The 45,375-nt window shown below is 65.6% G+C and carries 44 protein-coding genes; 20 read left to right on the top strand and 24 right to left on the bottom strand.

Features of this window, described 5'->3' with window-relative positions; translation table 11 throughout:
• Positions 1-155: 155 nt before the first annotated feature.
• The 4 genes from ACMZ6R_RS11135 (at position 156) to ACMZ6R_RS11150 (ending at position 4,713) form a co-directional block, all read left to right on the top strand.
• Positions 156-611 (top strand): RrF2 family transcriptional regulator, encoded by a 456-nt coding sequence (locus tag ACMZ6R_RS11135; RefSeq protein WP_416111369.1) that lies wholly within the window; start codon positions 156-158, stop codon positions 609-611.
• A gap of 81 nt (positions 612-692) precedes the next feature.
• Positions 693-3,092 (top strand): PAS domain S-box protein, encoded by a 2,400-nt coding sequence (locus ACMZ6R_RS11140; protein WP_416111371.1) that lies wholly within the window; start codon positions 693-695, stop codon positions 3,090-3,092.
• A complete protein-coding gene (locus ACMZ6R_RS11145) occupies positions 3,089-4,312 on the top strand; it encodes an HDOD domain-containing protein (RefSeq protein WP_416111373.1) in 1,224 nt (407 codons plus the stop codon). The genes ACMZ6R_RS11140 and ACMZ6R_RS11145 overlap by 4 nt, the downstream gene beginning before the upstream one ends.
• 56 nt (positions 4,313-4,368) lie before the next feature.
• A complete protein-coding gene (locus ACMZ6R_RS11150; RefSeq protein WP_416111375.1) occupies positions 4,369-4,713 on the top strand; it encodes an STAS domain-containing protein in 345 nt (114 codons plus the stop codon).
• Between the two features lie 51 nt (positions 4,714-4,764).
• Here ACMZ6R_RS11150 and ACMZ6R_RS11155 read toward each other — a convergent pair whose 3' ends face one another.
• Positions 4,765-5,883 (bottom strand): PP2C family protein-serine/threonine phosphatase, encoded by a 1,119-nt coding sequence (locus ACMZ6R_RS11155; protein WP_416111377.1) that lies wholly within the window; start codon positions 5,881-5,883, stop codon positions 4,765-4,767.
• Between the two features lie 24 nt (positions 5,884-5,907).
• Complete coding sequence (locus ACMZ6R_RS11160; RefSeq protein WP_416111379.1) at positions 5,908-7,041, bottom strand: MltA domain-containing protein; 1,134 nt, start codon at positions 7,039-7,041, stop codon at positions 5,908-5,910.
• Between the two features lie 247 nt (positions 7,042-7,288).
• On the opposite strand from ACMZ6R_RS11160, the gene ACMZ6R_RS11165 reads away from it, so the two are divergent.
• Positions 7,289-8,137 carry an NAD(P)H-binding protein gene (locus ACMZ6R_RS11165; RefSeq protein WP_416111381.1) on the top strand — a complete coding sequence of 283 codons (849 nt, stop codon included), beginning with the start codon at positions 7,289-7,291 and terminating at the stop codon, positions 8,135-8,137.
• Between the two features lie 57 nt (positions 8,138-8,194).
• Here ACMZ6R_RS11165 and ACMZ6R_RS11170 read toward each other — a convergent pair whose 3' ends face one another.
• The 8 genes from ACMZ6R_RS11170 to ACMZ6R_RS11205 all read right to left on the bottom strand — a co-directional run bounded on the left by ACMZ6R_RS11170 (position 8,195) and on the right by ACMZ6R_RS11205 (position 17,714).
• A complete protein-coding gene (locus tag ACMZ6R_RS11170; RefSeq protein WP_416111383.1) occupies positions 8,195-8,566 on the bottom strand; it encodes a hypothetical protein in 372 nt (123 codons plus the stop codon).
• A gap of 57 nt (positions 8,567-8,623) precedes the next feature.
• A complete protein-coding gene (locus ACMZ6R_RS11175) occupies positions 8,624-9,688 on the bottom strand; it encodes a dual specificity protein phosphatase family protein (RefSeq protein ID WP_416111385.1) in 1,065 nt (354 codons plus the stop codon).
• Between the two features lie 13 nt (positions 9,689-9,701).
• Complete coding sequence (locus ACMZ6R_RS11180; protein WP_416111387.1) at positions 9,702-12,164, bottom strand: PEP/pyruvate-binding domain-containing protein; 2,463 nt, start codon at positions 12,162-12,164, stop codon at positions 9,702-9,704.
• A gap of 14 nt (positions 12,165-12,178) precedes the next feature.
• Complete coding sequence (locus ACMZ6R_RS11185) at positions 12,179-12,550, bottom strand: response regulator (protein WP_416111389.1); 372 nt, start codon at positions 12,548-12,550, stop codon at positions 12,179-12,181.
• Between the two features lie 5 nt (positions 12,551-12,555).
• Complete coding sequence (locus ACMZ6R_RS11190) at positions 12,556-14,613, bottom strand: ATP-binding protein (protein ID WP_416111391.1); 2,058 nt, start codon at positions 14,611-14,613, stop codon at positions 12,556-12,558.
• Positions 14,610-15,548 (bottom strand): phosphate/phosphite/phosphonate ABC transporter substrate-binding protein, encoded by a 939-nt coding sequence (locus tag ACMZ6R_RS11195; RefSeq protein ID WP_416111393.1) that lies wholly within the window; start codon positions 15,546-15,548, stop codon positions 14,610-14,612. The genes ACMZ6R_RS11190 and ACMZ6R_RS11195 overlap by 4 nt, the downstream gene beginning before the upstream one ends.
• An 85-nt stretch (positions 15,549-15,633) precedes the next feature.
• Complete coding sequence (locus tag ACMZ6R_RS11200) at positions 15,634-16,224, bottom strand: hypothetical protein (protein WP_416111395.1); 591 nt, start codon at positions 16,222-16,224, stop codon at positions 15,634-15,636.
• 344 nt (positions 16,225-16,568) lie between these two features.
• The gene (locus ACMZ6R_RS11205) at positions 16,569-17,714 is read right to left on the bottom strand and encodes a sulfite exporter TauE/SafE family protein (RefSeq protein ID WP_416111397.1); all 1,146 of its coding nucleotides are present in this window, start codon (positions 17,712-17,714) and stop codon (positions 16,569-16,571) included.
• Between the two features lie 499 nt (positions 17,715-18,213).
• On the opposite strand from ACMZ6R_RS11205, the gene ACMZ6R_RS11210 reads away from it, so the two are divergent.
• Positions 18,214-18,342: a hypothetical protein gene (locus ACMZ6R_RS11210; protein WP_416111399.1), complete on the top strand. Its 129-nt coding sequence runs from the start codon at positions 18,214-18,216 to the stop codon at positions 18,340-18,342.
• A gap of 136 nt (positions 18,343-18,478) precedes the next feature.
• Positions 18,479-19,060, top strand: coding sequence for a hypothetical protein (locus ACMZ6R_RS11215; RefSeq protein WP_416111401.1), 582 nt, complete (start codon positions 18,479-18,481; stop codon positions 19,058-19,060).
• 103 nt (positions 19,061-19,163) lie between these two features.
• On the opposite strand, the gene ACMZ6R_RS11220 is transcribed toward ACMZ6R_RS11215, so the two are convergent.
• Together ACMZ6R_RS11220 and ACMZ6R_RS11225 are read right to left on the bottom strand one after the other, a co-directional pair.
• Positions 19,164-19,670 carry a 4Fe-4S dicluster domain-containing protein gene (locus tag ACMZ6R_RS11220; RefSeq protein WP_416111403.1) on the bottom strand — a complete coding sequence of 169 codons (507 nt, stop codon included), beginning with the start codon at positions 19,668-19,670 and terminating at the stop codon, positions 19,164-19,166.
• Entirely contained in the window at positions 19,667-20,236 is a 570-nt protein-coding gene (locus ACMZ6R_RS11225; protein ID WP_416111405.1) for a 4Fe-4S binding protein, read from the bottom strand. The genes ACMZ6R_RS11220 and ACMZ6R_RS11225 overlap by 4 nt, the downstream gene beginning before the upstream one ends.
• 260 nt (positions 20,237-20,496) lie before the next feature.
• Between ACMZ6R_RS11225 and ACMZ6R_RS11230 the strand changes: the two genes are divergently transcribed.
• From ACMZ6R_RS11230 to ACMZ6R_RS11250, 5 genes are all read left to right on the top strand, one after another.
• On the top strand, positions 20,497-22,590 hold the full coding sequence (locus ACMZ6R_RS11230; protein ID WP_416111407.1) for a molybdopterin-dependent oxidoreductase: 2,094 nt from the start codon (positions 20,497-20,499) through the stop codon (positions 22,588-22,590).
• Positions 22,591-22,719: 129 nt separating this feature from the next.
• On the top strand, positions 22,720-23,184 hold the full coding sequence (locus ACMZ6R_RS11235; protein ID WP_416111409.1) for a MarR family winged helix-turn-helix transcriptional regulator: 465 nt from the start codon (positions 22,720-22,722) through the stop codon (positions 23,182-23,184).
• Positions 23,185-23,223: 39 nt separating this feature from the next.
• Positions 23,224-24,864 (top strand): FmdE family protein, encoded by a 1,641-nt coding sequence (locus tag ACMZ6R_RS11240; RefSeq protein ID WP_416111411.1) that lies wholly within the window; start codon positions 23,224-23,226, stop codon positions 24,862-24,864.
• A gap of 62 nt (positions 24,865-24,926) precedes the next feature.
• Positions 24,927-25,706 carry a lytic transglycosylase domain-containing protein gene (locus ACMZ6R_RS11245; protein WP_416111413.1) on the top strand — a complete coding sequence of 260 codons (780 nt, stop codon included), beginning with the start codon at positions 24,927-24,929 and terminating at the stop codon, positions 25,704-25,706.
• Between the two features lie 199 nt (positions 25,707-25,905).
• Positions 25,906-26,313, top strand: coding sequence for a lysozyme inhibitor LprI family protein (locus tag ACMZ6R_RS11250; RefSeq protein ID WP_416111415.1), 408 nt, complete (start codon positions 25,906-25,908; stop codon positions 26,311-26,313).
• A 62-nt stretch (positions 26,314-26,375) separates the two neighbouring features.
• Here ACMZ6R_RS11250 and rbr read toward each other — a convergent pair whose 3' ends face one another.
• Genes rbr through ACMZ6R_RS11275 form a run of 5 tightly spaced genes read right to left on the bottom strand, consistent with a single transcriptional unit; the run spans position 26,376 to position 29,086 of the window.
• Complete coding sequence (gene rbr / locus ACMZ6R_RS11255) at positions 26,376-26,951, bottom strand: rubrerythrin (RefSeq protein WP_416111417.1); 576 nt, start codon at positions 26,949-26,951, stop codon at positions 26,376-26,378.
• 22 nt (positions 26,952-26,973) lie between these two features.
• On the bottom strand, positions 26,974-27,291 hold the full coding sequence (locus ACMZ6R_RS11260) for a carboxymuconolactone decarboxylase family protein (protein WP_416111419.1): 318 nt from the start codon (positions 27,289-27,291) through the stop codon (positions 26,974-26,976).
• Positions 27,292-27,338: 47 nt separating this feature from the next.
• Entirely contained in the window at positions 27,339-27,944 is a 606-nt protein-coding gene (locus ACMZ6R_RS11265; protein WP_416111421.1) for a redoxin domain-containing protein, read from the bottom strand.
• A gap of 30 nt (positions 27,945-27,974) precedes the next feature.
• Positions 27,975-28,163, bottom strand: a complete 189-nt coding sequence (locus tag ACMZ6R_RS11270) for a hypothetical protein (RefSeq protein WP_416111423.1) — start codon at positions 28,161-28,163, stop codon at positions 27,975-27,977.
• A 14-nt stretch (positions 28,164-28,177) separates the two neighbouring features.
• Positions 28,178-29,086 (bottom strand): hypothetical protein, encoded by a 909-nt coding sequence (locus ACMZ6R_RS11275; RefSeq protein WP_416111425.1) that lies wholly within the window; start codon positions 29,084-29,086, stop codon positions 28,178-28,180.
• A gap of 556 nt (positions 29,087-29,642) precedes the next feature.
• On the opposite strand from ACMZ6R_RS11275, the gene ACMZ6R_RS11280 reads away from it, so the two are divergent.
• Positions 29,643-29,810, top strand: coding sequence for a hypothetical protein (locus ACMZ6R_RS11280; protein ID WP_416111427.1), 168 nt, complete (start codon positions 29,643-29,645; stop codon positions 29,808-29,810).
• A gap of 112 nt (positions 29,811-29,922) precedes the next feature.
• Here the strand turns inward: ACMZ6R_RS11280 and ACMZ6R_RS11285 are convergent, their stop codons facing one another.
• Positions 29,923-30,045, bottom strand: a complete 123-nt coding sequence (locus ACMZ6R_RS11285; RefSeq protein WP_416111429.1) for a hypothetical protein — start codon at positions 30,043-30,045, stop codon at positions 29,923-29,925.
• Between the two features lie 204 nt (positions 30,046-30,249).
• Between ACMZ6R_RS11285 and ACMZ6R_RS11290 the strand changes: the two genes are divergently transcribed.
• Together ACMZ6R_RS11290 and ACMZ6R_RS11295 are read left to right on the top strand one after the other, a co-directional pair.
• Complete coding sequence (locus tag ACMZ6R_RS11290; protein WP_416111431.1) at positions 30,250-31,824, top strand: alkaline phosphatase; 1,575 nt, start codon at positions 30,250-30,252, stop codon at positions 31,822-31,824.
• Positions 31,825-31,907: 83 nt separating this feature from the next.
• Entirely contained in the window at positions 31,908-33,101 is a 1,194-nt protein-coding gene (locus ACMZ6R_RS11295; protein ID WP_416111433.1) for a YibE/F family protein, read from the top strand.
• Between the two features lie 488 nt (positions 33,102-33,589).
• Here ACMZ6R_RS11295 and ACMZ6R_RS11300 read toward each other — a convergent pair whose 3' ends face one another.
• A complete protein-coding gene (locus ACMZ6R_RS11300) occupies positions 33,590-33,892 on the bottom strand; it encodes a cysteine-rich small domain-containing protein (RefSeq protein WP_416111435.1) in 303 nt (100 codons plus the stop codon).
• Positions 33,893-33,980: 88 nt separating this feature from the next.
• Between ACMZ6R_RS11300 and ACMZ6R_RS11305 the strand changes: the two genes are divergently transcribed.
• The 4 genes from ACMZ6R_RS11305 to ACMZ6R_RS11320 all read left to right on the top strand — a co-directional run bounded on the left by ACMZ6R_RS11305 (position 33,981) and on the right by ACMZ6R_RS11320 (position 38,511).
• On the top strand, positions 33,981-35,246 hold the full coding sequence (locus tag ACMZ6R_RS11305) for a hypothetical protein (RefSeq protein WP_416111437.1): 1,266 nt from the start codon (positions 33,981-33,983) through the stop codon (positions 35,244-35,246).
• Positions 35,247-35,347: 101 nt separating this feature from the next.
• A complete protein-coding gene (locus tag ACMZ6R_RS11310) occupies positions 35,348-36,697 on the top strand; it encodes a PP2C family protein-serine/threonine phosphatase (RefSeq protein WP_416111439.1) in 1,350 nt (449 codons plus the stop codon).
• Positions 36,694-37,797 carry a LysM peptidoglycan-binding domain-containing protein gene (locus ACMZ6R_RS11315; RefSeq protein WP_416111441.1) on the top strand — a complete coding sequence of 368 codons (1,104 nt, stop codon included), beginning with the start codon at positions 36,694-36,696 and terminating at the stop codon, positions 37,795-37,797. Before ACMZ6R_RS11310 ends, ACMZ6R_RS11315 begins: the two co-directional genes overlap by 4 nt.
• Positions 37,798-37,926: 129 nt before the next feature.
• Positions 37,927-38,511, top strand: a complete 585-nt coding sequence (locus ACMZ6R_RS11320; RefSeq protein WP_416111443.1) for a hypothetical protein — start codon at positions 37,927-37,929, stop codon at positions 38,509-38,511.
• A 207-nt stretch (positions 38,512-38,718) separates the two neighbouring features.
• On the opposite strand, the gene pgl is transcribed toward ACMZ6R_RS11320, so the two are convergent.
• The 5 genes from pgl to phrB are packed head-to-tail and all read right to left on the bottom strand — an operon-like array spanning position 38,719 to position 43,998.
• Complete coding sequence (pgl, locus tag ACMZ6R_RS11325) at positions 38,719-39,447, bottom strand: 6-phosphogluconolactonase (protein WP_416111445.1); 729 nt, start codon at positions 39,445-39,447, stop codon at positions 38,719-38,721.
• Positions 39,444-40,991 carry a glucose-6-phosphate dehydrogenase gene (gene zwf, locus ACMZ6R_RS11330; protein WP_416111447.1) on the bottom strand — a complete coding sequence of 516 codons (1,548 nt, stop codon included), beginning with the start codon at positions 40,989-40,991 and terminating at the stop codon, positions 39,444-39,446. The genes pgl and zwf overlap by 4 nt, the downstream gene beginning before the upstream one ends.
• Before the next feature lie 3 nt (positions 40,992-40,994).
• Positions 40,995-41,912 carry a phosphogluconate dehydrogenase (NAD(+)-dependent, decarboxylating) gene (gene gnd / locus ACMZ6R_RS11335; RefSeq protein WP_416111449.1) on the bottom strand — a complete coding sequence of 306 codons (918 nt, stop codon included), beginning with the start codon at positions 41,910-41,912 and terminating at the stop codon, positions 40,995-40,997.
• Complete coding sequence (locus ACMZ6R_RS11340) at positions 41,909-42,640, bottom strand: TVP38/TMEM64 family protein (protein WP_416111451.1); 732 nt, start codon at positions 42,638-42,640, stop codon at positions 41,909-41,911. The genes gnd and ACMZ6R_RS11340 overlap by 4 nt, the downstream gene beginning before the upstream one ends.
• Positions 42,637-43,998: a deoxyribodipyrimidine photo-lyase gene (gene phrB, locus ACMZ6R_RS11345; RefSeq protein ID WP_416111453.1), complete on the bottom strand. Its 1,362-nt coding sequence runs from the start codon at positions 43,996-43,998 to the stop codon at positions 42,637-42,639. Before phrB ends, ACMZ6R_RS11340 begins: the two co-directional genes overlap by 4 nt.
• A 163-nt stretch (positions 43,999-44,161) precedes the next feature.
• On the opposite strand from phrB, the gene ACMZ6R_RS11350 reads away from it, so the two are divergent.
• Complete coding sequence (locus ACMZ6R_RS11350; RefSeq protein WP_416111455.1) at positions 44,162-45,223, top strand: linear amide C-N hydrolase; 1,062 nt, start codon at positions 44,162-44,164, stop codon at positions 45,221-45,223.
• Positions 45,224-45,375: the final 152 nt, after the last annotated feature.

Here is a 45,375-nt window from a genome sequence, read left to right on the forward strand (position 1 = left end):
ATCCCGGGGGAGGGAACCCCTTTTTGCAAAAAGGGGTTCCCTCCCCCGGGATAACCCCGCGTTGACGCTGCCTATAAGTTTGTCTACCATCTTCGTATGGATGGCAGCCCCAGCGGCGGCCTTCCCCTCCCAATCCCCGCCAGGAGGCCGCGGCCATGAAGCTCACCACCCGAAGCCGTTACGGAACCCGCATGATCCTGGACATGGCCCTCCATGCCGCCGACGGCCCGGTGCGCATCAAGGACGTGGCCGCCCGCCAGGGCGTTTCCGTCAAGTATCTGGAAAAGCTCGTGCGCGAGCTCAAAGGGGCCGGATTCGTGCGCAGTCGTCGCGGGCCGCGCGGCGGGCACGAATTGGCCAAGCCCCTGTCCGAGATCACCGTCGGGGCCATCGTGCGGGCCCTCGAGGGGGACATGTCCCTGGTCGAATGCGACGGTGAGGGGGGCGGGCAGGCCTGTCCGCGTCTGGCCGACTGCCTGACTCGCGAGGTCTGGGCCGAGGCCGCCCGGGCCATGCACGAACGCCTCGACGCCATCACTCTGGCCGATCTGGTGGCCAAGGCCGGAGCCAAGGCCGCCGCCGCTGTGCGCCGAGATGCCGCCTGCCGGTGAATTCTACTTGAACGCACGCGCCCTTTTGCCCTACTGTGGGGCAGTTGCCAGGAGACACAGGCCTGGCGGGGTGGGTGCGGCATGGCTGACGGGGAGAAAACCGAAGGGCGTAAAAGCGTCCTGATCGTCGAGAGCGACCTTGCCTCGGCCGATGCGTTGCGCGCGCAACTCATGCGTTTGGGCTACCAGGCCCTGGGGCCGGCCACGGATGTGATGTCGGCCATGGACATGGTCGCCAGGCTCGCCCCGGACATCGCCATCATCGACCTGGCGCCGCCCGATGCCGCCATCGGCCTGGACCTGGGACGCACTGTGGCCGCCAGGAATATTTCCGTCATCTTCACCACGACCAAGCGGGATCTCGGCATCATGTTCCGGGCGGCCCAGGCCAAGCCCAGCGGGCTGCTGCTCAAGCCCCTGGAACAGCATATGCTGGCCGTGGCCCTGGAGACGGCCCTGCGACTTCGGGCCGAGGAGATGCTCGCCCGGCGCTGCCAGGACCTTTCCGAAAGCGAACGGCGTTTCCGGGCCGTTTTCGAGCAGGCCGGCGTGGGGGTCAATCGCCAGACGCCCGAGGGACGCTTCATCGAGGTCAACGAACGTTTCGCCCGTCTGCTCGGCCGGCCGGCCATGGAATTGATCGGCCGTTCCTACCGTGAATTCACCTACCCCGGCGACCTGGAGGGCCTGGAGGCGGCGTTTCGGGACCTGCTGACCGGCCGCCAGGATTCCGTGGTCCGGGAGAAGCGGTATGTGCGCCCGGACGGCTCCCTGGTCTGGTGTCGCATCAACCTCACGGCCGCGCGGGATGAACAGGGGCGCCCCGAATGCCTGCTGGCCGTCACCGAAGACATCACCGCCCGCAAGCGGGCCGAAACCGAACTCGTCAACCAGCTCGCCTTCCAGCGCAGCCTCATGGACGCGGCCGTCAATCCCATCTTCGTCCAGGACGCCGCAGGCCATTACGTCAGCATCAACAAAGCCTGCGCAACCCTTTTGGGCATGACCATCGAAAGCGCCCAGGGGCTGACCGCCCGGGAGATTTTTTCCGACGACCTCTGGGAGGAACTGGCCGAGCGCGACCGGGAAATCCTGGCCCAGGGCAGCGTGCAGGAGTTCGAGGTGGCGCTGGAGGACGCTTCGGGCCGGCTGCGTCATCTGGTGCTCAACCGCGCCCGGTTCGACGATGCCGAGGGTCATCCCCAGGGGATTGTCGGCGTGGCCACCGACGTCACCGACAGCAAGCGGGTGGAAAAGGACCTGCGCGACGAGCAGGAGGTGCTGCGGCGCATCCTGGCCGGCATCCGGGCCGGGATCTTCATTATCGACCCCAGGACCAAGCGCATCGAGGACGTCAACCCCGTGGCCGAGGAACTGTGCGGCCGGTCCCGCGAAGAGCTGGTGGGCGAGCCTTGCCGGGCGATCTGCTGGCGGGGCATGGACGGGCGCGAAGTGACGGCCTGTCCCCTCATGGAACGCAACATCCTCAACGAGGAAATGCGGCTCATGCGGCCCGACGGGCGCACCGTGCCGGTGATAAAGACCGTGGTTTCGGCCAAGCGTCGGGGCGAGGTGCGGCTTTTCGAGATCGTCTTCGACGTCAGCGAGCGCAAGGCCCTGGAACGCCAGCTGGCCGTGGCCCAGAAACTCGAATCCATCGGCGAGCTGGCCGCCGGCATTGCCCACGAGATCAACACGCCGACCCAGTACATCGGCGACAACCTGCATTTTCTGTCCACGGCCTTCACCGGGCTCGCCACGGCGCTTTCCCGGGTGCAGGCCGAAGCCGAGCGGCTGGCCGACGCGGCCGGTGATGCCGCGGCGCGCGAAGCCATTGCGGCGGCGAGAAGCGAGGCGGATGTGGATTTCCTGCTGGAGGAGGCGCCGCGCGCCCTGGAGCAGTCGGTGGAGGGCGTGGGCCGGGTCACGGCCATCGTTTCGGCCATGAAGAAGTTTTCCCATCCCGGTGGCGAGGAAAAAATCGCCGTGGATATCAACGCGGCCGTGGAGAATACCGTCACCGTGGCCAAAAACGAGTGGAAATACGTGGCCGACGTGGTCCTCGAACTGGACCGCAACCTGCCGCCGGTCTTCTGCCTGCCCGGGGACTTCAATCAGGTCATCCTCAATATCCTGGTCAACGCCGCCCATGCCGTGGCCGAGAAGGTCAAGGGCAAGGCCGAAAAAGGGGTTATCACCATCCGTACCGCGGCCGATGGCGACAACCTCGTCCTGTCCGTGACCGACACGGGCATGGGCATTGCCGAGGGAAATCGCGGCAAGATTTTCGATCCTTTTTTTACCACCAAGGAAGTGGGCAAGGGCACGGGCCAGGGGCTCGCCATCACCCACAACATCGTGGTGAGCAAGCATGGCGGCGCCATCGATTTCGAGTCCGAACCCGGCCGGGGCACCACGTTTTCCGTGCGCGTGCCCTTTGGCGGGAAGCGGGCCGACGCGCTGTCCGGAGCCAGCGAGTGAAAACCCGTATTCTTTTCGTCGACGACGAATCCAACGTCCTTTCCGCCCTGCGCCGCATGTTCCACGACATGCGGGGCGAATGGGACATGGCCTTTGCCGGCGACGGCCCGACGGGGCTGGCCATGATCGCCGAGCAGCCCTTCGACGTGGTGGTGGCCGACATGCGCATGCCGGGCATGGACGGGGCCATGTTCCTGCGCGAGGTCCAGGTGCATAACCCCGGCGCCATCCGCATCGTGCTTTCCGGCCACTCCGACCGCAACATGGTGCTCGAGACCGTGCGTCCGGCCCATCAGTTTCTGCCCAAGCCCTGCCAGCCGGCCGAGCTCAAGGCCGTCATCGACAGGAGCCTGTCCCTGCGCGAGGTTTTCCTCGACGACCGGGTCAAGGACGTGGTGGCCCGCATCGACCGCCTGCCCACCGTGCCCAGGCTCTACGTGGACCTGCTCGATCTGCTGTCCAAGGAGGAGCCGTCCATGCGCGAGGTGGCCGGGCTCATCGCCCAGGACGTGGGCATGTCCGCCGGCATTTTAAAACTCGTCAACTCCGCCTTCTTCGGCCTGCGCACCCACGTCTCCAGTCCGGCCCACGCCGTCAACCTGCTGGGGCTCGACGTGGTCAAGGCGCTGGTCCTCGGGGTGGGGCTTTTCGACCGCTTCGACAAGGACGCCTTTCGCGATTTCGACCTGGAGAAGCTGTGGGGGCACAGCTTCGGCACCGGCCGGCTGGCCCGGGAGATCGCCGAACAGGAAGGGGCCACGGTGGCCGTTCGGGAGTACGCCTATATCGCCGGACTGCTCCACGACGTGGGCAAACTGGTCATGGCCACCAATTTCCCCGACGCCTACCGGGACGTCATCGCGGCCTGCCGCGAGGGGCAGGGCACCATCCTTGACATGGAACGGATGCATTTCGGCGCGTCCCATGCCGAGGTCGGGGCGTACCTGCTCGGGCTTTGGGGGGTGGAGGACCCGGTGGTGCGGGCGGTGTACCTGCACCATGAGCCCGGCCGCGACCACCGGGCCGGATTCTCGCCGCTTCTGGCGGTGCATGTGGCCAACCGCCTGGAGCACGAGCTGGTGGTTATCCACCAGGGCTATGCCCTAAATCCCCTGGACGACCTGTATCTGGCCGCATCCGGGCTGTCGGAGCGCCTGCCCGCCTGGCGCGATGCCTGCGCGGCGGTGGTGGCCCGGGGGCCGATTCCCGAGGATATCTGACGCCAAATGACACTGACGCCGCCTGGACTTGCGGGGCGCGGGCCGGGAGGGACGCTATGGACCTGACGACGACGCTGCACGGAACCTGTCTGGTGGTGGAAGTGCACTTACCGGAAGTGGACCACACGATCAGCGGGGACTTCAAGGAGGCGGTGCTTGCGCGCTACGAGACGTCCGGCGCCCGCGAACTGCTGCTCGACCTTGGCCGGGTGATGTTTCTGGACAGCAAGGCCATCGGGGCCATGGTGTCGATCCGCAAGGTCGTGACCGCCAGGGGGGGCAAGCTCGGGCTTTTCGGACTCCAGCCCAATGTGGCGAAAATCATCCGCGTGGTGACGCTCGGCACGCTGTTCGAAATCCATCCGGATCTGCAAACGGCCCTGGGCCGGGCCTGCCCGTAGGCGCGCCTCGGGCGGGGGCGCGTGCGCCCGTGTTGTCTTCTATCGCGAACCCTAGAGCCGGCGCAGCGCGGCCATGGCCAGGTCGTCCTGAAGCACGCCCTTGCAAAAGGGCAGGACCGCCTCGATGATCTCGCCGATGAGGTCCTTGGGCGCAATGTCCGGGCCCAAAAGTTCCCGCAACCGCTCTTCGCCGAAAAACTCCCGCGTGGGCGAGCGCAACTCCGTAAGCCCGTCGGTATAGCAGAACAGGGTGTCCCCCGGGCCGAAGGGCGCGGCCTGCTCCGCGAAGGCGTGGCCCGCGATGACGCCGAGGGCCGGGCCGTGGGAGTCGATTTGCAAAATTCCCTGCGACGACAGGACGAAGGTCGGCACATGCCCGGCCGAGACCACGGTCAGGACCGGGGTCGCCCGGTCGATGCGGCAAAGGACCATGGTCACGAACATGTCCAGGTCGCCGCCGTCGAGCAGGTCGCAGAGAAGCTTGTTGCAGCGGCCGACGATCACGGCCGGGGCGAGCCGCTCGGCGCGCAGGGAAACCAGCAGCCCCTTGCACACGGCCATGAGCATGGCCGCCGAGGCCCCGTGGCCGGAGATGTCGGCCATCAGCAGGTAGACGCCGTGGCCGTCGTCCCAGGCCTCGTAGAAATCGCCGCCCACCTGTTCCTGGGCCTGGTAGACGGCTGCGGAATCGAATCCCGGAAAGTCGAGGTCTTTGGGGAGAAGCTGGCGCTGCACGCAGCCGGCCAGGTAGCGTTCGCGGGAAAAAAGGGCGTTTTGGGCCCGCAGCTCCCGTCCCAGGCGCGCGAGTTTCAGGTGTAGCGACAGCCGGGCCGCCAGTTCCTGGCGGTGGTAGGGCTTGGATATGAAGTCGTTGGCCCCGGCCGAGAGGGCTTCGGCCCAGATGCGGCGGTCGGTTTCGGCGGAGAGAAAGACGATGGGCACTTCGGCGAGTCCCGGCAGGGCCCGGATGCGGCGGATGGCCTCGATGCCGTCCATGCCCGGCATGACCAGGTCGAGCAGGATCATGTCCGGCCGGGCGCGACCGGCCAGTGCCACGGCTTCGGCCCCGTCTCGGGCCTCGACGACGTCGCAGTCGAAAAGCCCGGTCACATGGCGCTTGAGGACTTCCCGGAAGATCGGATTGTCGTCGGCGATAAGCACCCGCGTCATAAGACCCGCCCGACCCGTGTCGCTTTAGCGCGGCACGAGGATATACGCTTGTCCCGTGCCCTTCATGAGCCCCGCCTGGTGGGCGGCCTTTTCGCCGGGGCCGAGGTAGAGGTCGAAATGGTTGCCGCGCATGCAGCCCGTGTCCTGGGCCATGACGAATCCCGTGAACCGCTCCGGGGCCGGGCCGGGATAGCCGGGCAGATCGGCGTCCAGGGCCATGAGCGTGCCGTAGGGGACGAATCCGGGGTCCACGGCCACGCTTGCGTGGGGCGTCACGGGCACGCCCATGGCGCCGACCGGCGGCGTCTGGGACGGCTTGAAATAGATGTAGCTCGGGTTGGCCGTCAGGTACTGCTTGATCTGGCTCGGGTGTTCTTCCAGATAGCGGCGGATGGCCTGCATGCTCATTTCCTCGTCGGTGAAGCAGCCGGCGTTGACCATGACCCGGCCCACGCCCACGTAGCGGCGGCCGTTGCTGCCGGCGTAGAGCACGTAGCTGGTGGAACCGTCCTCCACGAAGCGCAGCCGGCCCGAGCCCTGGACGTGCAGGAAAAAGACGGCGATGGGGTCCTTGGCCCAGCCGATCTCCAAGCCCTTGCCGCGCAGCGCGCCGTAGAAGTCGATGGCCTCACGGTTGTATTTCTTGGCCATTCCCCGGCCGGGGTTGCGGTAGATGGGCCAGGCGTAGGGGCCGTGCTCGGTGCGCGAAACCTCGATGGTGGGCGCGTAATAGCCGGTGACGAGGGTGCTGGCTGGCAGCGGCACCCAGGTGAAGTATTTGGCCAGCACGGCCGGGTCCCGGTCCAGTTCGGGCAGGATGCGGCGGAAGGTGATCAGTCCTTGGTGCAGGCGGCCCCAGGTGAGCGTCGCGCCGGGGACGTCCACGGCCACGGTCGAGGCCGGTTTTCTGGCGGTGTAGGCGATGGAGCGGTCCACGGCCGGGGCCAGGGAGGCGAAGCTCGGGATTTGCTGGCTGGCCGGGGAGATGCGGGCCTCCCAGGGGCCGAGGGGCCTGGAGGCGGCCGGGGCTTTTTTGGCGGTCGCCGGCCTGGTCGGAGCCGGTTTCTGCACCCCGGCGCAACCGGCCAGGGCGAGTACGGCGGCCAGTATGCAGCATGCCGACAGGAGACGTGGAAAATTGGATAGGTGCCGTCGCATATCCGGGCTATAGCGCGGCGCTTGGGCGTTGGCAACGCGGGCGGTGGAAATGCCTGGACAAGGGAGCTGGCCGACGCGTGGTCACCGCTCGACCAGCGCATGTACTATGCGGCAGGAATATTGAAAAGTCAATGTATTGCGTTGTTGTGAAAAAGCGCGGATAGCCTCCACAATCCCCAAGGAGCGCATTGCCACCGTCGATGGCGTGCCTGGGGAAAATGATAACAGACAAGGGGAACGTAACGCCATGCATGACCGTATTCTTGTTCTTGGAGCGTCTGGTCTTGTCGGCGGGCAGGTCTTGCAATTGCTTTTGCGCCACGGCCACGATGCGGTTGGTGCGTCGCGTCGGCAATGCGGCGAGGCCTGGGTGCGGTTCGACCTGCTCGACCCGGCCACTCATGCCCCGGCCCTGGCCGGAGTCGGGGCGGTGATGCTCCTGTCGCGGCCGGGCGATACCCAGGCCCATGTCCATGCCGCGCCCTTCATCGAGGCCATGGTCGCCGCCGGCGTGCGGCGCGTGGTCGACCTTTCGGCCTTGGGCGCGGAGCTTCGTCCGGATTTTTCGACCCGTCGGGTCGAACGGCTTGTGGAGGATTCGGGCTTCGACTGGACGCATATACGGCCGAATTTCTTCGCCCAGATGCTGGCGCGGCCGCCCCTGTCCACGGAAATCGCGCGGGAGCGCACGCTGCGTCTGCCCCTGGAGGCGGCCAAGGTGGCCTATGTCGACGCCTCCGATGTCGCCGCCGTGATCTTTCGGGCCCTGACCGACCCGGAGCTTGCCGGCCGGGCGATCACGATAAGCGGCCCCGAAGCGCTTGACCACGAGGAGATTGCCCGGTGCCTGTCCTCGGCCCTGGGCGAGACGGTCCGCTATGTCGCCATTTCCGAGGCGGCGGCCCGCGACCTGCTTGCGTCGCGCGGCTTTCCCGCGCCCCAGATCGAGCGGGTGCTGGAGTTTTATGCGCGTTGCCGGCAGGGATTTTGCGCGACGCCCGACACACAAACGGCGCGGCTTCTGGGCCGGCCTCTGGGCACGTTCGATGCGGTCATTGCCGCCAATTTGCCGGCCTGGCAGGAGACGGCGGCGTAAGGAAAGGACTTTGGCCGTCGGGGCTGCCTGCCGGCGGACCCGACGGCCCCTGCCGCGTCAGGGCAGCGGATGGGTGCGGGCGTAGGCGAGCAGGTCCTCGTAGATCTCCTGGCAGGTGGCCACGGGCACGTCCGGGGCGAAAAGAACCGTGGGGGTGGTCGTGGCGAACAGCTTGGCCCAGGGCCTTTTCTGCAACTCTTCCCAGGCGCCCCAGCGCCCGTAGCTGATGACGCCCTGCACGGTTTGCAGGCGCAGCTCGAAGGATTCGTAGCCCATGGGGCCTTGCAGGGTCTGGGGGCGGCTTTCGTGAAACGGCCCGGCCTGGGGGGAAAAATAGAACCAGCCGCCGATCTGGATATCCCCGAACCAGCGGTCGCCGTCGACCAGACGGTCCGTTTCCATAAGAAGCGTCCTGAAATCTTCGGCCATGCCCGTCCTCCTTGGCGTTTCGTAACGGATGCTTGTAGCCCGGGGAGCGGCTTCGGGTCAACGCCCGTCCGTTTTGGACAAGGCGAGCAGATGCTTGAACACCGCCGACACGTAGCGTCCCGACACCACGTCGGGCAGGGGAAAGCGCGGCAGGTTCGCGCCGCCAAGTCCGCCGGCCAGGGCCAAAAACACCTGGCGCGACAAGGCGACCAGCCCCGGCTCCAGGGTTTTCTCCCACAGCCTGGCCGCCGCTTCGGCCTCGATGCCGTTTGTCAGGCAGGCCAGGGGGCGGCCCGCGAAAATGAGGCATTTGCCTTGCCGCGACAGCGGACACAGCCGGGCCCAGGCCGAGAGGCAGTGGGCGTTCCCCTCGCCGTAGCGGGCGGTGAGCTTTTCGATTTCCCGGGAGGCCCCGGCCGCGTCCTCGATGACGGCCAGGCGCGTTTCGCTGTCCAGGTCCACGTTGATGCGGTGGCTGACGTGCACCGCCTCGATAAGGGACAGGGACAGCGGCGTGCGGCAGCAGCGGTCGTGGTCGCGCCCGCACCGGGGAAGCCCCTTGGCGGCGATGCGTGCGGCCGCGACCAGCCCGGCGTAGTCGCCCAGAAACGGGGCCAGATCGACCAGATGGCCGCTTTCCAGGCGCGGCTCGCGGATGGTGAGCCGGCCGGCCGCCCGCCCGTAGCGCCGGATGGTCCACCACTGGTCGAAATTGGCGGGCTTGGCGCGAAGGGGCCGCAGCATCCGGGCGGCGAGCTTGTGGCCGAGCCCCCGGCGCAGCAGGTAGGCGTTTAGGACCGTGCCGGTGCGGCCGATGCCGTGGCGGCAATGGATGAGCACCTTCTTGCCGAGGTAGATGGCCTCGTCGAGCCAGGCCAGCGCCTTTTCCAGGGCGGGCAGGTCCGGGGCCTGCTCGTCGGGCACGGGCATGTAGTAGACCTCGAAGCCGGCGGCGGCCTCGAGGTCGTGCAGGTCGCAGAATTCCGCGCACAGGTTGAGGATGGCCCCGATCCCCTGGGCCTTCAGGGAATCGAGCTGCTCGTGGGACATGGGCGCGCCGCCGACGGCCAGGTGGTCCGTGACCCAGGTCAGGGGGTAGGCGTGCTCGTCGGTCCCGTTCATGGCTGGGCTGGCGTCAGCGGTCGGTGCGGGCCAAAAACGCCTCCACCCAGGCGTCGGCCTCGGTTTGCCCGGCCAGACGCATGTCGAGGAGGCGGGTCGCGGCGAGCAGACAGCCGAGCATGGCCAGGCGTTTTTGCGCGATATGCTCGGGCACGCGGGTAAGCGTCGCGTCGAGCAGGTCGCCGGAGGAGCGCACGGTGAAGCCGAAATGGGTCAGGATGCGGCGCACGCAGGCAAGGCGCAGGGCCCGGCTGGCGAAATCGGCTCCGCCGCCCTTGAAGCGGAAATTGACGAAGTTTTGCCCCTCCTTGGGGCCGCACAGGGCGTCCACCACGGTGAAGTGGTAGCCGAAGCGCAGCATGACGTGGGCGTAGAGGTCGGAGATGACGGCATAGCTGGCCAGATGGCGGGCCTCGCCGGTAAAGAGGCCGGCGCTCGTGCGGTCGAGCGCCGCATCGTCGGTGATGGGCGGTCCCTCGGGCCAGGGCGCGTTCTCGGCGGCCAGCCCCGACCACAAGGCCCACATGGGCGCGCTTTTGATCTGGTCGGGTCGCAGCTCCTTGTCCGTGGCCGCGGACTCGAACACGCCCCCGCCGAGGTCGAGCACGTACATGGTCATGGGCAGGGTGCTTTTGACCTTGCGGGCCGAGGCCAGCCCCCGGCCGTCGTCGCCGACCAGGGAAAACATCTCGGTGACGGCCTTCTCGTGGGCGAAGCGCACGATGTCGTGAAACGACCGGACCTTGGACGGCGTGAAATCCGGGGACGCCGGGTCGGTCAGAGTGAGCCGGGCCAGAAGCGGCACCAGCCGCTCGAGCCGTTCGGCCACGGGAGAGGCGGCTGTCGAACGCGTGGGCGCAAGCCGGCCGAGCAGTTCGGCCACCCGGCCGGGATAGACCGTCCCGGCGTCGGCGTCGACGGTCACTTCCTCTCCCTGGGGCAAAAGCGCGAAGGCGTCCGGAAGCCCCGTGATGACGGGCAGGCCGAATTCCCGGGCCACCGAGGCGAAGTGTCCGGCCCGGCTGCCGGAAATGGCGACCACGGCCGCGAGCCTATCCACGGCCCGGGCCAGCGTGGTCGGCAGGGTGGGGGTGACGAGCACCGTGCCCGGGGCGATGGTCTCGATGTCGAGGATGGTGGGGGCATGGGCCACCAGGCCGGCGGCAGCGCCGCCCGAGGCCCGCATGCCGCCGGTGACGATCGGCCGGGCGGCCACGGCAGCGGACGGGGGCGAAGGCGCGTTTCGGTCTTCGTCCTCCACGGCCATGGGCCGGGACTGGAGCACGGTAAACGCGCCGTCGGCGGTCGCCGCCCATTCCACGTCCTGGGGCGCGCCAAAGGCCTTTTCCAGGGCCAGACCCATGGCGGCGAGCTTGGCGGCGTCGGCGTCGGAGAGAACCTCGGTTTCGTTGGACCGGCGCTCAAGCAAGATATGCGGCGGCTCGTGGGACAGGGCGAGACGTTCGGGGCTGACGGAGCCCTCGACGAGGTCGGCCCCGAGGCCGGGCACGGCATAGACGGCCATGGGCGCGCCAGGATCGGCGCTGTCCCTCGTGTAGAGCACGCCCGAAGACGCCGCCGGCAACATGGGGAGAAACAGCACGGCCATGGGCGTTTCGGCGTCGGCGAAGCCGGTCAGCGCCCGGTAGGTGATGGCTTTGGCCGTGTACTTGCCGGCGACCACCTTGCGGTAGGCGGCAACGGCGTCGGCGGCGTCGATGCCGAGCAGGCTTTCGTACTGGCCGGCGAAGGAGGCGCGTCCGTCCTCGGCCACGGCCGAGCTGCGGGCGGCGAGGGTAACCGTCGTCCCGTCCGGATTTCGGGCCAGGGCCAGGGCGGCCTCGGCCAGGGGCACCGCCACTTCGTCCGGTACCGTGGCCGCCAGGATGAGCCGGCGGATTTCGGCCGCCGCTTCGGCCACGTCGCCCGGCCGGGACAGGTCCACCCGGCGCAGGCAGCGGTCGATTTTCGGGCGCAGTTCGCAGGCTTCCAGGAAATAGCGGAAGGCGCCGGTGGTGGCCACGAACCCGGGCGGCACGGGCACGCCGGCTTCGGCCGCGGCCCGGGCCAGATTGGCGGCCTTGCCCCCCGCCCTTCGGGCGTCGCCGGCCACGTCCGTAAGGGGCACGACAAAGGGCTGGGTCATCTCCCCCGCCGGCACGTCCAAGGCCATCTGGACGTAGAAATCGATCTTCTTGGCGTATTCCGGCAGATCGAGGTAGCGGGTGGGGGACAGGCGCGACAGCCGCGTCACCATCTCCTCGACGGCGGCGCGGAGCCGTTTGGTCAGGTGCACCACCCGGGCCCAGTCGGCCACGGTCGTTCCGTAGTGGATGTCCTCCACGGCGGCGATCAGCTCCAGGCAGACGTCGTCGAAACGCAAAAGTTCCCGGAAGGCATTGTACTTCTCTCGCAGCAGCACGCCCGGGGCAAAGACCTGATAGGTCCAGCGCCTGAAAAGTTCCTTGGAAAACACGTCCCCTCCGGGCCTTAACCCGCGTCCAGGCCGGCCAGGGCTTCCTCGACCTTGCGCTCCAGCTCTTCCTTGTCGATGGGTTTGACGCAGTATTCGCAGGCCCCCAGGCGCACGGACTCCCGGGCGGTCTCCAGGGTGGGGTAGCCGGTCAGCATGATGACACGGGTTTCCGGGGAGAGCTTCTTGATCTCTTCGAGGACTTCCACCCCGCTCAATTTCTTGAGCTTCATGTCGAGGATGGCCAGCTGGGGCTTTTTCTTGGCCACATGGGCCAGCGCCTCCTCCTCCTCGGTAAAGACGCCGACGGTATGCCCTTTGCGTTCGAGAATGCGCTTGATGACGACGCCGGCGTCGATGACGTCGTCGAGAACGATGATTGCGGCCATGGGCGTTATCCCTCCATGGGTCCGGCGGGCAGGGGCCCGCCGATGGTTTCTTCATGCTCGAGGGGCAGATCCACGATGAAGACGGCTCCCGGCCCGGGGTTGCCTCCCGTGTCCACGTTGTCGAAAAATCCCTGGGGCACGGGGCTTTCCACACTGATGGCGCCGCCATGATCCTGGATGATGCCGAACGAGACGGAAAGCCCGAGGCCCGTGCCCTGGCCCACGGGCTTGGTGGTGAAAAAGGGGTCGAAAATGCGCGAGCAGTTTTCGGGTGGGATGCCGGGGCCGGTATCGGCGAACCAGGCCGTGACCTTCTGGTCGGCGACGAAAAGGCGCGAGCGCACCAGCAGCGTGCCGCCCTGCCGGCCCATGGCGTCCCGGGCGTTGGAGAGCAGGTTGATCCAGACCTGTTTGAGCTTTTCGGGGTCGCCGTAAATGATGGGCATGCGGTCGTCGAGGTCCGTGACGATGGTCGCGTGTTCGAGGGAAAAGGCGTGGCGCACGAGGGTGATGGCTTCCATGAGCGAGTTGTTGAAGCACATTTCGATCTTGGCGCTTTCGGCCTGCCGGGAAAAACCGAGCAGGTCGGCCACGATTTTGCGGCAGACCTTGGCCTGTTTCTCGATGGTTTGCAAATCGGCATGGATCTGGCTGCCGGTCGGCACATCGTCCTGGAGGAGTTGGGCGTAGCCGAGAATGACGCCGAGCGGGGTGTTGATCTCGTGGGCCACGCCGCCGGCCAGCTTGCCCAGCGACTCCATCTTCTGGGACTGGATGAGCTGTTCCTGGAACTGCCGCAGCTGGGTGACGTCTCGGGCGGTGCGCAGGATGCCGATGGCCCGGCCCCGGCTGTCGGTGATGGGCACGCGCACCACGTGGAGCCAGACCGTGGCCCCGTTGCGGCGCAGCGACACTTCCCTGTCGCTCGGGCGCGAGCTTGCCAGCACCAGGGCGTTTTCATCGTGCATGGCCATGCCTTCGTCGGCCGGGAAGATGTCGCGGTCCGTGGTCCCGACGATGTCCTGGGGATCGAGGGCGACAAAGGCGGCAAAGGCGCGGTTGACGGCCAGATAGGCGAGGTTTTCGTCGAGCAGGCAGACCAGGTCCGGGGTGGCGTCGAGGATGGTGCGCAGCAGCCGCTCCTGGCGCTTGAGCACCCGCTCGGTGCGGCGTAGCTCGTCGAGGTGGGTCTTCAAGGAAACGGCCATGACGTCGAAGGTCTCGGCCAGATCCTGGATTTCGTCGCCCTTCTGGGCGGCGTAGACCGGGCAGCCCCGGCACGATTCCGGCCCCTCGCCGCGCTGGTCGGGCGAGGCGGTCAGCCAGCAGCGGCGGTCGCGGTCGCCGTAGGCCGGACAGGCGGTCTTGTCGCAGGCGAGCATGGACGAGCAGGAGAAAAGGGCGCGCGGCCCGGCCCGCTGGTCCAGGTTGCCCTTGACCACTTCCTCGGCATGGGACTTGAGGCGGTTGATGCGCTCGGTCACGCGCCGGGCGAAAAGCGTCGAGGGGGCCAGGGCCGCGATCATGGCCGTGGCCGAGTAGAAGACGATCATGAGGGCCAGCCTGTCGGCCCCGGCCTCGGCCTTGGTGCGCGAAAGCCCGATGCGAGTGGTGCCGAACGGCGTGCCGACAATGACCACCGGGGCGGCGAAGTCGTCGATGTATTCCCGGCCGTCGTCGAGGAGCTGGATGTGGGTCGTGCCGTTTTTCGGGGCGTTGACCGTGCGCAGTTCCACCGGAAAGCCGCCCTTGAAGGTGTGGACCAGCACGTTGCCGTCGCGGTCGAGGATGAACGCGTAGACGATGTCGTCGACTTTTTTGAGCTCGTCGACCATGTTTTTGAGCCGCAAAAGGTCCATGGACAGCATGGCGTCGGAAACCCGCATGGCCAGGTTCTCGGACAGGACCATGCCGCGCTTTCTGGTCTCGGCCCGAAGCGATTCCGCCGCCGCCCGCCAGGTCAGGTAGGCCAGCGGAATGGTGATGAGTCCGACGATGAGCACGATGCCGCAGTTGATCTTGGTGCGGAAACTCAGGCGCGAGAGCTTGGGCCAGGCGATCATGCGTTTTCCTCAAGGGTGTCGAGGCCCAGCTTCTCGGCCAGCTGGCGCACGGAGCCGTAGTCGGCGTCCGTGGCCGGGATGATGCCGCGCATGCCGGCGGTGGTGAGGATCACGGCGTCGTCGGGGCGGGACATGGACAGGTGGAACATGGCCTTGGCGATGCGGTCCACGATCTGCGGCGCAAGGCCGGCCCGGGCGGCGTAGACCCAGCCGGGATAGGCCCTGCTCTCGGCCAGGACGCGGATTTGTCCGATGTCGATCTTGCCGCGCAGGATTTCGAGGGTGCCGTCGCGGATGGAGCCGATGTCGCAGGTGCCGGCATAGACGGCCAGCACCACCTTTTCCTGCTTGCCGCCCGGGCCCGGGGCGAAGCTTATCTCGGCGAAGTCCCGGCGCCGTATGCCGTTTTCCAGAAATTCCCCCAAGGCGTAGAGATAGCCGCCGGCCGAGGACGGGTCCACGGCCATCCAGCGTTTGCCCCGGCAGTCCTCCAGGGTCTTTAAGGCCCCGTTGTCGCGGCGGCAGATGATCTGGCTCTTGAAATCCGGCTTGCCCGAGGGCTCGATGATGCGGGCGAAGGCCCGGGCCCCGGAGCGGGCCATGCGGATGTAGGCAAAGGGATTGGAAAAGGAAATGTCGATTTCGCCGCGCTCCACCATGCGCACGTGTTCCTCGAAGGTGTCGGGGAAGATCTGGCGCAGGTTGAGCCCCGTGGCCCGGCCGAGGTATTCGAGCAGCAGCCGGTGGCGTTCGTAGGACACGGTATGGGCGTACTGGGGCAGGTAGGCGTAGGTGATGGCCTTGGGCGGCAGGCGCAAGGTGGGTTCCTCGCGCTTGGACAGGTCCACGCGCACGGCGTCCTCGTCGTTGCCGCAGCCCCACAGCAGGGCGGCGGGCAAGGTGAAAAGGGCGCAAAGCGCCTCGCGTCGCCGCATGGTACGACCTCCCGGATGTTCTCCAGGATACGTGACTTTTCGTCGGCTGGAAAGGGCGGGGCGGTATTTCGTTCGTTCGGGGAGGCTAGGGGCGATCCGCACCCGGATCGGCGGGGTCGCGGGGATTGCCAAGCTCGGTCCAGGGGCGCAGGCGTGCGCGCTTGGCGGCCATTTCCCGGCGCAGCCGCTCCACGCGGCCGAACAGGGGCAGATAGCGCCAGAAAGACCACATGGCCAGGCGGAAAACGAGGTAGAGCCCGAGGAGGACGGCGTTGTAGCGCACGGCGTAACCGGGGAAAAGCGGGATATCCACGCCCGTAAACCGTATGGACATCCAGGCCAGCAGGAAGGGCAGCGGCCAGATGGATACGGAAAAAAGAGCCGCGCCGGCGAAAAAGGATTTCCCGAAGGCCTCGTTGGCTTCCTTGTTGGCGGCTTTGTAGGCGACCTTGTTCTGTGCCTCGATGGCCGCCACGGACAGGTTGTGCATGCGCACCATCTCGCCTTCTTCCTTGGCGTAATGGTTGCGGTTGAAAAGCCAGACAAGGTCGTAGGTCGCGCGACCCACGAGCAGGCAGGCCAGGGCCAGGACGGCGGTGCCCAGGTAGAAGCCGGCCGTGGCATTGGGCAGGAGCCGGTAGGGGGCGATGAGTATGGCGTCGAGGATGTTGAACACGAGAGGTAAGGTTTTGCCTTTAATTATTTGGTTGGTTGGCTGGTTGGCTGGTCGGCCTGGGGCTGGGGCGGCCACGGGCGGCGCATATTCGAAGAATACGCCTTCGTGTCCGCCCCAGCCCCAGGCCGACCCTGGTCACGCCAGCCATATTCGGGGGCAATCCCCCACAAGCTTGCCGCGTGACTTCAGCCTATGCCTGCAAAAAACACAAGGTATTCCTACCGGCCTTCAGGTGTCTTCCCCGAGACCGGTTTTATTGAGGATACCTTTTTGAAAGTTTTTGGGGGAGGGACCTTTTTTCAAAAAGGTCCCTCCCCCGGCAACACTCTATCAAGACTTCTAAATTAGATGCTGATGCCGAAGAAGCCGCGCAGGACGTAGCGGCTGCCGACATACAGGGCGAGGACGATGAAAAGGCGCTTGAGCCAGATGTCGGGGATGTACTTGGAGGTGCGGGGCCCGATGACGGAGCCGAGCACGATGCCGATCAGTTCGATGCCGATCAGGTGCCAGTGAATGGCCACGCCGCCGGACATGAAGGTGGTGATGGAGGTGATCATGCCGACCAGAACGGCCAGGGCGGAGGTGCCGGCGGCCAGGTACATGGGCAGCTGGGCAACGTTGGTCAGGAAGGGCACGAGCAGGAAGCCGCCGCCGACGCCGAGGAAGGCGGCCACGGCGGCGATGACGATGCCGCCGACGAAGGGGATCAGCGGGTTGAAGGAGAATTCCACGCCGTAGAAGGTGAAGGACACGCGGGTGAGGGCGATGCCGGTGACATGGACGCCGAGGGCCTTGGTGTCGATCTGCTCGCCGCCCTTCTGGCGTTTGACGGTTTCCTCGAAGGCCTTGGCGGCTTCCTTGGCCTTTTTCTTGCTGGCCTGGGCGGCGGCGGTGGTGCCCCAGAAGAGGTAGACGCCGAGCAGCAGGACGAACAGGCCGAAGTAGCCTTGGTAGGCGGAGAAGGACACCTTGCCCTGGGACAGGGTGACCGACAGCCAGCTGCCGGCGATGGAGCCGGCGCCCAGCGACACGGCCAGGGGCAGCACGAGCCGGCCCATCTTCCAGTAGTTGAACGAGGAGATCAGCGCCGACAGGCCGACCAGGCACTGGTTGGACACGCGGATGGAGTCGGTGATGAACTTGTTGAGCGAGGGCGCGGTGCTTTTAAACGACTTGGCGTAGTTGCCGAGGCCGTACACCGTGATGTGGCCGACGCCGGCCATGACGCCGCCGAACGCGCCGACGGTGGAGAAAATCCAGCCGACCCACACGGCCCAGCAGAAGGCCAGGATGAGGTTGACCTGGGGGGCGCCGGGGATGCCGAGGAAGCCCTTGGGCGCGGCCGGATCGATCTGTCCGGGGCCGGTGCCGGTGGGGGCTGAGGCGATGGCGTCGGCCAGTTTGTCGGCCAGGGCCGGATGGGCCCACATGGTCAGGACCGCCAGGGCGACGAGCCCCAGGGGCAGGGTCAGTTTCCAGTTTTTCACGATGCATTCTCCTTGCCTTGGCGGCATCAGTAGAACCGTTGCGCAATGGGCGCGCGGCCCGGTCGTGACCGTGGCCGCTCCTTGAGCCGGAAGCGGGGCGACACTATGCCTACCGCCGCAATTTACAACCTTGTCTTGTGCAGTCGCTGTTTCATACGGGAAGCGTCGTGGCATTGGCCTGCTTCATTATCCCGTAAAAACCGTCTTGCAGCAGTTTTTTCAAGGCCGTTCGGCCGTCCGTGACGAGCCGTAAAAGATTTTGTTGCAGTTTAGAGCAGTATCGCCCTTTCCTGTCAAGACGACATTGCAATCGTTCCGTTTTTCGCAATGAAACGGACAACAGGGCGGAAAATGGGGGGGAAATCGCGCCTTAATTTGTGATCTATTTCACAAATGCGGTCCCCCAAAAAAACTCTCCCCGTCCCCCCTTCTTGGGAGATCGGGAAACGCCGTTGTTTCAGGTCCTTCCCGGAATCTCCTCGTCGCGACGAGGTGTTCGATGGCGATAGGCAGGCTGGCCTTTTCCGAGCGCCGGACCACAGCCAGGTCCAGATCGCCGACGGCCAGCTTGAAAACCGCCCGGGACACCTGGGCCGAGGATGCGACCATGTCGCGCATGGCCTGGTAGACGCTCTCCGGATAGGGGCTGTCATGGAAGGTCAGGGACCCGGTGGTTTTTCTTTGACCGTGCCTGGGCCACGGGATATACCCCGCTTGCCCCGGCCCCGGACCGCGGGTAGCCACTCCCGTGGAGGCCCCTGCCGATGCTCCCGTTTTTCGGATCCAAAAGCGAAAAGGATATTGGCGACCGGCTGCTTGGCAAGCCGCGACGCTTCCGTCTGCCCCGCCATGGCGCGGCCGTGACCGTCTACGGCCGGCTGGTCGCCTTTTTCCGTTGCGAGCATGAGCCCGATGGGCTCATGCCGCCGGCACCCGGCCGGGTGGAACTCATCGCCCTTTTCATCACCCGCGCCGGCCGCTATCTCGTCTACTACGTCGTGGCCTATCCCGAGACCGAAGACATCGCCGGTCGCCACGAATACATCCATGTCCTGGAGAACCTGACGTCCGTGCGGACCTTTCTGGCCGCCATGCACTATTCCAATCGGCCCGATTTCGCGGACAGGCTGGTGGGGCAGGCCCTGGCCACCCTGGAAGGCGGTCAGGCCAAGGGGAAAAAGGTCGTCCAGGCCGACACCGGCATCGAGACCCTGGCTCCCGCTCCCGCCCCGGCCCCCACGCCGGCCGAGTCGACACCTGTCGCCGCCGCTCCCGACACTCCCGCCGCGCTTGTCGCGGGAGGAGGGGGAAAGGATGCCTCCGGCGGCCAGGGGAAAACTTTTTGAAAAAAGTTTTCCCCTGGACCCTTTTCAAAAACTTTCAACCGTCCCGCCCACCCCGACGGACAGCCAGCCAGTCGATACCTTCTCGACGTCTGCCTTCTCTTCCCTACGGCTGCCGCAGCAGGATACGTTTGCCGTAGGCCTCGCGTTCGTCCGGCGCGGGCCTTTCCGGCCGCACGAAGCGCAGGGCGTGGGCCGTGCAGCCGGTGACGCAGGCCGGGTCGAGCCCCGCGTCGATGCGGTCGCGGCAGTAGTCGCACTTGACCACCTTGCCCGTGGCCTCGTTCCACTGGGGAATGCGCCAGGGGCAGGCCTGGATGCAGGCCTTGCAGCCCACGCACAGTTCCTCCCGCACGTAGACCACGCCGTCCTCCTCGCGCCGGGTCATGGCCCCGGTGGGGCAGGCCGGCACGCACCACGGCTTTTCGCAGTGGTAGCAGGACATATAGAGGTTCAAGAGGCGCGGTTTGCCCTTGGCCATGTCCGGCCCGACGGACACCAGCTTGGCCGGCTTGGCCGAAGCCGGCACGCCGTTTTTGACCTGGCAGTGCACCTCGCAGGCGTGGCAGGCGATGCAGCGCTTCTTGTCGAGTTGGATCATGTACTTGCTCATGCGGACTCCTTGACGGCGGCGGGCTCGGGCGACGTTTCGAGGGATTGCCTTCGCAGGCGGGTCAGCAGGTCGAGGCGGAAGTCCTCGCGCCGCGTGCCGATGAAATAGGCGTGGCGGGAAAAGCGCAGCGAAGCGACGGGGCAGGTTCTCACGCACTGGCCGCACAGGCTGCACAGGGAATAATCGTAGGTGAAAACGCCCGGGAACTTGCAGCCCTTTTGCGGGGCCGGGGCCATCCTCTCGATGCGGGGGATGAGCTCCCCGACCATCTCCTCGGCCTCGCGTCCCTTGGGGCCGGCGTCGCCCACGGGGCAGGCAACCGACAGGCAGTTCGACGGACAGGCCCGCACGCAGGCCCCGCAGGCCACGCAGCGCGGCGTCCCCGGATCGTCGTCCTTGCCCACAAGCTCCACATGCCCCCGGTAGGTGTCGAGGTTTGTCACCTCGCCCATGGGGTACAGCACGGTGATGTTCGGTTTGGCCAGGGCCTTGCCGGTGATGCGAAGCCCCACGAGCAGGCTCTTTATTCCCGTGGCCGCTTCGGCCAGGAGTTCGGTCAGGGTCACGCCCAACCTCCCGCGGCGTTCACCGCTCACGTCGAAAACAGTATTTTCCCCAGTATAAACGGTTTTTTCCGCCTCATGTCAACGAGTGGGACACAAGTTCCCACCTTCACAAACATTGCCTGCGACAGGCGTGATTCAATATAGTACACGTTCCCCATTTCACAACGCTTTTTTCTTGCCACGGGTCACGAATTTCGAGTAATGCGTGAAAGAATCAACTATTTCCGGCAAACGCAACGCCGCCTGGATTGGAGCGAATCATGGAACAAAAACAAGTCTACAGCGTCTGCGGCATGTGCACGGTGCGCTGCCCGATGATGGCAACGGTTGCGGACAACACCGTGGTGCATCTGCAAGGCAATCCCCATGCCGCCGGCATCAAGGGGGCGCTTTGCGCCCGCGGGGCGGCCGGCGCGGCGCTTATCGCCGACGACGAGCGTCCCCAGTTTCCCATGATCCGGGCCGGCGAGCGCGGCGAGGGCAAATGGCGCAAGGTGTCCTGGGACGAGGCCCTGGCCTACGTGGCCGGGAAGCTTTCCGGCATCAAGGACGCCCACGGCGCGCGCTCCATCCTGCTGTCCGATCGCGGCGGGCCGTTTCGCGACATGCACCGGGCCTTTTTGAAGGCGCTGGGGTCCCCCAACTACTGCAACCACGACGCGGCCTGCGCCAGAAACGTGCAGCACGCGGCCCTGTCCCTTTTCGGCTTCGGCCGCAAGGACGTGGCCTACGACTACAAGAGCAGCAAGCATGTGGTGCTCCAGACCCGCAACATCTTCGAGGCCATAAACGTCAAGGAGGTCAACGACCTGCTCGACGCCAGGGACGCCGGGGCCAAGATCACCTGCATCGACGTGCGCTCCACGGTCACGGCGGCCAAGGCCGACAACTTCTTCATGATCCGTCCGGGCACGGACTACGCCTTCAACCTGGCCGTCATCCATGTGCTTTTGACCAAGGGCCTTTATGACAGGGATTTCGCCGCCGCCTGGATCAAGGAGCACGACCTGGAGGCGCTGAAGACCTTTGTCGAGCCCTACGGTCCCGAATTCGCGGCCGCCGAGACGGGCATCCCTGCCAGGCGCATCGAGGCCCTGGCCGCCCAGCTCGCCGCCGCCGCCCCGGCCGTCATCTGGCATCCCGGCTGGATGACCGCCCGCTACGGCGATTCCTTCAACGTCTGCCGCTCGGCCTACATCATAAACGTCCTGCTCGGGGCCATCGGGGCCAAGGGCGGGCTGCCGCTCACCAACAAGCCGGCCCATGTGGGCAAGAAGGGCCTCAAGACCCTGGTGGGGCTTTTCCCCAAGCCCGAGGACAAGCGCGTGGACGGCGTGGGCTGGATGGAGGGCCGCACCCATTTCGACACCGGCCCGGGACTGGTCAACCTGGCCTACGAGGCTATCGAGACGGGCGAGCCCTATCCGATCAAGGCCTACATCGCCCATCGTCACGACCCGCTCATGGCCTTTCCGGATTCGGCCGACGTCAAGCGGCGCTGGAAGAACCTGGAGCTGCTCGTGTCCGTGACCTTTTCCTGGTCGGACACGGCCTGGTTTTCCGACGTGATCCTGCCCATGTCGCCGTACCTGGAGCGCGAGTCCATGATCGCGACCAAAAGCGGCGTGTCGCCGTCGTTGTTCGTGCGCCGCCGGGCCCTCGAGCCCCGCTTCGACACCCGGGCCGACTGGGAGATCTACCGCGACCTGGCCCGGGCCATGGGCATAAAGGAACTGGATTTCGCCTCCATCGAGGACCTCTGGGCCTTCCAGCTGGCCGACACCGGCTACGCCATCGACGATTTCGAGGCCACGGGCATGGTCAAGCTCGGCGGGCCGCTCTACCGCCCGGTGGACGAGAAGACCTTCAAGACGGGTTCGGGCAGGATCGAATTTATAAATCCCAAGCTCGAGGCCGACGGGCTCACGTCCCTGGCCCCCTACGTCTCGCCGGCCAGCCCGCCGGACGGGCGTTTCCGGGTCAGCTTCGGCCGGGTGGGGCTGCACACCCAGGGCCATACCGTCAACAATCCGCTGCTGTTTGCCCAGATGCCGGAGAACGTGCTGTGGATAAATACCGCCGAGGCGCAAAAGCGCGGCATCGCCGATGGGGCCGTGGTCGAGGTGCGAAACGGTTCCTCTGCCGGGCGGCTTAAGGCCAAGGTGACGGACGGCATCCATCCCGAGACCGTCTTCATGGTGCACGGCTTCGGCCATACCCTGCCCGTGGAGAGCCGGGCCAGGGGCCGGGGTGTGGCCGACAACGAGCTTATGCCCCGGGGCATCGCCAACTGGGACAAGGGTGGCGGCGGCGTGTCCATGCAGGAACACTTCGTCTCTGTGACACCCGTTTGAAATCGTAAAAAGTTTGGCACGGCGAGGGGTTGTGGCTCTTCCCCCACGCCGTGCCGGGACGATGGCAGTCACGAAAATTCAAAAAACCCATTGACCGGATATCGTTGTGTTGGTACAAATTAAACATATATGGACGCCACACCGCCAACCCGGGACGAACTGTGTCCCTTCCCCCTGCGCCAATCCATCGGGTTTCTCCTGGTGCGCACGGCACTTAAGCTGCGCCTGCTCGGCAACACCATCCTGCAGGAGGCCGGGGAGGAACTTACGGTGGACCAATGGGGCATCCTGAATCTGCTGTGGGAATCCGATGGCCAGACCCCGGTGGAACTGGCTCGTCGCGCCGACAAGGACAAACCCAACGTCACCCGCTTGCTGCAAATTCTGGAAGACAGAGGCTATGTCGTGCGCCAGCCCGACCCCAAGGATCGACGCAGCCACAGAATCCTGCTGACCGAGGCCGGCCGGACCATCAAGGACCGTCTGCTCGAACTGGGCTCCACCTGCCACGAGCGCGCCTGCCAGGGGCTCTCCGCCCAGGAAGTCGCCACGCTCAAGGATCTGCTCAACCGCGTCTATCACAACGTTTCCTGAGTCTCTCCTTCCATTGCCGCTTCGCGGCACGAGGTCACCATGGCACAACTGCATGAAAAAGCGGTCGAGGACAGCTCGATCGGTCCGTATACGTTTGAGCGATTTTTGGAAGTCGCTGCCGCGTTCCACGGCAACCCCGCGCCGGGACTCATTGTCGGCGGTTTCATGGTGGATGCGGCCAGGTCCTTTCTGCCGGAGGGCATCCTTTTCGACGCCGTGGTCGAGACGAAGAAATGCCTGCCCGACGCGGTCCAGATCCTCACCCCCCCGAGCTACGGCAACGGCTGGATGCGGGTCCTGAACCTCGGCCGTTACGCCCTGTCCCTTTACGACAAGCTCACGGGCGAGGGCTACCGCGTCTGGCTCGATCCCGAGCATCTCAAGGCGTGGCCGGAAATCCACGCCTGGTACCTCAAGACCAAGCCGAAAAAGGAACAGAACCGGGAGCGGCTCTTCGCCGAGATCAAGGCCGGGGCCCGCTCGCTTTGCCGGGTGGCCAGGGTGCGGGCGCGTCCGGACTTCGTGGCCAAGCCCCACATGGGGGCCATCGGCGTCTGCCCGGTGTGCGGCGAGGGCTACCCCACCGCCGACGGGGCCATCTGCCGGGGCTGCGCCGGCGAGGCGCCTTATATCCGGGAAAACGAGTCGCCAAGGCTTCGCGCCGTGCCGGTCGGCGAAGCGGCCGGCCGCCGGGTGCTGCATGACATGACCCGCATCGTGCCCGGCAGTTCCAAGGGCGTGGAATTTTCCGCCGGGGCCGCCATCAGCGCCGGCGACGTCTGTCGGCTCCAGACCATGGGCAAGAACCGGGTCTACGTGGAGGACCTTTCCGAGCCGGACGGTGCCTTTGTCCATGAAAACGAGGCCGGTCTGGCCTTTGCCGAGGCCATGGCCGGTCCGGGCATCGTGACCTCCGGACCGCCGCGCGAGGGCAAGGTGGAGCTGCTGGCCGCAAACGACGGCCTGCTCACCCTGGACAAGGAGCGTCTGGTCGCCTTCAACCTCGTCGAGGGCGTCATGTGCGCCAGCCGGCAGGCCAACCTGGTGGTGGAGGCGGGCAAGGCCGTGGCCGGCTGCCGGGCCATTCCCCTCTACCTGCCGCGCCGGGTCTTTTCCGCCGCCATGCATGTGCTCGAGGCCGGGCCGCTTTTCGTGGTGCGGCCGATCCGAAAGGCCAGGGCGGGCGTGCTGGTCACGGGCACGGAAGTCTTTTCCGGGCTTATCGAGGACAAGTTCGAGCCCGTGGTGCGGGCCAAGGTTGAGGCGCTTTCCGGCACGGTCGTGGCCGCCGAGAAGGTCCCGGACGACCGTGGGGCCGTGGCCGCCGGCGTTAAAAAGCTGCTCGCCGCCGGGGCCGATCTCATCATCACCACGGCCGGGTTGTCCGTGGACCCGGACGACGTCACGCGTCTCGGCCTCGACGACGCCGGACTGGCCGATGCCGTGCACGGCATGCCGGTGCTGCCCGGGGCCATGGCGCTGGTCGGGCGCATCGGCGACGCCGACGTCATCGGCGTGCCGGCCTGCGCGCTTTTTCACCGCACCACCAGCTTCGATCTGCTGTTGCCCCGGGTGCTGGCCGGGCTGCGGCCGACCCGCCGCGATCTGGCCGCCATGGCCGAAGGGGCCATGTGCCTGTCCTGCCGGGCCTGCACCTACCCCAAATGTCCCTTCGGCTAGCCGCCCCTTGACCGTGCGGATGCGCCGTCCTATGGGAGGATGGCGAATCCGCCGGAGGCGCGATGTTACGATCCCTGCCGGCCTCCCTTTTCTGGGGGGCCCTGCTTTTCCTGCCGCTTCGATCCTACGCCTATACGCTGTATGGCTACGAGGACGAGTACGGCATCGTGCATTTGAGCGAGGAAAAGCAGGATGTCCATGCCGTGTTGCTCTACCAGGGGCCGACCGACCCCAAGATGGGCTTTCCGGCCATTAAAAAACGCATCCATGCCCTGGGCGCGGTGGCGCAAAACCGCAACGAGGCCTGGATACGCGACGCCACCCGGGCCTATGTGCGCATGGGCTCCGCGCCGCTCGGGCCTTCCGGCTACCCGCCGGTCATCGAATCCGGGCCGCTTATCGACCTGGTGCGGGCCAAAAGCCGGGCCTACGGTCTGGCTCCGGAGCTGCTTTACGCCGTCATCGAGCAGGAATCGCGGTTTACGGCCCATGCCGTCTCGCAAAAGGGCGCGGCCGGGCTCATGCAGCTCATGCCCGAGACCCAGGCCACCTTCGGCGTGGCCGATCCCTTCGACCCGGAACGCAACGTGGCCACGGGCGCGAAGTTTCTGCGCGCGCTCATTGCCCGGTTCGGCACCCTGCCCCTGGCGCTCGCCGCCTACAACGCCGGGCCGGAGACCGTGGCCCGCTCGGGCGGCATCCCCAACATTCCGGAGACGCAGAACTACGTGTCCCGGATCATGACCCGCTACGCCATGCTCCAGGAAAGCCATCCCGGGCTGGCCGCTCAAAAGAAGCCCGTTTCCGCGGCCGGCCGGCACAAAACGAAGAAGAAGCGGTAGTGCCGATTGTTATATTCCATTTGCGAAAGCGGCGTGTTACGTGTAATAAGCATACTGAAGAAACACCGTTTGCCGGAAGGCAGGCATCCTTGGGGCCTGTCGCTGTGGTCTGTTTCCGTATGGCGTTTGTAACAGGGAATATATTGAATCTGTCGCCAGGATCGGCATCGGTCCCTGGAAGGCGTCCTTGGGAGGTCCCATGCGTTTTTTCGTCGTCGCGTTCCTGTTTGCCGTGTTGGCGTTCTCCGCTACCGGCGTGCGCGCCCAGACCCAGATGGAGATGAATGCCACCGACTGCGACGCGGCCAAAAAAGCCGATGCCGCGCTCAATGCCGCCTACGCCGCCATCCTGCAAAAGAACAAGGACGATCCGGTCTTTATCAGAAAATTGAAGATCGCCCAGCGGTCTTGGATAACGTTTCGGGATGCCGAACTCGCCGCCCGCTATCCGGCCGAGGACAAGGCCATGGCCTACGGTTCGATGTATAATCTTTGTTATTGCAATGCGCTGGCCGAACTGACCCGCAAGCGCACGGCCGAACTTGCGCCCTGGCGCGACGGCGTGCCCGAAGGGGAAGGCTGCGAGGGAAGCTACCCGGTCAGATAAGTCCCGGGCGTAGGGAAACGAGACAGGATCGCCGGGGGGCCAATGCCCCCCGGCGTTTTATTTTACCAGTTCTCGGGAGCGATCTCGAAGTAGGCCTGCGGGTGTTCGCAGGCCGGGCACTTGTCCGGAGCGTGGTCGGACTCGATGGGAAAGCCGCAGTTGCGGCAGCGCCACACGACCTTGCCTTCGCGCGTAAATACCCTGCCGGCTTCGATGTTGTCGGCGAGCGCGCCGTAGCGGCGTTTGTGGAAGCCCTCGGCCTTGGCGATGTTGTCGAAGGTGACGGCCACTTCGGTGTAGCCTTCCTCGCGGGCGACGGCGGCGAAGGAGGGGTACATCTCGTTTTCCTCGTAGGACTCCCCGCCCTCGGCCTCGCGCAGGTTGGCCATGGTGTCGCCGATGACCCCGGCCGGGAAGACGCCCGTGATCTCGACCTCGCCGCCCTCCAGGTACTTGAACAGGCGCTTGGCGTGTTCCTTCTCCTGGTCGGCGGTTTCGGTGAAGATGGCGGCGATCTGCTCGTAGCCTTCCTTTTTCGCCTTCGAGGCAAAGTAGGTGTAGCGATTTCTGGCCTGGGACTCGCCGGAGAAGGCGGTCAGGATGTTTTTTTCGGTTTTGGAACCTTTAAGCGATTTCATGGAACCTCCACACTGTGGTTTGTCATTCGTCCAGGTATTTTTCCGCCCACTTGATCGCGGCGGCCGTGGCGGGAAAGCCGATGGTCGGGGCCAGGACAAGCAGGGCCTGGCAGATTTCCTCGTTTTGGGCCCCAGCCCGGCGGGCGCGGCGGGCGTGGCTGGACACGGACGTTTCCGCCCCTCGGGCGGCGGCGGCGGCCATCTGCACGAGCTGGATGGTTTTTTCGTCCAGGGGGCCGCACTGGCGCGCCGCCTTGGACAGGCCGTCAAGGGCCGACATGAATGCGGGATAGTTGCGCGCAAGCATCTGGTAATGCCTGGGCAGCGAGGCTTCCGCCATGACCTTGCTCCTTTCCGGCACGGCTTCGGGCGTGGCCTGTTGTGCGGTCAGTTGCCCGCCTGCAGGCGCTTCATGGCGCTAAGCAGCACGCCGAGGTCGGGACGGGTATTGATATCGTGGACATCAATGAAGCGGATGATGCCGTTTTTGTCCACCAGAAAAAGAGCCCGTTCGGCCACGCCGTCGGAGCGCAGGATGCCAAGTTTTTCCGCCAGGCCGCCATGGGGCCAGAAGTCCGAGGCCACGGGGAACCACAAGCCGCCCATCTCGCGGGTCCAGGCGAAAAGGGTGGGGATGTTGTCGACGCTTATGCCCACAAGGGCCGTGTCATTGGCCTCGAAGGCCTCCTTGGCGATGTTGTAGCCCGGCCACTGGCCCGAGCATACCGGCGTCCAGGCGGCGGGGACAAAGGAAATGACCAGGTTTTTCCTGCCCTTGTAGTCCGAAAGTCGCACCCGCAAACCGTCTATGCCCGGCAGGTCGAAGTCGGGCATGGGCTGGCCCACGGCCACGGCGAGTCGGCTGTCCGTGGGGGCGAGATGCCCCACCGGGTAGATGTGGTTGGCCGGCACGCCCGCGCTGTCAGTTGCGGCCATGGCGGGAAGCGCGGCGAGCAGGAGGGCCAGGACAAACGGCAGCGATGCGATGCGCATGGAGGGGTTTTCCTTACGAAGCGTTATGGCTTACAGGCCGGCCGCCCGGGTGAGCGCCGCGAGGTAGTCGGCCGGGGCGCCGAATGCGCCAAGGCTTGCCTGGAGCACGACGTAACCGCTGCGGGGCTTCTTTTTCAGGATGTAGAAAAAGGGCGTTCCCACCTGCCCGACCTGGCTGTGCACGTCGAAGGCCGCGTCGGAAAAAAACGGTCGCCGCACGGCCCGGGGCGTCGTCAATCGGCGGTCTGGGGCGCCAGTGCGTCGTGAAGGGCGGCGAAATCGGGCTCGTCCCGGCTTGTGAAGGGGCGCTTGCGCACGGCGGCGCATTCCCTTTCCCATAAGTCCTCGCAGGCGGCCTGGTCCGAAGTGGGACGTTTTTCCATGCGCAGGACGACAGTCGTTGGCGCGTTGTCGGCCAGACCGCTGTCGGTCACGCCGCTGCCCGAAAGCCAGAAGGGGGCGCGCCGGGCGATCAGGTTGTGGCGCAGGGGGTCGGGCAGGATGATGTGGCCGAATTCCTTGTGGTTGTCGCAGAGGTAGTGGGTGTGGAGGTTGTTGTGCCAGCGGTAGGTGATGCTGGTGAATGGGTTCTCCAGACCGAAGATGACGAAAAATCCCCGGCCCAGGATGCGGTGCTCCTCCTGGGTGTGGAGCCAGAAGGCGCAGTGGTGGATGTGCCTGGAATGGGACAGGCCGTAGTGGACGCGGTAGACGCCGCCGATAAGCGCGAAAAGCCTGCCGATGGAATGCGGCGCGTTGTAGGCGCGGTACTCGTCCTTGAACACGGCCCCGAAATCCGGAGTCGGGGCATGGTCCCAGGCGGACCGGGCCTGCCCGGACAGCGCCAGCAGGGCGCGGATGTCAGTCTGCGGCGACCCGAAATGCCGTTGGGGCAGCCCGAGGCACTGGGCATAGGCAGCCAGGCGTTCCAGCGGAACACCCTGTCGGATGTCGGCGTCAATGGTGGTGGCGCTTCGAGGCAGGCCAAGCGTGGTCCACGCCTTCCAGTTGAGGACGTGGTCGGGGTCCTTGGTGTTTTTACGCCAGGTCTTGCCCAGTATCCGCAAGGCGAGGCGCAGGTGCTCCCCGGCGGCACGATTGCGCGCTTTGGCCGGTCGGCCTGTCGTGATGGCATTGCCCATGACAGCGGCATCCGGTTGTCTGGTATTTTTTATTTTTCTGACAGAATCACAATGTCCTGTCCAGCCAGGATTCCTTTATATTTTCAGTTGGATGTATGTATGATTCCGGGCAAGCCCCGGAGGCTTCGGTTTTCTGGTGCTTTCTGTGTCCAAAAACCCAGGAAAAGGCTCTTGTTATGGAGCCGTCCGCAGCGCATAAGAAGTACACATGGCGTTCCCGCCTCCGGGACTGTTGCAGACATGAGGGGGGGGCTTGTTTTTTACGATAAATTATGGCGCTAAAAAATATGCCTTGAAATTATTGAAATATTTTGGACAAAGTAGTCGATTTGTTTTGCGTTAAATGAAAAATATACCATGGTTGCAGTAATGCTTGTCGGTTGCATGGCGCATAATGGCGATTTTGCATAGTCAAAGTTGGCTGCCTGACTATTTATGCATGCAACATTTCAGATATTATCGAGGAATTTTCTGGAAGAGATTTTTGCTGGAGAAGGTACGGGGCGACAGGGAGCCGCCACGGGAAGCCGTTCATTTCCGGATGGGGGAGGAGACGATGTTTACGCCAACGGTGAAGTGGATCATCGCGGTCATCCTGGTGGTGGATGTGGCGCTTTTGTGCTCCTTCATCCGCTTCAGGATCAAGCGCAACCGTTCCTCCGCCTTTTTCGATTTCGATCGCTACAAGGAACGCGAACTGTTGCGACGGCACCTCCTGGACTAGTTGCGCGCGTCTTCGAGCCGTAAAACAGACGTCTGCGTTCTTCGAAAAAAGTCGCCTCCCGGTAGCGCTTGCCGCCTTGTCGCGCCTGCCTTCCTCCAGCGCGCCGCCGGGATCAGGCAATGCCGGCCGCGTCCAGGGCCTGTCCCAGGTCGGCGATGATGTCCGCCGCGTCCTCGCAGCCCGCCGACGGTCCTGTCCAGGCGTTCGCCGGCCCGCACGCAACGCGTATGCTCACCCAGTCGCGCGTACTCCATGATGCCGTTCCTTTTGTTTTTCCCCTACAGTCTCTAGTGCAACGTTTTTTTCGGTCAACGATTCCGGTTTGTTGCCCCTCGCGCGCAAACCCGTTCCCTGCCGCAATTGCAACCGGGCCGGCACGCGGCCGTCACAAAGCCCAGGGTATGCCGCACTGGTCATTACTTAACGGAGGGTAACCGAGATGCGCCGCTATGTCCTGCCGCCGTTCGCGGCGGCTTCCATCAATCGCGTGGCCTGGATCTTCCTGGCCCTGCTTTTCCTGTCCGCTGTCGCGGCCCGGGCCGATTCCGGCGCCGCGCCGAAGTATGTCTTCTATTTCATCGGCGACGGCATGGCCATGCCCCAGCGCAGCGCCGCCGAGTACTACCTGGCCGCCAAGGACGGCGACGGCAAGCCCGGCGTCGTCAAGCTGGCCATGGACAAGATGCCGGTCCAGGGCCTGACCAGCACCTATTCGCTCAATTCCATCATCACCGACTCCGGCGCGGCCGGCACGGCGCTGGCCACCGGCTTCAAGACCACCAACGGGGCCATCAGCGTCGACAAGGACAAAAAGCCCGTGGCCACCATGGCCGAAATGGCCCGGGACAAGGGCATGAGGGTCGGCGTCGTCTCCAGCGTCTCCCTGGACCACGCCACCCCGGCCTGCTTCTACTCCCACCAGCCCAGCCGCAACAATTACTACGAGATCGCCCTGGACGTGGCCAAAAGCGGCTTCGACTACTTCGGCGGCGGCGGCTTCAAGGACCCCGCCGGCAAGAAGTCCAAAAAGGAAGGCGACAAGCCCGACGCCCTGGAAGTCATGAAAAAGGCCGGCTACACCGTGGCCATCGATCGTAAGGACATCATGGACGTCAGGCCCGGCGCCAAGCTCGTGGCCATCAACGCCGAACTCGACCGGGACAAGGCGTTGCCCTACGCCCTGGACGGCGACAAGAAGGGCCTGTCCCTGGCCGAATTCACCGCCAAGGGCATCAGCCAGCTCGATAACCCCAAGGGCTTTTTCATGATGGTCGAGGGCGGCAAGATCGACTGGGCCTGCCACGCCAACGACGCCCTGGCCTCCATCGAGGACACCCTGGCCTTCGACGCCGCCGTGTCCGAGGCCGTCAAGTTCGCCCAGCAGCACCCGAACGAGACCCTCATCGTCGTCACCGGCGACCATGAGTGCGGCGGCCTGACCCTCGGTTTCGCCGGCACCCGCTACGGCAACTACTACCAGTACCTCAAAGACCAGAAGGTCTCCTTCGAGGACTTCTCCAAGAAGCTCACCGAGTACAAGAAGGCCCACAACGTTGCGGATGCCAGGTTCGAGGACGTGGTGCCCCTGATCAAGGAGAGCTTCGGGCTTATCGTGCCCACCGCCGAAGAGCTGGACACCATGAAGAAAAATCCCGTCAAGTACTCCTCGAGCCATACCTCTCCGGCCGACCCGCATGGCCTGTACCTGCGCGACTACGAGCTCGACGCCGTCAAGGCCGCCTTTACCCGCAGCATGAAGGGCGAAAAGGAAAAGTCCGAGGACGAGATGGATTACCGGGCCTACGGCGGTTACGAGCCCCTGGCCGTGACCCTCACCCACATCCTGGACAACAAGGCCGGTATCGGCTGGACCAGCTACTCCCACACCGGCGTGCCCGTCGTGACCTCGGCCATGGGCCCCGGTTCCCAGGCCTTCTCCGGCTACTACGACAACACCGACGTGGCCAAAAAGATCATGGCCGCCATGGGCCAGAAGGCCGTGGCCAGCAACTAGCCCGTCGCCATACCCCGTCCCATCGCAACCGTGGGGTGGCCTTCGGGTCGCCTCACGGTTCTTTTTTCAAGGAATCGCTCACCATGGAACATCAGTCCCCCCGGCCGGAAGCGCCAAAGGAAACGGCCTCGCCGGCTGCTTCCGGGAATCTCCTCCGGCGCTTGCTCGCCCGGATCGACCGGCGCGATGCGCTGCTGGTTGCGCTTTTCGCCGCCCTGACCGTGGCCCTGCTCTATTGGCCCACCGGCTTCGAAAACAGGCTCCCCACCGACGCCGTGCAGGTCAAGGCCCGCATCCTCGACGTGGACAACGCCCACGTGCACCAATACGGCATCGTGCGCGAAGGCGAACAGCGCGTCACCGCCGTGCCGCTGTCCGGCCCCTTTGCCGGGCAACACATTACCGCCGACAACATCCTGCTCGGCAAGCTCGAACTCGACAAGATTTTCGCCCCGGGAGAAACGGCCCTGCTCGTGCTGTCACTGCGTGACGGCAAGATCGTCTCGGCCGTGGCCAAGGATCACTGGCGGCTCGGGCTGCAAGGGCTGCTGCTCGGCATTTTTGCCCTGTTCCTGGCCCTTTACGCCGGCTGGACAGGCATCAAGGCCGTGCTTTCCTTCCTCTTCGCGGCGCTGCTCCTGTGGAAGATCCTGGTGCCGCTTTTTCTCAAAGGCTATGACCCGATGCTCGTGACCCTTTGCGTGCTGGCCGTGCTCATGGCCGCCATCATCTTCCTCGTCGGCGGCGTCGGCCGGCGCTCGCTCGCCGCCTACCTCGGCGCCCTGGCCGGCGTGGCCGTCACCTGCCTGCTCGCCCTGGCCACCGCCCCCGGCTTCGCCCTGCCCGGCGCGGTCAAACCCTACGCCGAAACGCTTCTTTACACCGGCTACGCGCACCTGAATCTCGGCCGCATGTTCCTGGCCACCATCTGCCTCGGGGCCAGCGGCGCCATCATGGACGTGGCCATGGACGTGGCCGCCAGCCAGGCCGAAGTCGTCGCCCATAACCCGGGCATCGGCCCCGGCCGCCTGTGCCTGTCGGGATTTCGCGTCGGCCGCGTCGTGGTCGGCACCATGGCCACCACCCTGCTCCTGGCCTACTGCGGCGGCAGCCTCGCGCTCCTCATGGTCTTCATGGCCCAGGGCGTGCCGCTCGTAAATGTCGCCACCATGCCCCACGTCGCCGCCGAAATCGCCAACACCCTCGTCGGCAGCTTCGGCCTCGTCACCGCCGCGCCGCTCACCGCCATCGCCGGCGCGCTGCTGCTGCGACGATAGTTGGCGCAGGAGGCTGGGGAGGAACCGGGGCGCTGCCCCGGGCCCCGCCGGGAGGCCATGGGCCCCCCGGACCCCCCGTCCGGTGTGCTTTGACTGGGCGGGGGAGGGGATGGCCGGCGGTAAGGCGGAGTGTGGAGAAGATGGAGGCGGAATTTGTCGGGCCGGTGCCGCCGCTTCGCGGCAGGCTCGTCCCAAGCAAATTCCGCCTCCACCACGCCAGTCGCCCCTTTGGGGCGACATTTAGAGCACTTGTCTTTTCTTAAAATGCGGCGCTTCGCCGCTGGCGTGGTTGTCGCCGCAATTGTGTCCGGCGTCGAGGCGCGAAGCGCCTCGTGCCGCCGGGCCGATTGCGGCGACAAACGTTCGGCGTCCGACGCCGAACGATACCTCCCTCCAACCTTCCTTCCACCCGCCATCCCAACCCGGTAAAAGGGGGTCCGGGGGACATCAAGTCCCCCGGCGGGGTCTGGGGCAGCGCCCCAGTTCATTCATTCGTCCGCCCGCGCCTTCTCCTCCTCCTCCTTTTGCTCCGCCTGCCAGGCCTGACGCCGGGCGGCGGCTTCCTGGCGCAGCCTGTCCAGAATCTCGTCGTAGCCTTCGGGGCGGTGGGGCCGCAGGCAGGGGGTGCAGTCCTTGACGCCCTGGCGCATTTCGCAGTCGCCGCCGCAGTTTTTAAGGAAGTAGAGCGGACAGAAGCACAGCAGGCAGTTGAAGGTTTCGGGATCGGCTCCCGGGTGGCAGGGGAAGTACTGACAGGCGGTATTTTGGAAAAAGCGATGGCTGTGTTGCATGGTGGGCTCCGGAGGGGCTGCGGGGGAGGCACGGGGTTTGCAGCCGCTGGTTCACGTTTCACTGAATTGCGAAAAACGGGATATCCGCATGGCCATAGAAACCACAAATTCCGCCGCAGGGGACATCTTCAAGAATGCGGCATCCCGGGTGCCGGGGACGGCCAAGATCGGCAAGGATCCCCGCGTGTTCGAGACCATGCTGCAAAGCGGCTACGGGATCAACGGTGAGGTTGGTAAATCGGACAAGCCTGTGATTTCCCGGGAGAACATGATTACGGGCATGGAGATGCTTACCGGCAAGGGATCTTCCGATGAGGACGCGGCGTTGGCCATGCTGGGCTATGATAGCGGCGCCAAGGGATTGACGGGAGGGGAGGGCGGCCTGGACAAGTTTCAGGGCAGCGCCCTGGCCACGCTGTCTCGGCTGGCCATGCAGCAGGCGGCTGCCGAGACCAAGTCCGCCGCGCCGCCGGCCGCGCCCAAGGGCGGTTCCAGCGTGCGTCGGGTCGTTGACAAATCCTCGGTGCGCATGGCGGTCAATCCCAACTCGCGGCATCCCGACGATCTCGGCCATCTGGGCCGGACTGTGGCGACATCCGAGGGCGGCGGGTTCACGCCGCGCGAGGAGGAACTGCTCTTGGCCGCGGCCGGGGCGGAGAACATTTTGGCCGAAACGTCCCGGGTGGAGGCGGCCAAGGATGTGGCCAAGGCCACGCGCAAGGTGCTGCCCTCGACGCTCCAATTCAAGGCCGGCCGTTTAAGCGCCCAGTACGAGTCCAACTGCGAGATCGACTGCATCGGCTACGACCGTCGCGGCGGCACGTCCTACGGCCAGTATCAGATTGCCTCCAAGACCGGAACCATGGGTTCTTTCATTAAATTTCTGGAGGACAAGGCGCCGGATCTGGCGACGCGCCTCAAGGCCGCCGGCTCGGCCGACACCGGGGGGAGGACCGGGCGCATGCCGACCGTCTGGAAGCAGATCGCGGCTTCCGATCCCAAACGATTCGAGGCCATGCAGCACGAGTTCATCCGTTCGAGCAGTTATGCCCCGGCCGCCAAGAGCATTGTGCTGACCACGGGCGTGGATGTGACCAAGCGGTCCTATGCCTTGCGCGAGGTACTGTGGAGCACGGCGGTGCAGCATGGGCCGGGCGGGGCGGAGCGGATTTTTTCCCAGGCCATCGACAAGGCCGAGGGAACGGCCGGTCGTCAGGATTTTGACAAAGCTGTAATCGAAGAGGTCTACCGGATTCGGGGCCAGAAGTTTTTCCGCCACAACAAGCGGGTGCGCGAGGCGGTCCAGTCCCGGTTCCGCGACGAGAAGACCACGGCCATCGCCCTGCTTGACTGAGGCGGAAATTCGGTCGCGCGCGGCTGAATTTTCGTTTTCCCCACTTTGCCCCGGCCTTGCTTTTCATGTAGAAGGGGAGCCATGCAGCCGAGGAATACAGCATGACCGAAGCGGCGGGCGAGAATGCCGGCCGGCTCTCCGACCGTGTGGCCGCGTTGACGCGGTGTTTCGCTTTGTCGCGCCTGGTCACGGAATCGCTGGATCTTTCCGAGGTGTTGGAACGCATCATGACCACCTCGCGGCAGGCGCTTTCGGCCGAGGCGGCCAGCCTGCTGCTGGTGGACGAGACGCCCGGGCCCGGCCAGGGCGATCTCATCTTCACCGTGGCCCAGGGGCCGGCCTGCCAGGACCTGCGCGGGGGCTTTCGCCTGGCCCCGGGCGAGGGCGTGGCCGGCTGGGTGGCGGCGCGGGCCGAGTCGGTGCTTCTTGTCGACGCCTATGACGATCCCCGCTTCAATCCCGATGTCGATCGCCTGACGGGCTACCGGACGCGGTCCATGGCTTGTGTGCCCCTTTTGTACCGGGGGCGGGTCATCGGCGTGGCCCAGTGCATCAACAGGGCCGGGGGCGGGGTTTTCACCCGTGACGAGGTGGAGACGTTTTCGCTGTTGGCGGCCCAGGCGGCGGTGGCCATCGTCAATGCCCGGCTGCATGGCGAGGCGCTGGCCAAGCAGCGCATGGAGTTCGACATGGAGGTGGCCGCGGGCGTGCAGCAAAGCCTGCTGCCCCAGGGGGTGCCGTTGGTGCCGGGGTTCGACCTGGCCGGCGCGAGCCTGTCCTGCGACGCCACCAGCGGCGATTACTATGATTTCATGCGGCGACCGGCGGCAGCCGGCGGGCCGGAGCGTTTTTTCGTGGCTGTTGGCGACGTGACCGGGCACGGCATCCAGGCGGCGCTGCTCATGACCTCGGTGCGGGCCTTCTTGCGCGCCCGGCTGCTCGCTCCGGGCGGCCCGGCCGCCATCGTCGGCGACGTCAACCGGCTTTTGACCTGCGACATGGGCGATTCCGGTCGCTTCATGACGTTTTTCCTGCTGGAGATCGATCCGGCGGCGGGCGTCATGCGCTCGGTGCGGGCCGGGCACGATCCGGCCTTGCTCTACGATCCGGCCGGGGACACCTTTACCGAGGTCGGCGGTCGTGGGATTCCGCTCGGCATCGACGCCGGCTGGACATATGAGGAAAATGTGCTGCGGCCCCTGCCCGAGGGGGCCGTGCTGGTTCTTGGCACCGACGGCATCTGGGAGGCCAGGGCCGCTTCGGGCGAGATGTATGGCAAGGCGAGGCTGCGTCAGGCGATCGCGCGCGGCGCGTCCGGGGATGCCCGGTCGGTGGTCGATGCGGTGCTTGCGGATCTGGACGCGTTTCTCGCGGGGATGCCGCGTCATGACGACGTGACCCTTGTCGTGGTCAAGACGGCGCCTGGCGCCGGCAAAAAGGAGGTGTCATGAGATACGGTCGCGCGCTTACTGTGGCGATCCTTCTGGGACTCATCGCCAGCGGGTGCAGCAAGGAAGACCCGCAGGCGTTTTCCAAGGTCGATTACAACAAGGACGGCAAGATCATTTTCGAGGAACTCATCGTGGCGTTCCCGGACATGACCGTCGAGGAATTTCTGGCTGCCGACGCCGACCGCAACGGCACCCTGGATGAAAAGGAATACCAGCGGCTGCGCGAGGCCCGGGCTGCCGGCAAGAAGCTCGACGCCGCCCCCGCGCCGGCCAAACCGGCCGAACAGCCAAAGCCCGCCGGAGAGCAGAAGCCGGCTGACGCGGCCAAACCGGCTGACGCGGCCAAGCCGGCCGAGCCGCAGAAGGCCGAGGCGACGCCCACCCCGGCGGCCCCGGCCGCGCCTGCGGCTACTGCTCCGGAACCGGCCAAGCCGGCCGAGCCGCAAAAGTCCGAAGCCGCCGCCCCGGCCGCGCCCGCCCCGGCTCCGGCCCCGGCGAAACAACCTGCCGCCCCGGCCGCCGGGAGCGTGTCCGTGGAGGTGCCGTCGACCCCCGGCATGACCTATACCGTGGGGCGCGGCGACACGCTCACACGTATCGCCAAGAAGTTCGACGTGTCGGTCAAGGCGCTCATGGAGGCCAACGACATGAAGAACGCCGACCATCTGGAAGCCGGGGCCACCCTGACCATTCCTTCCGGCAACGGCGGGCAGGCCGCGGCCCAGTCCGTGCCGCCGGCCGTGGCCGACATCGTGACCGGCTACTTCACCAAGAGCGCCTCGGGCGACATCAACGGCCTGCTCGACTATTACGCCGACAAAGTGGACTATTATAAAAAGGGCAAGAGCGGAAAGGATGTCGTGCGCCAGGACAAGGCGGGATACTTCGCCCGCTGGCCCGAGCGGCACTATGAGCCGGGCACGGCGTCCGTGCAGAAGCTCAAAAACGGCGACCTGCGTGTGATCGTGCCTTCGGCATTTGCGGTCAAAAAGGGCGACAAGGGCGTGCAGGGCAAGGCGGTCTTCACCTTCCTGCTGCATCCGTCCGGCGACACCTACAAGATCGTGGGCGAGCAAAGCCGGGTGACGGAGAAAAAGTAGTCCGACGCCGCCAACGTGACGTTATGCAAGCCGGGAGGGGGTTCCTTCCCGGCTTTTTGTTTGGCGGTGGGACGGCAATATTTTCCAGGCACCCCTTTTGCATACTCCAGGGCGGCCAAGGAGGGCGCCATGGACATCAGCACCAGCTACGACAGCCTCAGCAATCTGTTACAGATCAATTCGAGCAAGGGAAGCGGCGCGGCGGTCGCTTCCGGTTCCGCCTCCTCCACCACCACGACCTGCGACAGCGGCGCGTCGGATACCGACACCGCCACCTGGTCGGCCGTGGCCAAGGCGCTTTCCGGAAACAATTCCGAGTATATGAGCCCCATCCTCAAGCTCAAGTCGCAGAATAAGGCGCTCCAGCAGCAGCTCACCAACACCCTGGCCGCCAAGTTTTCGGACCTGGGCGTGGATACCAGCCAGACGATCACCCTGTCCCAAGACGCCGACGGCAAGGTGGTCGTCACCAACGACCACCCGGACAAGGAAGCCATCGAGAAGCTTTTTGCCGATACGGACGTGCTGACCGAGGCTTTCGGCACCCTGGCCTCCAACACCACCACGCTCAACTCCATGTCCGCGAGCCAGGCCAATTCGATGCTGCGCACCAACGGCTACGCCGCCTACCTGAACCAGCTGACCAGCAGCGACGACTCCTCGGACTTCTACATGAGCATGCTCGGCAACTACTCCACCATCTATTCCAAATAGAATCATTTTGAAAAAGCGACCGGGGGGAAACTTTTCTGTAGAAAAGTTTCCCCCCGGGCCCCTCTTCAAAAGACTTTAACGGGGTGTGTCAGGCGATACCGACCGACAAGTTGTAAAGTTTAGGAAGGGGAGAGCGCGAGAGGGGAGAACCCTTTACAAAAGGGTTTCCCCTCTCGCACGCTTTGTTCTCCTCTCCTACTTCCTCTCTTACTTCCCTGCTTCGTCGATCATCCAGACCAGTTCTCCATTCTGCGGGCGCACGAGGGACGCCGGCACGGCCGGGTCAGGCGTGTCGGCCAGGGCTTGCGTAAGCGCCTGTTCCTTGCCCTTGGCCGTGATCAGAAAGAGCACGCGTCTGGCGGCGTTTATAAGGGGCAGGGTGAAGGTCAGCCGGGGCACCCGGGGCGTTGCCGTGGTCGGGGGGGGCGCGTCGGCGACCAGTTTGTCGCGGACCGCGACCACAGGGCCGCCCGGGAAGATGGAGGCCGTGTGTCCGTCCGGGCCCATGCCGAGCAGGATCAGGTCGAAGCGCGGGATCGTTTCGGGGTCGGTTCCAAGCGCCTGGCGGATTTCCTCCTCATAGGCCGCGGCCGCGACGGCGGACGGCGTGATTTCCACGGGCATGGGCCGGATGTTGTCGACCGGAAGGGGGGCGGGGGTGAAGAGGATGGGCGAGATTGCCCCGAAGTTGCTGCGCGGATCACCCACGGGCACGAGGCGCTCGTCGCCGAAGAAAAAAAGCGTGTCCTTCCATGGTGCGCCAACGCCCTGCCGGGCCATGGCCTCATAGAGCGGCAGCGGGGTCGAGCCGCCGGACAGGGCCAGGACGAACCGGCCCCGGGCGGCCGCCGATTCCCGCGCCGCGTTCGTCAGATAGGCCAGGGCCGCTTCGGTCATGGCGGCCGGGTTCGGGAAGGTTTCCATCCGGGCGGTCATGATGCCGCCAACCCGTGGACCTTGAGGAACTTTCCGGCCTCCTGCGGTCCCCAGGAGCCGGCTTTGTAGAGAAAAAGTCGGTCGGGGTCGGTCTCGCCGAGCATGGGGGCCAGGAATTTCCAGCACAGTTCCACCCCGTCCTGTCGCCAGAAAAGCGTCTGGTCGCCGAGCATGCAGTCGAGCAGCACCTTGGCGTAGGCGGACAGGGACGGGCCTTCGTAGCCCTGGTAATAGTTGAAGTTCATGGTCACCGAGCGCAGGCACATGGGGCCGGGGGCCTTGGCCTGGAAGGTCAGGCTCACCTGCTCGTCGGGCTGGATGCGCAGGGTCAGCCGGTTGGCCTTGATGTGGTCGCCGAAGATTTCCCGGAACATGGAATAGGGCACGGGCTTGAACTGGACCGCGATTTCCGTGCGTTTGGCGGCGAGCCGCTTGCCCGAAACCATGTAGAACGGCACGCCCTGCCAGCGCCAGTTGTCCACGTAGACCTTCATGGCGGCGAACGTGGGCGTGGACGAATCCCCGGGCACGCCTTCCTCGTCGAGGTAGGCCGGAGCGCGTTCGCCGCCGGCCACGCCCGAGGCGTACTGGCCGAGGACGAGGTTTTCGCGCAGGTCGTGTTCGTTGAAGGGGCGCAACGCCCGGAAGACCTTGGTCTTTTCGTCGCGTACGAGTTCCGCCTCGAAAAGCGACGGCGGCTCGATGGCGCAAAGCGAGAGCAGCTGCATCATGTGGTTCTGGAACATGTCGCGCAGCACGCCGAAATGGTCGTAGTACGACGCGCGGTGTTCGACGCCGATGGACTCGGCGGCCATGATGCTGACGTAATCGACGTAGCGCCGGTTCCAGACCGGTTCGAAAATGGCGTTGGCAAAGCGCAGCATCAGGATGTTCTGCACCGTTTCCTTGGCCAGATAATGGTCGATGCGGAAAATCTGGTGTTCGGAGAACCGGGTGTGCAGCGCCTGTTCCAACACCCGGGCCGTGGCCAGATCGTGGCCGAAAGGCTTTTCGATGACCAGCCGGGAATAGCCCTTGGTTTCCTCGGCCAGCCCGGCCTTGGCCAGGTTGACGGCGATGTCCTCGTAGGCTGTGGGCGGCACGGCCAGGTAGAAGACGCGGTTGCCGCCAAGGCCCGAGGCTTCGCACATCCCGTCGAGGTACTCGGCCAGCATGGCAAACGAGGCCGGGTCGTCGTAGTGCACCTGCCGGTAGGTCAGGCGCGGGGCCAGTTTTTCCCATTGGCCGGGGGGGAGGGAGCCGTGGGTTTCGATGGACTGGCGCATGCGCTCGCGGAAGGAATCGTCGTTTAGGTCGGTGCGGCTGGCCCCGACCACGGCGAAGTTTTCCGAGAGATTGCCGCCCTCGTAGAGGGCGGCCAGGGCCGGCATGAGCATGCGGCCGGCCAGATCGCCGGTGACGCCGAAAATGATGATGGTGACCGGTTCTTCCACCGCGTCGAAGCGGCAGGCCGCCTCGGGAAAGGGATTTTTGGGCCGGCCGAGGACGACCTCGGCCACGCCCGGCGTGGGAGCGTCGGCCATGTATTACTCCTCCCGCTTTTTGACGGCATGGCCGCCGAACTGGTTGCGCAGCGCCGCCAGGACCCGGTCCTGGAAGGAGTTATCCTGGCGCGAGCGGAACCGCTCGAAAAGCGCCATGGTGATGACCGGGGCGGACACGGCCGTTTCCACGGCGGCATTGACCGTCCAGCGACCCTCGCCCGAGTCGTCCACGTAGGGCTTGAGGGATTCCAGCCGGCGATCTTCGGTAAAGGCGCGCTGGGCCAGCTCCAGAAGCCACGAACGCACCACCGAGCCGTGGTTCCACAGGTCGCAGATGGCCGGGAAATCCAGGTCCTCGCCGAACTGCGAGGCGGCCAGGATCTCGAAGCCCTCGGCATAGGCCTGCATCATGCCGTACTCGATGCCGTTGTGGACCATCTTGACGAAGTGGCCGGAGCCGATGGGGCCGGTGTGCAGGTTGCCGCCGGGACCGGTCAGCACGTCCAGGGCGGGCTTTATGGGGCCGACCACCTCGGGTTCGCCGCCGATCATGATGCAGTAGCCCTCGGCCAGACCCCAGATGCCGCCGCTGACGCCGGCGTCGCAGTAGCGGATGCCCTTGTCTCCGGCGGCTTTGTGCCGACGCAGGTCGTCGCGGTACATGGTGTTGCCGCCGTCGACGATGGTGTCGCCCGGGGAGAGCAGCGGCAGCAGTTCGTCCACGTGCTCGTCGGTGGGGCCGCCGGCCGGGAGCATGAGCCAGATCACACGCGGGGCGGGGAGCATTTTGACCAGTTCGGCCATGGTCCGGGCCGCCGCGGCGTTCCTGCCTTCCTCGGCTGCGAAATCCTCGGCCTTTTTGACGGTGCGATTGTAGGCGACGATTTCGATGCCGCCGCGAACCAGTCGTCTGGCCATGTTGAGCCCCATGCGTCCAAGGCCGATCATGCCGATTTTCATGGTGTTTCTCCGGGAGTGGTTGCGCCCTTGCGGGCCGTTTGCGCTCGTCGGGCGCGGGCGAAGGCGACGGCCTTTTTGGCCGCCAGGGGAAAGATGCCGAGCAGGGCAAAGGAAACCAGGAGCGTCGGCGAGAGAATGCCGGAAAGCGACGTGAGCTTGCCGAGCTGGGTGCCGGCGTTGACGTAGACCGCCGTGCCCGGAAGCATGCCGAGCTGGGACACGACGTAGAAGGTGCGCAGCGACAGGGCGGTGAGCCCCATGGCCGCGTTGATGACGAAAAAGGGGAACAGGGGAATCAGGCGCAAGGTGAACAGGTAAAACGCGCCTTCCCTGGCGATGCCGGCGTCGACGGCGGCAACGCGGCCGCCGATGCGGCGCGTTATGGCGTCGCGGAAAAGAAAGCGGGCCAGGGCGCAGGCGATGGTCGCCCCGATGGTGCTGGCAAAGGAAACCACGAGCAGGGTGATCCAGAAGCCGAACAACGCCCCGCCGGCCAGGGTCAGCACCGTGGCCCCGGGAAGGCTTAGGGCCGCGACCAGGACGTAGAGCCCGAAATAGGCGGCCAGAAAGCGGGCCGGGGCGGCGGCGTAGGCCGTGCCCAGCGTTTCCCGTGAGGCTTTGAGGTTGTCGAGGGTCAGATATTGCTCAAGCCCCAGGCCGAAGAAGACGGCGATGGCGGCTCCGACCAGGATGACCAGGAAAAGCTTGCCAGCCGTTTTGGCGGTCATGCTGTGTTCTCCGGATAGCGGGCGACGTAGGCGTCCACGTCGAATTTGCGACGGCAGCCGCGTTCGTTCATGTACCGCACCTGGCCATAGACGGGGCGGTTCGCCCAGGGCCGGTCGTGCAGGCCGCCGACGGACCAGAGCACCCCGACCACGCCATTGGGGTCGCGTCCGTCCAGGGCGAAGCGGTCGTTGAGGGAAAGGGCCGTTTCCAGGGCCTCCCGGGGCGTGCCCGACCATTCCAGGATTTTTTTGGCCCAGTACATGCGCAGGTAGCCGTGGATGCGGCCCTCGCGCACGAGCTGCCGCTGGGCCGCGTTCCAAAGCGCGCTGTGCGTGGCGGCGGCGGCAAAGGTCTCACGGTCGTAGAGGTACGGCCGGGGATCGGCGCTATGGGCGGCCAGGGTCTTTCGGGCCCACTCGGGCAGGGCCTCGAAGCGGTCGTACTCGGGTTCGTAGAGGCAGAAGTTGTCGGCCAGTTCCCGGCGCACGACAAGCTCCTCCAAAAACGCGTCCGCGTCTTCCTTGGCGCGCGTCCTGGCCGCGCTTGCGGCCAGGGCCGCCCGCTGGGGCGCGAGCTGGCCGAAGTGGAAATACGGCGAGAGGCCGGAGGTGCCCCCGGCATTGGGGTCGTTGCGGCGCGCGGCGTAGCCCTCCAGGCGGTCGCGGAGGAAACCGTCCAGGCCGCCCGTCGCGGCCGCGCTCCCGGGGACGATGCCCGTAACCGGCGGCACGGACGGGACGCCCTGGACAAAGGCGGCGGCCGCCCGCCAGTCGACGGGCGCGAAACCGTCCAGGTTTCCGGCCGGAAACGACGGCAGCGCGGGAAACGGTTCCAAAAATTCGGGCAGCAGGCGGTGGATTTTCGGGCGCAGGGTGGCGGCGGCGTATTCGCGTTTTTGCGAGGCGAGGAAACAGGGCACCACGTTGTGGGCGTCGACCTCGACGAGGGCGGCCGGAGAGGCCACGGCCACGGCCGCCTTCCAGAGGCGTTTGACGCGCAGCGGATCGAAATCCGTCACGCAGACGCCGGCGTCCACGGTGTGCAAAAAGGCCGGCACCGTCAGGCCCGGATCGCCCATGGGCACGACCAGCGGAATGCCGTGGGCGCGCAGTGCCGCCTCGGTTTCGGCCAGCCCCGCCAGCATAAAGGCATAATGGCGGTTGGTCGCGTCGGGAAAGGCGGGGGCCAGGGCGAAAACCACGACAAGCGGCGCGCCGGTCTCCCCGGCCAGGGACGCGGCGTGGAGCAGAGCCCAGTTGTCGGCGGCGCGCTGATCGCGGCTCATCCAATAGACAACGGTCCCGGAACGTCCGGGCGGGCTTGCCAGGGAACGGATGCGGGCGGGATGGACCTGCATTTTCCCCTTGTAGGCCGTCGGGGGGATCAAGGCAAGCCGGCCGGCGAATGTCGATCAGCCTTGCTCCGTGATTGTCTCTTGCAGTAGGGTGGGAAACTCGTATCCGCCCGTCGCCATCGGACGCTGCCGGGTGGCTCAATTTCAAACCGGAGGTCGTTACACGGTGGACAATACCATGTTGCATCTGACCGTGGCCGTACTGGTCACGGCGTTGATTCTGCTTGTTCCCGCCGGGGCGCGGGCCTGCACCCGGGCCGTGTACCTCGGCAAGGACGGCATGGTCATCACCGGCCGGTCCATGGACTGGTCGGAGGACATCAAATCCAATCTCTGGGTCTTTCCCCGGGGCATGGCCCGGGACGGCGCGGCCGGGCCGAGCTCCGTGACCTGGACGTCGAAGTATGGCAGCGTCGTGGCTTCGGGTTACGATGTCGGCACGGCCGACGGCCTGAACGAAAAGGGGCTCGCGGCCAATCTGCTTTATCTGGCCGAGTCCGAGTACGGCACGCCCGCCAAGGGGAAAAAGCTTCTCAACATCGGCACCTGGGCCCAGTACGTCCTGGACAATTTCGCCACCGTGGCCGAGGCGGTCAAGGCGCTGGCCCCGGAGCCGTTCGTCATCGTGGCCCCGGCGTTGCCCAATGGCAAGGCGTCCGCCCTGCATCTGTCGCTGTCGGACGCCAGCGGCGATTCGGCCATCCTCGAATACGTGGGCGGCAAGCTCGTCATCCACCACGGCCGGCAGTATCAGGTGATGACCAATTCCCCGACCTTCGACCAGCAGCTGGCGCTCAATACTTACTGGAACACCGTGGGCGGCCGGGCCTTTCTGCCGGGCACGGCGCGGGCGGCGGACCGGTTCGTGCGCGCCTCCTATTACCTGGGACTTTTGCCCCAGACCGCCGACGCCCGGGAGGCCCTGGCCGGGATTGTCGGCGTCTTGCGCACCGTGTCCGTGCCGCTTGGGGTCTCGGACCCGGGACAGCCCAACATCTCCCCCACCCGGTGGCGCACCTTCAGCGACCAGAAGGACCTGATCTACTTCTTCGACAGCGCCACCAGCCCCTCGCTTTTCTGGGTCAAGCTGGCGGATCTGGATTTCACCAAGGGCGCTGCGGTCAGGAAGCTGACCCTGACGGACGGACAGCTCTATTCCGGGAACGCGACGGACAAGTTCGTCGCCTCCGCCCCCTTCGTCTTCCTGCCGTACACGCCCGGGCAATAGAAGGGGCTGAAAACGGAACCGGGGGGAAACCTTTCTTGCAGAAAGGTTCTCCCCCCGGACCCCCTTTCCAAAGATTTCTAGCGATAACAGCCTGTCACCGTTAAAAGTTTTGGGGAGGGGAGAGCGCGAGAGGGGAACCCTTTTTTCAAAAA

Source organism: Solidesulfovibrio sp. C21, assembly GCF_047785625.1.
Taxonomy (GTDB): Bacteria; Desulfobacterota; Desulfovibrionia; order Desulfovibrionales; family Desulfovibrionaceae; genus Solidesulfovibrio.

Bases quoted from the DNA above. Each gene is read 5' to 3' on its own strand.
- ACMZ6R_RS11135 (WP_416111369.1), top strand. From the start codon at position 156: ATGAAGCTCACCACCCGAAGCCGTTACGGAACCCGCATGATCCTGGAC.
- ACMZ6R_RS11140 (WP_416111371.1), top strand. From the start codon at position 693: ATGGCTGACGGGGAGAAAACCGAAGGGCGTAAAAGCGTCCTGATCGTC.
- ACMZ6R_RS11150 (WP_416111375.1), top strand. From the start codon at position 4,369: ATGGACCTGACGACGACGCTGCACGGAACCTGTCTGGTGGTGGAAGTG.
- ACMZ6R_RS11155 (WP_416111377.1), bottom strand. From the start codon at position 5,883: ATGACGCGGGTGCTTATCGCCGACGACAATCCGATCTTCCGGGAAGTC.
- ACMZ6R_RS11160 (WP_416111379.1), bottom strand. From the start codon at position 7,041: ATGCGACGGCACCTATCCAATTTTCCACGTCTCCTGTCGGCATGCTGC.
- ACMZ6R_RS11165 (WP_416111381.1), top strand. From the start codon at position 7,289: ATGCATGACCGTATTCTTGTTCTTGGAGCGTCTGGTCTTGTCGGCGGG.
- ACMZ6R_RS11170 (WP_416111383.1), bottom strand. From the start codon at position 8,566: ATGGCCGAAGATTTCAGGACGCTTCTTATGGAAACGGACCGTCTGGTC.
- ACMZ6R_RS11175 (WP_416111385.1), bottom strand. From the start codon at position 9,688: ATGAACGGGACCGACGAGCACGCCTACCCCCTGACCTGGGTCACGGAC.
- ACMZ6R_RS11185 (WP_416111389.1), bottom strand. From the start codon at position 12,550: ATGGCCGCAATCATCGTTCTCGACGACGTCATCGACGCCGGCGTCGTC.
- ACMZ6R_RS11190 (WP_416111391.1), bottom strand. From the start codon at position 14,613: ATGATCGCCTGGCCCAAGCTCTCGCGCCTGAGTTTCCGCACCAAGATC.
- ACMZ6R_RS11195 (WP_416111393.1), bottom strand. From the start codon at position 15,548: ATGCGGCGACGCGAGGCGCTTTGCGCCCTTTTCACCTTGCCCGCCGCC.
- ACMZ6R_RS11210 (WP_416111399.1), top strand. From the start codon at position 18,214: ATGGCGATAGGCAGGCTGGCCTTTTCCGAGCGCCGGACCACAGCCAGG.
- ACMZ6R_RS11215 (WP_416111401.1), top strand. From the start codon at position 18,479: ATGCTCCCGTTTTTCGGATCCAAAAGCGAAAAGGATATTGGCGACCGG.
- ACMZ6R_RS11220 (WP_416111403.1), bottom strand. From the start codon at position 19,670: ATGAGCAAGTACATGATCCAACTCGACAAGAAGCGCTGCATCGCCTGC.
- ACMZ6R_RS11230 (WP_416111407.1), top strand. From the start codon at position 20,497: ATGGAACAAAAACAAGTCTACAGCGTCTGCGGCATGTGCACGGTGCGC.
- ACMZ6R_RS11235 (WP_416111409.1), top strand. From the start codon at position 22,720: ATGGACGCCACACCGCCAACCCGGGACGAACTGTGTCCCTTCCCCCTG.
- ACMZ6R_RS11240 (WP_416111411.1), top strand. From the start codon at position 23,224: ATGGCACAACTGCATGAAAAAGCGGTCGAGGACAGCTCGATCGGTCCG.
- ACMZ6R_RS11245 (WP_416111413.1), top strand. From the start codon at position 24,927: ATGTTACGATCCCTGCCGGCCTCCCTTTTCTGGGGGGCCCTGCTTTTC.
- ACMZ6R_RS11250 (WP_416111415.1), top strand. From the start codon at position 25,906: ATGCGTTTTTTCGTCGTCGCGTTCCTGTTTGCCGTGTTGGCGTTCTCC.
- rbr (WP_416111417.1), bottom strand. From the start codon at position 26,951: ATGAAATCGCTTAAAGGTTCCAAAACCGAAAAAAACATCCTGACCGCC.
- ACMZ6R_RS11260 (WP_416111419.1), bottom strand. From the start codon at position 27,291: ATGGCGGAAGCCTCGCTGCCCAGGCATTACCAGATGCTTGCGCGCAAC.
- ACMZ6R_RS11265 (WP_416111421.1), bottom strand. From the start codon at position 27,944: ATGCGCATCGCATCGCTGCCGTTTGTCCTGGCCCTCCTGCTCGCCGCG.
- ACMZ6R_RS11275 (WP_416111425.1), bottom strand. From the start codon at position 29,086: ATGGGCAATGCCATCACGACAGGCCGACCGGCCAAAGCGCGCAATCGT.
- ACMZ6R_RS11280 (WP_416111427.1), top strand. From the start codon at position 29,643: ATGTTTACGCCAACGGTGAAGTGGATCATCGCGGTCATCCTGGTGGTG.
- ACMZ6R_RS11290 (WP_416111431.1), top strand. From the start codon at position 30,250: ATGCGCCGCTATGTCCTGCCGCCGTTCGCGGCGGCTTCCATCAATCGC.
- ACMZ6R_RS11295 (WP_416111433.1), top strand. From the start codon at position 31,908: ATGGAACATCAGTCCCCCCGGCCGGAAGCGCCAAAGGAAACGGCCTCG.
- ACMZ6R_RS11300 (WP_416111435.1), bottom strand. From the start codon at position 33,892: ATGCAACACAGCCATCGCTTTTTCCAAAATACCGCCTGTCAGTACTTC.
- ACMZ6R_RS11305 (WP_416111437.1), top strand. From the start codon at position 33,981: ATGGCCATAGAAACCACAAATTCCGCCGCAGGGGACATCTTCAAGAAT.
- ACMZ6R_RS11310 (WP_416111439.1), top strand. From the start codon at position 35,348: ATGACCGAAGCGGCGGGCGAGAATGCCGGCCGGCTCTCCGACCGTGTG.
- ACMZ6R_RS11315 (WP_416111441.1), top strand. From the start codon at position 36,694: ATGAGATACGGTCGCGCGCTTACTGTGGCGATCCTTCTGGGACTCATC.
- ACMZ6R_RS11320 (WP_416111443.1), top strand. From the start codon at position 37,927: ATGGACATCAGCACCAGCTACGACAGCCTCAGCAATCTGTTACAGATC.
- pgl (WP_416111445.1), bottom strand. From the start codon at position 39,447: ATGACCGCCCGGATGGAAACCTTCCCGAACCCGGCCGCCATGACCGAA.
- zwf (WP_416111447.1), bottom strand. From the start codon at position 40,991: ATGGCCGACGCTCCCACGCCGGGCGTGGCCGAGGTCGTCCTCGGCCGG.
- gnd (WP_416111449.1), bottom strand. From the start codon at position 41,912: ATGAAAATCGGCATGATCGGCCTTGGACGCATGGGGCTCAACATGGCC.
- ACMZ6R_RS11340 (WP_416111451.1), bottom strand. From the start codon at position 42,640: ATGACCGCCAAAACGGCTGGCAAGCTTTTCCTGGTCATCCTGGTCGGA.
- phrB (WP_416111453.1), bottom strand. From the start codon at position 43,998: ATGCAGGTCCATCCCGCCCGCATCCGTTCCCTGGCAAGCCCGCCCGGA.